General features: G+C 68.2%; 49 protein-coding genes (2 of these 49 cut by a window edge). 31 read left to right on the top strand and 18 right to left on the bottom strand.

Translation table 11 applies throughout. From position 1 onward, the window contains the following. A protein-coding gene (locus tag C8J24_RS05000) for a RelA/SpoT family protein (RefSeq protein ID WP_031394869.1) crosses the window boundary here: on the bottom strand, positions 1-1,016 show its start. The gene continues 1,105 nt to the left of window position 1, outside the view; the window shows 1,016 of its 2,121 coding nt (coding positions 1-1,016); it begins with the start codon at positions 1,014-1,016; the stop codon falls past the left edge of the window. 236 nt (positions 1,017-1,252) lie between these two features. On the opposite strand from C8J24_RS05000, the gene C8J24_RS04995 reads away from it, so the two are divergent. Continuing rightward, complete coding sequence (locus tag C8J24_RS04995; protein ID WP_244180530.1) at positions 1,253-1,654, top strand: winged helix-turn-helix transcriptional regulator; 402 nt, start codon at positions 1,253-1,255, stop codon at positions 1,652-1,654. A gap of 4 nt (positions 1,655-1,658) precedes the next feature. Here the strand turns inward: C8J24_RS04995 and C8J24_RS04990 are convergent, their stop codons facing one another. Both C8J24_RS04990 and C8J24_RS04985 read right to left on the bottom strand, forming a co-directional pair. Then, a complete protein-coding gene (locus C8J24_RS04990; RefSeq protein ID WP_107930724.1) occupies positions 1,659-2,087 on the bottom strand; it encodes an acyl-CoA thioesterase in 429 nt (142 codons plus the stop codon). Positions 2,088-2,374: 287 nt separating this feature from the next. Further along, complete coding sequence (locus C8J24_RS04985; protein ID WP_107930721.1) at positions 2,375-3,583, bottom strand: LL-diaminopimelate aminotransferase; 1,209 nt, start codon at positions 3,581-3,583, stop codon at positions 2,375-2,377. Positions 3,584-3,865: 282 nt separating this feature from the next. On the opposite strand from C8J24_RS04985, the gene C8J24_RS04980 reads away from it, so the two are divergent. From C8J24_RS04980 to clpS, 3 genes are all read left to right on the top strand, one after another. Then, positions 3,866-5,623, top strand: coding sequence for a PHA/PHB synthase family protein (locus C8J24_RS04980; protein WP_107930719.1), 1,758 nt, complete (start codon positions 3,866-3,868; stop codon positions 5,621-5,623). A gap of 133 nt (positions 5,624-5,756) precedes the next feature. Beyond that, on the top strand, positions 5,757-6,665 hold the full coding sequence (locus C8J24_RS04975) for a phasin family protein (protein WP_107930717.1): 909 nt from the start codon (positions 5,757-5,759) through the stop codon (positions 6,663-6,665). A gap of 239 nt (positions 6,666-6,904) precedes the next feature. Then, the gene (clpS, locus tag C8J24_RS04970) at positions 6,905-7,291 is read left to right on the top strand and encodes an ATP-dependent Clp protease adapter ClpS (RefSeq protein WP_056407432.1); all 387 of its coding nucleotides are present in this window, start codon (positions 6,905-6,907) and stop codon (positions 7,289-7,291) included. 54 nt (positions 7,292-7,345) lie between these two features. Here the strand turns inward: clpS and C8J24_RS04965 are convergent, their stop codons facing one another. After that, positions 7,346-8,134 (bottom strand): Crp/Fnr family transcriptional regulator, encoded by a 789-nt coding sequence (locus C8J24_RS04965; RefSeq protein WP_081874263.1) that lies wholly within the window; start codon positions 8,132-8,134, stop codon positions 7,346-7,348. A gap of 121 nt (positions 8,135-8,255) precedes the next feature. On the opposite strand from C8J24_RS04965, the gene murA reads away from it, so the two are divergent. Then, positions 8,256-9,539, top strand: coding sequence for a UDP-N-acetylglucosamine 1-carboxyvinyltransferase (gene murA / locus C8J24_RS04960; protein ID WP_031440515.1), 1,284 nt, complete (start codon positions 8,256-8,258; stop codon positions 9,537-9,539). A gap of 133 nt (positions 9,540-9,672) precedes the next feature. On the opposite strand, the gene C8J24_RS04955 is transcribed toward murA, so the two are convergent. The 6 genes from C8J24_RS04955 to lgt all read right to left on the bottom strand — a co-directional run bounded on the left by C8J24_RS04955 (position 9,673) and on the right by lgt (position 15,334). After that, a complete protein-coding gene (locus C8J24_RS04955) occupies positions 9,673-10,191 on the bottom strand; it encodes a phosphoribosyltransferase (protein WP_031440516.1) in 519 nt (172 codons plus the stop codon). Positions 10,192-10,379: 188 nt separating this feature from the next. Further along, positions 10,380-11,723, bottom strand: coding sequence for a cystathionine gamma-synthase family protein (locus tag C8J24_RS04950; protein WP_373928262.1), 1,344 nt, complete (start codon positions 11,721-11,723; stop codon positions 10,380-10,382). A 76-nt stretch (positions 11,724-11,799) separates the two neighbouring features. Continuing rightward, positions 11,800-12,570: a peptidoglycan editing factor PgeF gene (pgeF, locus tag C8J24_RS04945; protein ID WP_107930714.1), complete on the bottom strand. Its 771-nt coding sequence runs from the start codon at positions 12,568-12,570 to the stop codon at positions 11,800-11,802. A gap of 159 nt (positions 12,571-12,729) precedes the next feature. Further along, complete coding sequence (locus C8J24_RS04940; protein ID WP_107930712.1) at positions 12,730-13,239, bottom strand: GNAT family N-acetyltransferase; 510 nt, start codon at positions 13,237-13,239, stop codon at positions 12,730-12,732. Then, complete coding sequence (locus C8J24_RS04935; protein ID WP_107930710.1) at positions 13,236-14,288, bottom strand: class I SAM-dependent methyltransferase; 1,053 nt, start codon at positions 14,286-14,288, stop codon at positions 13,236-13,238. Before C8J24_RS04935 ends, C8J24_RS04940 begins: the two co-directional genes overlap by 4 nt. Positions 14,289-14,425: 137 nt before the next feature. After that, on the bottom strand, positions 14,426-15,334 hold the full coding sequence (gene lgt / locus C8J24_RS04930; RefSeq protein ID WP_056407438.1) for a prolipoprotein diacylglyceryl transferase: 909 nt from the start codon (positions 15,332-15,334) through the stop codon (positions 14,426-14,428). 94 nt (positions 15,335-15,428) lie between these two features. Between lgt and C8J24_RS04925 the strand changes: the two genes are divergently transcribed. The 4 genes from C8J24_RS04925 to phbB all read left to right on the top strand — a co-directional run bounded on the left by C8J24_RS04925 (position 15,429) and on the right by phbB (position 21,525). After that, a complete protein-coding gene (locus C8J24_RS04925) occupies positions 15,429-17,117 on the top strand; it encodes a class I adenylate-forming enzyme family protein (protein ID WP_208620911.1) in 1,689 nt (562 codons plus the stop codon). A gap of 454 nt (positions 17,118-17,571) precedes the next feature. Next, the gene (locus C8J24_RS04920; RefSeq protein WP_107930708.1) at positions 17,572-19,764 is read left to right on the top strand and encodes a xanthine dehydrogenase family protein molybdopterin-binding subunit; all 2,193 of its coding nucleotides are present in this window, start codon (positions 17,572-17,574) and stop codon (positions 19,762-19,764) included. Beyond that, positions 19,761-20,768, top strand: a complete 1,008-nt coding sequence (gene hemH / locus C8J24_RS04915) for a ferrochelatase (protein ID WP_107930706.1) — start codon at positions 19,761-19,763, stop codon at positions 20,766-20,768. Before C8J24_RS04920 ends, hemH begins: the two co-directional genes overlap by 4 nt. Before the next feature lie 34 nt (positions 20,769-20,802). Beyond that, positions 20,803-21,525 (top strand): acetoacetyl-CoA reductase, encoded by a 723-nt coding sequence (phbB, locus tag C8J24_RS04910; RefSeq protein ID WP_031439092.1) that lies wholly within the window; start codon positions 20,803-20,805, stop codon positions 21,523-21,525. Positions 21,526-22,029: 504 nt separating this feature from the next. Here phbB and C8J24_RS04905 read toward each other — a convergent pair. Next, positions 22,030-22,425, bottom strand: a complete 396-nt coding sequence (locus tag C8J24_RS04905; protein WP_107930703.1) for a glycine zipper 2TM domain-containing protein — start codon at positions 22,423-22,425, stop codon at positions 22,030-22,032. Between the two features lie 205 nt (positions 22,426-22,630). On the opposite strand from C8J24_RS04905, the gene C8J24_RS04900 reads away from it, so the two are divergent. Continuing rightward, a complete protein-coding gene (locus C8J24_RS04900; protein WP_244180418.1) occupies positions 22,631-23,665 on the top strand; it encodes an esterase-like activity of phytase family protein in 1,035 nt (344 codons plus the stop codon). Between the two features lie 238 nt (positions 23,666-23,903). Here C8J24_RS04900 and rpmB read toward each other — a convergent pair whose 3' ends face one another. Beyond that, complete coding sequence (rpmB, locus tag C8J24_RS04895) at positions 23,904-24,194, bottom strand: 50S ribosomal protein L28 (RefSeq protein ID WP_031395040.1); 291 nt, start codon at positions 24,192-24,194, stop codon at positions 23,904-23,906. A 227-nt stretch (positions 24,195-24,421) separates the two neighbouring features. On the opposite strand from rpmB, the gene C8J24_RS04890 reads away from it, so the two are divergent. Together C8J24_RS04890 and C8J24_RS04885 are read left to right on the top strand one after the other, a co-directional pair. After that, the gene (locus C8J24_RS04890) at positions 24,422-24,655 is read left to right on the top strand and encodes a hypothetical protein (protein ID WP_031395039.1); all 234 of its coding nucleotides are present in this window, start codon (positions 24,422-24,424) and stop codon (positions 24,653-24,655) included. Positions 24,656-24,734: 79 nt separating this feature from the next. Beyond that, on the top strand, positions 24,735-25,166 hold the full coding sequence (locus C8J24_RS04885) for a nucleoside deaminase (RefSeq protein WP_031441085.1): 432 nt from the start codon (positions 24,735-24,737) through the stop codon (positions 25,164-25,166). Between the two features lie 512 nt (positions 25,167-25,678). Here C8J24_RS04885 and C8J24_RS04880 read toward each other — a convergent pair. Next, complete coding sequence (locus C8J24_RS04880; protein WP_056406963.1) at positions 25,679-26,353, bottom strand: YiaD family glycine zipper/OmpA-like lipoprotein; 675 nt, start codon at positions 26,351-26,353, stop codon at positions 25,679-25,681. Between the two features lie 140 nt (positions 26,354-26,493). On the opposite strand from C8J24_RS04880, the gene C8J24_RS04875 reads away from it, so the two are divergent. Both C8J24_RS04875 and C8J24_RS04870 read left to right on the top strand, forming a co-directional pair. Beyond that, positions 26,494-27,795, top strand: a complete 1,302-nt coding sequence (locus C8J24_RS04875) for a hemolysin family protein (protein WP_056406965.1) — start codon at positions 26,494-26,496, stop codon at positions 27,793-27,795. Between the two features lie 485 nt (positions 27,796-28,280). After that, complete coding sequence (locus C8J24_RS04870) at positions 28,281-28,541, top strand: hypothetical protein (protein ID WP_107930701.1); 261 nt, start codon at positions 28,281-28,283, stop codon at positions 28,539-28,541. A 61-nt stretch (positions 28,542-28,602) separates the two neighbouring features. Here C8J24_RS04870 and C8J24_RS04865 read toward each other — a convergent pair whose 3' ends face one another. Beyond that, on the bottom strand, positions 28,603-29,439 hold the full coding sequence (locus C8J24_RS04865; RefSeq protein WP_107930699.1) for a hypothetical protein: 837 nt from the start codon (positions 29,437-29,439) through the stop codon (positions 28,603-28,605). A 134-nt stretch (positions 29,440-29,573) separates the two neighbouring features. Next, entirely contained in the window at positions 29,574-30,845 is a 1,272-nt protein-coding gene (gene purD / locus C8J24_RS04860; protein WP_107930697.1) for a phosphoribosylamine--glycine ligase, read from the bottom strand. On the opposite strand from purD, the gene xseA reads away from it, so the two are divergent. From xseA to C8J24_RS04845, 3 genes are read left to right on the top strand one after another with little or no spacing between them, the layout of a single operon-like run. Further along, positions 30,844-32,307, top strand: a complete 1,464-nt coding sequence (xseA, locus tag C8J24_RS04855) for an exodeoxyribonuclease VII large subunit (RefSeq protein ID WP_420894093.1) — start codon at positions 30,844-30,846, stop codon at positions 32,305-32,307. The two genes, purD and xseA, sit on opposite strands and share 2 nt — an antisense overlap. Positions 32,308-32,338: 31 nt before the next feature. Next, entirely contained in the window at positions 32,339-32,539 is a 201-nt protein-coding gene (locus C8J24_RS04850; protein ID WP_031441717.1) for a DUF2093 domain-containing protein, read from the top strand. Then, positions 32,539-33,381 (top strand): M23 family metallopeptidase, encoded by an 843-nt coding sequence (locus tag C8J24_RS04845; protein ID WP_478212559.1) that lies wholly within the window; start codon positions 32,539-32,541, stop codon positions 33,379-33,381. Before C8J24_RS04850 ends, C8J24_RS04845 begins: the two co-directional genes overlap by 1 nt. 15 nt (positions 33,382-33,396) lie before the next feature. On the opposite strand, the gene C8J24_RS04840 is transcribed toward C8J24_RS04845, so the two are convergent. Continuing rightward, the gene (locus C8J24_RS04840; RefSeq protein WP_107930694.1) at positions 33,397-33,933 is read right to left on the bottom strand and encodes a hypothetical protein; all 537 of its coding nucleotides are present in this window, start codon (positions 33,931-33,933) and stop codon (positions 33,397-33,399) included. A 349-nt stretch (positions 33,934-34,282) separates the two neighbouring features. Between C8J24_RS04840 and C8J24_RS04835 the strand changes: the two genes are divergently transcribed. Further along, the gene (locus C8J24_RS04835; RefSeq protein ID WP_244180416.1) at positions 34,283-37,378 is read left to right on the top strand and encodes a TonB-dependent receptor domain-containing protein; all 3,096 of its coding nucleotides are present in this window, start codon (positions 34,283-34,285) and stop codon (positions 37,376-37,378) included. Positions 37,379-37,781: 403 nt separating this feature from the next. Then, a complete protein-coding gene (locus C8J24_RS04830; protein ID WP_107931459.1) occupies positions 37,782-40,817 on the top strand; it encodes a TonB-dependent receptor domain-containing protein in 3,036 nt (1,011 codons plus the stop codon). Positions 40,818-40,890: 73 nt separating this feature from the next. On the opposite strand, the gene clpB is transcribed toward C8J24_RS04830, so the two are convergent. Further along, positions 40,891-43,470 carry an ATP-dependent chaperone ClpB gene (gene clpB, locus C8J24_RS04825; RefSeq protein WP_107930690.1) on the bottom strand — a complete coding sequence of 860 codons (2,580 nt, stop codon included), beginning with the start codon at positions 43,468-43,470 and terminating at the stop codon, positions 40,891-40,893. 170 nt (positions 43,471-43,640) lie between these two features. Here clpB and C8J24_RS04820 point away from each other — a divergent pair, with 170 nt between their 5' ends. Then, positions 43,641-44,042 (top strand): acyl-CoA thioesterase, encoded by a 402-nt coding sequence (locus C8J24_RS04820; RefSeq protein WP_107931458.1) that lies wholly within the window; start codon positions 43,641-43,643, stop codon positions 44,040-44,042. A gap of 296 nt (positions 44,043-44,338) precedes the next feature. Here C8J24_RS04820 and C8J24_RS04815 read toward each other — a convergent pair whose 3' ends face one another. Then, on the bottom strand, positions 44,339-45,733 hold the full coding sequence (locus tag C8J24_RS04815) for a helix-turn-helix domain-containing protein (RefSeq protein ID WP_107931457.1): 1,395 nt from the start codon (positions 45,731-45,733) through the stop codon (positions 44,339-44,341). A gap of 101 nt (positions 45,734-45,834) precedes the next feature. Between C8J24_RS04815 and C8J24_RS04810 the strand changes: the two genes are divergently transcribed. From C8J24_RS04810 to C8J24_RS04760, 11 genes are all read left to right on the top strand, one after another. Beyond that, the gene (locus C8J24_RS04810; protein WP_107930688.1) at positions 45,835-47,361 is read left to right on the top strand and encodes an acyl-CoA carboxylase subunit beta; all 1,527 of its coding nucleotides are present in this window, start codon (positions 45,835-45,837) and stop codon (positions 47,359-47,361) included. 59 nt (positions 47,362-47,420) lie between these two features. Then, entirely contained in the window at positions 47,421-47,723 is a 303-nt protein-coding gene (locus C8J24_RS04805) for a hypothetical protein (protein ID WP_031441841.1), read from the top strand. Continuing rightward, on the top strand, positions 47,720-47,932 hold the full coding sequence (locus tag C8J24_RS04800) for a hypothetical protein (RefSeq protein ID WP_037530777.1): 213 nt from the start codon (positions 47,720-47,722) through the stop codon (positions 47,930-47,932). The genes C8J24_RS04805 and C8J24_RS04800 overlap by 4 nt, the downstream gene beginning before the upstream one ends. After that, on the top strand, positions 47,929-48,447 hold the full coding sequence (locus C8J24_RS04795; protein ID WP_043158376.1) for a hypothetical protein: 519 nt from the start codon (positions 47,929-47,931) through the stop codon (positions 48,445-48,447). The genes C8J24_RS04800 and C8J24_RS04795 overlap by 4 nt, the downstream gene beginning before the upstream one ends. Next, positions 48,444-48,863 carry a methylmalonyl-CoA epimerase gene (gene mce / locus C8J24_RS04790; RefSeq protein ID WP_107930686.1) on the top strand — a complete coding sequence of 140 codons (420 nt, stop codon included), beginning with the start codon at positions 48,444-48,446 and terminating at the stop codon, positions 48,861-48,863. Before C8J24_RS04795 ends, mce begins: the two co-directional genes overlap by 4 nt. 130 nt (positions 48,864-48,993) lie before the next feature. Next, positions 48,994-49,779, top strand: coding sequence for an enoyl-CoA hydratase-related protein (locus tag C8J24_RS04785; protein WP_107930684.1), 786 nt, complete (start codon positions 48,994-48,996; stop codon positions 49,777-49,779). A 321-nt stretch (positions 49,780-50,100) separates the two neighbouring features. After that, complete coding sequence (scpA, locus tag C8J24_RS04780) at positions 50,101-52,251, top strand: methylmalonyl-CoA mutase (RefSeq protein WP_107930682.1); 2,151 nt, start codon at positions 50,101-50,103, stop codon at positions 52,249-52,251. A gap of 113 nt (positions 52,252-52,364) precedes the next feature. Beyond that, a complete protein-coding gene (gene bioB, locus C8J24_RS04775; protein WP_107930680.1) occupies positions 52,365-53,408 on the top strand; it encodes a biotin synthase BioB in 1,044 nt (347 codons plus the stop codon). After that, the gene (locus tag C8J24_RS04770; RefSeq protein ID WP_107930678.1) at positions 53,399-53,770 is read left to right on the top strand and encodes a lysozyme inhibitor LprI family protein; all 372 of its coding nucleotides are present in this window, start codon (positions 53,399-53,401) and stop codon (positions 53,768-53,770) included. The genes bioB and C8J24_RS04770 overlap by 10 nt, the downstream gene beginning before the upstream one ends. Before the next feature lie 55 nt (positions 53,771-53,825). Continuing rightward, positions 53,826-55,862 (top strand): acetyl-CoA carboxylase biotin carboxylase subunit, encoded by a 2,037-nt coding sequence (locus tag C8J24_RS04765; RefSeq protein WP_107930676.1) that lies wholly within the window; start codon positions 53,826-53,828, stop codon positions 55,860-55,862. Between the two features lie 389 nt (positions 55,863-56,251). Continuing rightward, on the top strand, positions 56,252-57,306 hold the start of the coding sequence (locus C8J24_RS04760; RefSeq protein WP_107930674.1) for a DUF3772 domain-containing protein. Its footprint extends 1,345 nt past the window's final position; only the first 1,055 of its 2,400 coding nucleotides appear in the window; the start codon lies at positions 56,252-56,254; its stop codon lies beyond the right edge, outside the window.

Raw genomic sequence — 57,306 nt, 5'->3', positions numbered from 1 at the left:
TGCGCGGCGAGGCCGAATTCGGCCTGGGCGTGCATCGCCTCGGTCCGGATCTGGATCTCGATACGTGCATTGTCGGCATGGATCACGCTGGTGTGGAGCGAGCGATAGCCGTTGCGCTTGGGCGTCGAGATGTAATCCTTGAACCGGCCAGGCACCATCGGCCAGCGCTGGTGGATGATGCCGAGCGCGGCGTAGCAGTCCGCCTCGGTCGGGACGATCGCGCGGAACGCCATCACGTCGGACAATTGTTCGAAATTGATGTGCCGTTCGGACATCTTGCGGAAGATCGAATAGGGATGCTTCTCGCGCCCCGCGACCTCCGCCTCGATGCCGGCGCGCGACAGCACGAGTTTGAGGCCCGAGGCGATCTTGGCGATGCGGTTGCCGTCGCCGTCCTTCAGCTGCTCCAGCCGGCGGTTGATCGATTCGGAGGCCTCGGGTTCGATCTGTTCGAAGGCGAGCGTCTGCATCTCGCGCATGAACTCGTACATGCCGATCCGCTCGGCGAGCGGCGCGTAGATGTCCATCGTCTCCTTGGCGATGCGACGGCGCTTCTCGGGCTTGGCGATGTGATGCAGCGTGCGCATGTTGTGCAGCCGGTCGGCGAGCTTCACCAGCAGCACGCGGATGTCGTCGGACATGGCGAGCAGGAACTTGCGCAGGTTCTCGGCGGCGCGCTCGTTCTCGGTCTGCGCCTCGATCTTGCTGAGCTTGGTGACGCCGTCGACCAGCCGCGCGACCGACGGGCCGAACAGGCGCGTGATCTCCTCGGGCGTGGCGACGGTATCCTCGATCGTGTCGTGGAGGATCGCGGTGGCGATCGTCTCGTCATCGAGATGCAGGTCGGTGAGGATGCCCGCCACCTCGATCGGATGGCTGAAATAGGGATCGCCGCTCGCACGCTTCTGCGACCCGTGCGCCTGCATCGAAAACACATAGGCGCGGTTCAGCAGGGCCTCGTCGGCATCGGGATCGTAATCGAGGACTCGATCGACGAGTTCATATTGGCGCAACACCCGACATAGATGGGGCCGCAGCGTGTTGCTTTGCAACCAAAAGCGTCCGGTCACCGTGATAGACGCACTCGATGAGCGCATCGCGCGGCGGAATGCTATAGGCTAGACCGGGGTCGGGGGGAGCCGGGACGATGGGGATTTCGGGGGGAATTTCGCGGGGAATTTCGCGGGGAATTTCGCGGGGGATTTTGCGCGAGCCGCTGCGGGAATGCAGCCTGCCGGCGGCGCTCGAGGCGATGGGGGAGCGCTGGTCGTTCCTGATCCTGCGCGCGGCGTTCAACGGGCTGCATCATTTCGAGGAATTCCAGGCCGAGCTCGGCATCGCGCGCAACATCCTGGCGAACCGGCTCGCGCGGCTGGTCGAGCACGGGATCCTCGCGCGGCGGCCCTTGCCCGAGGATCGCCGCAAGATCGCCTATGGCCTGACCGAGAAGGGCTTTGTGCTGCTGCCGACGATGATCGCGCTGCGGCAATGGGGCGAGCGGTGGGAGACGCGGATTCCGGCCTTCCCGATCCTGGTCGACGCGCGCGACCGGCAGCCGATCGAACAGGTCGCGGTGCGCGCGCATGACGGCCGCGTGCTGGGCCGGGGCGAGCTGATCTGGGCGCTGCCGGGGGAGATCGGCGCGCAGGACTGAGCGGTCAGGCGGGGGTGGCGAGCCGCGCGATATGGTCGCGGATCGCGGGCGGCAGGGGTGCGGGGCGGCCGGTCGCGAGATCGACATGGACGCTGACCATCATGATCACGGTGTGGAGCGCGCCGGTATCGGCATGCGTCAGCTCGATCCGCTTGGTGAGGCTCGACGTGCCGACCCGCTCGATCCGGACATGCGCCGCGATCGTGTCGCCGAGGCGGAAGGGCGCGAGATAGTCGATCTCCGTGCGGCGGACGTTGAATTCGGTGTCGTCCCAGCCGGGCACCGCGGCGGCGATCCCGCTCCAGTCCCAGAAGTCGGTGATCGCGACATCGGCATATTCGAGATAGCGCGAGTTGAAGACGATCTTCTGCCCGTCGATCTCGGCGTAGCGGACGCGCAGGGTGGTGGAGAAGGCGAAGCCGGGGCGGGTCATGGCTGGGGGATGGCTGGGGCGGGGGGTGGCGTCAACCTTTCGGGGGGGTGCGGCCACCCGCTTCGTCATCCCCGCGGAGGCGGGGATCCATAGGCTATGCGGGTGCTGCTGGACTCACGGGCGTTCGCCAGTCTGGATCCCCGCGTGCGCGGGGATGACGGTTTGGGGTGGGGCTGCTGCTCTTCCCGCCGTCATCCTGGACTTAATCCGGGACCCGGAGCCACGGGCGGAGTGCTGCTTGGCTCTGGGTCCTGACGTTCGTCAGGATGACGGCTGGGGGCGGCGGGTCAGCCGGCGCCCTGGGCGGGGGTGTTGACGCCCATGCTCTGGAGGTAGCGCTTCACGTTGCGCGCGGCCTGGCGGAGGCGTTGTTCGTTTTCGACCATCGCGATGCGGACATAGCCCTCGCCATTCTCGCCATAGCCGACGCCGGGCGCGACCGCGACGTGCGCGTGGGTGAGGAGCTGCTTGGTGAATTCGAGGCTGCCGAGATGCGCGAGCGCGGGCGGGAGCGGCGCCCAGGCGAACATCGAGGCGCGCGGCGAGGGGATGTCCCAGCCGGCGCGGCCGAAGCTTTCGACCAGCACGTCGCGGCGCTTGTGATAGAGCTCGCGGTTGCGCGCGACGATGTCCTGCGGGCCGTTCAGGGCGGCGCAGGCGGCGGCCTGGATCGGGGTGAAGGCGCCGTAGTCGAGATAGCTCTTCACCCGGCTCATCGCCGCGATCAGCGTCTTGTTGCCGACCGCGAAGCCGATCCGCCAGCCCGCCATCGAATAGGTCTTGCTGAGCGAGGTGAACTCGATCGCGATGTCCTTGGCGCCCTTGACCTGGAGGATCGAGGGGGTCGGATTGCCGTCGTAATAGAGCTCGGAATAGGCGAGGTCGGAGATGATCCAGACCTTGTTCTCCTTCGCCCACGCGACGAGCCGTTCGTAGAAGGCGAGGTCGACGGCTTCCGCGGTCGGGTTGGACGGATAGTTGACGACGAGGATCGACGGGCGCGGCACGGTGAACGCCATCGCGCGCTCGAGGCTCTCGAAATAGGCGTCGTCGGGGGTGGTCGGCACCGCGCGGATCGTCGCGCCGGCGATGATGAAGCCGAAGGTGTGGATCGGATAGGAGGGGTTGGGCGCGAGCACGACGTCGCCGGGCGCGGTGATCGCGGTGGCGAGGCTGGCGAGCCCTTCCTTCGATCCCATCGTCACGACGACCTCGGTCTCGGGATCGACGTCGACGCCGAAGCGGCGGCCATAGTAATTGGCCTGCGCCTTGCGGAGGCCGGGGATGCCGCGCGACTGCGAATAGCCGTGCGCGCCGGGCTTGCTGGCGACCTCGACGAGCTTGGCGATGACGTGATCGGGGGGCGGCAGGTCGGGATTGCCCATGCCGAGATCGATAATGTCCTCGCCGCCCGCCCGCGCCGCCGCCCGCATCGCGTTCACTTCGGCGATGACATAGGGTGGCAGGCGTTTGATGCGGTAGAAATCGTCGGACATGATCGGCCCCGAGCTGGAGGAAGGGGTGCTGTACCGTATGCCGCGGGGGGCGTCATCCACCGCGTTTGGGTTCTGGTGGGAAAGGTGGGGGGTGGAGGCGGCGTGCCCGCCCTTTGTCATCCCCGCGGAGGCGGGGATCCATAGTCTATGCGTTTGCCGATGAGTCGCGGCGTTTGCCAGTCTGGATCCCCGCCTTCGCGGGGATGACGGAAGGGGAGGATGGCTGGGTGCTTTCGCCGGGTGGGGGAGTGGGTTAGGCTTGGGCAAAAGGAGAGGTTGCCCATGTCCGAGACGCCGGGGATTGCCGCACCGACGCTGGCCGAGCTGCAGCACTGGACCTGGGTGATGGGGCGCGCGCAGCAGATGATGATGGCGCAGGGGCTCGATGCGATCACCGCGCCGCTCGATGCGGCGGTGCCGGAGGCGATGGTGGTGCCGGGGTTCAACGATCCGGCGACGCTTTCGCGGGTGCGCGATTTCTGGCGGGACGGCTTTGCCTTGTGGCAGCAGATGCTGGTGCCCGCGGGGGGCGGCGCGGCGCCGCAGCCCGAGCCCGGGCCCGCGACCGACAAGCGATTCAAGGCGGCGCAGTGGCGCGAGCCCGTGTTCGACCTGATCCGGCAGAGCTACCAGACGATCGGCGACCAGATGCTGCGCAGCGTCGACGCGGTCGAGGGGCTGGAGCCGCGGCAGAAGGAGCAGCTGCGCTTTGCGACGCGCGGCTTCGTCGACGCGATGAGCCCGACCAATTTCGCGCTGACCAATCCCGAGGTGATCGAGAAGACGATCGAGACGCGCGGCGCCAACCTGTTGCAGGGGCTGCAGAACATGATGGCGGACATCGGCCGCGGGCAGCTGACCCACACCGCGCAGGGCAGTTTCGAGCTGGGCCGCAACCTGGCGATGACGCCGGGCAAGGTCGTGCTGCGCACGCCGCTCTACGAGCTGATCCACTATGCGCCGACCACCGAGCGGGTGCAGGCGACCCCGCTGGTGATCTTTCCGCCGTGGATCAACCGCTTCTACATCCTCGACCTGAACCCCGAGAAGAGCTTCATCCGCTGGGCGGTCGAGCAGGGCCTGAGCGTCTTCATGGTGTCGTGGAAGTCCGCGGATGCGAGCATGAAGGACGTGATCTGGGACGATTATGTCGCCGCGCAGATCGAGGCGATCGAGACGGTGCGGAGCCTGCTCGAGGTGCCCGCGGTGCATACGATCGGCTATTGCGTGGCGGGGACGACGCTGGCCGCGACGCTGGCGGTGCTGAGCGCGCGGGGGCAGGCGGACCGCGTCGCGAGCGCGACGTTCTTTACGGCGCAGGTCGATTTCGCGGATGCGGGCGAGCTCGCGCATTTCATCGACGACGAGCAGATCGCGCTGCTCGGCACGCTGTCGCCCGAGGGGTTTCTCGACGGGCGCTACATGGCGGCGACGTTCAACCTGCTGCGCGGGCGCGACCTGATCTGGAACTACGTCACCAACAACTATCTGCTCGGCAAGGACTATGTGCCGTTCGACCTGCTCCACTGGAACGGCGACACGACCAATTTGCCGGCGAAATGGCACAAGGCCTATCTGACCGACCTGTACCGCGACAATCTGCTGGTCGAGCCGGGCGCGATGGTGGTGGACGGCACGCCGGTCGACCTCGGCCGTGTGACGACGCCGGCCTATGTCCAGGCGGGGCGCGAGGATCATATCGCGCCCGCGGCGAGCGTGTGGAAGCTGACGACCGCGCTGTCGGGGCCGGTCCGCTTCGTGCTGGCGGGGTCGGGGCATATCGCCGGCGTGGTCAACCCGCCCGCCGCGGGGAAATATCAATATTGGACGCTGGATCCGGCCAGCACCGACGCGCCTTCGAGCCTCGACGCGTTCGTCGCCGCGGCGGTCGAGACCAAGGGGAGCTGGTGGCCCGACTGGGTCGCGTGGCTGCGCGCCATGGGGGACGAAACGGTCGCGGCGACGGGGGCGCGGATCCCCGGCGAAGGGGCGCTGCCCGCGCTTGGCGAGTCGCCGGGAGACTATGTGCGGATGCGGTGAGCGCAGGCCGCCTCGAGCGCCCGTTAACCAACACGTTGAATCGGGGAATATATTGCACTGCACAATGGCGATTGTCGGGGCGTTGCAACTGTGATATATTGCGACGCAACACGATAAGGCGGGGGCAGATGTGATGCGGGGGTCTGGTTCGAAGTCGGGCGATCGCGGGACGGTCAAATCCGTCGCGCCGGCGCGAGCCAAGCGAGTCGCCAAGCCCGTCGCGCTGCCCCCGGCCGAGATGGGCGCGGCGGTTGAGACGGCCCCGGTCGCGGAGCCTACCCCGATCGTCGAGCCGGCTCCGGCAGCCGTGCAAGCCCTCGAAATCGCACCGCCCGAGACCGCGCCCGTCGCGCCTCCCGAGACTGTGCCCGAGACGGCAGTCGCTGCGGTCGAGGGGGCGGCGGGGATCGCTGCGGCGGACATCGCCGCGCAGCCCGCAAGCCCCGACGAGCCGCAGCTCGCCGCGTCCGACGACGCGCAGCCCGCAAACACCGAAGACGCGCAGCCCGCCGTAACCGGCGTCGCGGTGCCGCTTGCAACACCCGTTTCGACACCAGCAGACATCGTCGTTCCCGTCGGAGCGGCGCGTACAGGAAAGGATGGCATGATGAATTTCGACACCGGCACGATCGAAAAGACCCAGGCAATGTTCGCCGACCTCTCGACCCGCGCGAAGGGCGCGATGGAGAAGAGCGCGGCCGCGTTCGAGGACGCCAATGCGTTCGCCAAGGGCAATATCGAGGCGATCGTCGAATCGTCGAAGATCGCCGCCAAGGGCGCCGAGACGCTGGGGCATGAGGTTTCGGCCTATGCCAAGGCGTCGTTCGAGGGCGCGACCGAGGCGATGAAGACGCTCGCCGCGGCCAAGTCGCCGACCGAGTTCATGAAGTTGCAGGGCGATTACATGCGCACCGCGTTCGACACGCTGATCGCGGACAGCGCGCGTTCGACCGAGATGATGATGAAGATGGCGGGCGAGATCACGCAGCCTCTGTCCAACCGGGTCGCGATCGCGACCGAGAAGATGAAGATCGCCAACTGAGCCGGTGACCGGGGTCGGGCGCCGCGCGCGCCGCCTCCGGCCCGACGCGAGACGGGAGGGGCAGGCAGGGGATCCCTTGCCTGCCCCTTTTGCGTGTCGCTTGTGCCTGGCCCTTTTGTCGGGCCCTTTTGCCGGGCCTCATAGGTTGCCCTTTTAGCGGGCGGGGCTTGCTCTTCGACCATCAGGTGCCATATTTTCACGTCATGGCGCTGACACCGAAAATACTGGTTCCGATGACGATGACCGAGCGACGCTATAGCCGTGTTGAAGACGGGATCCGTGCCGAAGACGGGAATTCCGACGGCACCGGGGATTCCGGCGGCAACGACCGGGGCAATGTCGGCATCGCGACCAAGACGCGGTCGCGCACCAAGCAGCCGACGCCGTACCGCGTGCTGATGCTCAACGACGATTACACGCCGATGGAATTCGTCGTGCTGTGCCTGCAGCGCTTCTTCCGCATGGACATGGAGGCGGCGACGCGGGTGATGCTGCACGTCCACCAGAAGGGCGTCGGCGTGTGCGGGACGTTCAGCTACGAGGTCGCCGAGACCAAGGTCAGCCAGGTGATGGATTTCGCGCAGCAGAACCAGCACCCGTTGCAGTGCACGCTCGAAAAGGCCTGATCGCGAGGCTTTAAGGGGCGCGTCGGGGGCTGGGGCCCCGCCGGGCCAGGGTTGTCAGCGCGCGGGCGGGAGCCAGCGCAGGTCGAGACCGTCGAACCGGTTCACGTAATTGGCGGCACGCAGCAGCGCGGTCTCGTCGGTGAACGACACGCGGCCAGCACCGCGCGCGATCAGCCCGTCCTCCTCGAGCTGGCGCAGCATGCGGTTGACATGGACCGCGGTCAGCCCGGTCGCGTCGCCAATCTCCTCCTGCGTGAGCGGCAGCGCGAAATCGGTGGTCGCGGCCTGTCCGGTCAGCCGGATGCGGTTGCGGATCTCGAGCAGCAGCGCAGCGACGCGGACCTTGGCCGAGGTCCGGCCGAGCGCGGCGAGCCGGTCGGTCAGCGCGACCTTTTCCATCTGGTTCATCACCATGATGACCGCAGCGAGCCGCGGATGTTCGGTCAGCAGCCCGGCCATCAGCGTCCGGTCGAACGGGCAGACGGTCAGGTCGGTCATCGCGACGATCGTCTCGGGCGAGTCGCGATAGACCAAAGCCGAGACCGCGAGCATGTCGCCGGGAAACAGGAAGCGCAGGATCTGGCGGCTGCCGTCGTCGAGCAGGACATAGCTCATCGCCATGCCGCGCTGGAGGATGAAGAGCTCGGCCATCGGGTCGTGCTCGCGCAGCAGGATAGTGCCGCGGCGCAGGTCGCGCGGGCGCTCCTCGAGGCGCGTCAGTGCCGTCGTCTCGCTCTCGGTCAAGGTGATGTAATCGCCGAGACGTTCGGCGAAGCAACTGTGCGGCACTGTGATCGGCTCCCCGTCGTTGCTCCACAGAGCAAACCCCCCGATTTTACGCATTAAAGTCGATCAATAGGGCCGGTATGAGCCGCATTTGGTTGACCGCCAAGCGCGCCTGCGGACGCAGGCCCGCCACGCGGCCGGGCTTGCGCGGATCGTGCGGGGCGATAGACAGCCGGGGATGGACCGTATTCTCATTCGCGGCGGCAACCGCCTGACCGGGCGCCTGCCCATTTCCGGCGCGAAGAACGCCGCGCTCACGCTGATGCCCTGCGCATTGCTGACCGAGGAGCCGCTGACGCTGCGCAATTTGCCGCGGCTGGCCGACGTCGACGGGTTCGGGCATCTGCTCAACCAGCTGGGCGCGTCGACCGCGATCCAGGGGACGCGGCCTGAGGATTTCGGGCGGGTGATGACGATCCGCGCGGGCAACCTGACCTCGACCGAGGCGCCCTACGACATCGTGCGGAAAATGCGTGCGTCGATCCTCGTGCTCGGGCCGCTGCTCGGGCGCGGCGGCGAGGCGACGGTGTCGCTGCCCGGCGGCTGCGCGATCGGCAACCGGCCGATCGACCTGCATCTGCGCGCGCTCGAGGCGATCGGCGCCGAGCTGGAGATGGCAGCGGGCTATGTGAAGGCGACCGCGCCAGGCGGACGGCTGACGGGTGGGCGCTATCGCTTCCCGATCGTGTCGGTCGGCGCGACCGAGAATGTCGTGATGGCGGCGGTGCTCGCGCGCGGGACCAGCGTGATCGAGAATGCCGCGCGCGAGCCCGAGATCGTCGACCTGTGCCGCTGCCTCGTCGCGATGGGCGCGTCGATCGACGGGATCGGCACCGAGACGCTGACGATCGAGGGTCGCGACCGGCTGCACGGCGCGACCTATGCGGTGATGCCCGACCGGATCGAGGCGGGCAGCTATGCCTGCGCCGCGGCGATCACCGGCGGCGACCTCGAGCTGACCGGCGTGACCGCGTCGGACATGGGCGCGACGCTCGACGCGCTGGTCGAGGCGGGGGTGAGCGTCACCCCGACCAAGGACGGCATCCGCGTCGCGTCGGACGGGCATCTCCAGCCGCTGACGCTGTCGACCGCGCCCTATCCGGGCTTTGCGACCGACATGCAGGCGCAATTCATGGCGATGCTGTGCAAGGCGGACGGCGCGAGCGTGCTGACCGAGACGATCTTCGAGAACCGCTACATGCACGTGCCCGAGCTGGCGCGGATGGGCGCGGACATCCAGGTGCGCGGGCGCACCGCGGTGGTGCGCGGCGTCGACAAGCTGGTCGGCGCGCCGGTGATGGCGACCGACCTGCGCGCGTCGATGAGCCTGATCCTGGCGGGGCTCGCGGCGGATGGGGAGACGTCGGTCGGGCGGGTGTATCATCTCGACCGGGGGTATGAGCGGCTCGAGGAGAAGCTGAGCGCGGTTGGTGCGGATATCGAGCGGGCCAGCGACGGGTGAGGTTTGGGGGGCTGTGTGCCCCTCTTCCGTTATCCTGAGGGACGTCGGGAGCCAGAGCCGTGAAGCGCGGCGCCTGTAACCCTGGATCCTGACTTTCGTCAGGATGACGGGAAGGGGTGGCGGGTGCCGCGCGTCAGGCGATGCGGTCGGGGACTTCGGCGGCGTCGTGTTCGATCGTCGTGGCGGGGGCGACGGCTTCCCAGGGGAAGACGAACCAGTCCTTGGTGTCGCGGCGGTCGATCGTGCGCGCGGTGTAGTCGATGCGTTCGGCGGAGCTGAGATTGTCGATCAAAGTCGCGAAGCGGATCGCGCCGGGCGTCGCGCCCGCGGCGGCGAGCGCGGTGCGCAGATGCGTGATCGTGCGGCCGGAGTCGTTGATGTCGTCGAGGAAGAGCAGGCGCTCGCCCGACTGGGTGCGCGCGGCGAGCTTGACGAGCGGCTGGTCGGCGAAATCCTCGACCTGGCTCGAATAGTCGACCGAGAGCGTGGGCAGGCCGATCGCGTGGCTGAGGAAGACCGCGGGGACGAGACCGCCGCGGCCGATGCCGATGATGAAATCGGGAGTCCAGTCGGCGTCCGCGCGCAGCTGGGCGGCGAGGGTGTGGATCGCGGCGACGAAGTCGTCCTGCGGGATGGGGGTGAAGATCGGCATCCGTTGCGCTTTAACGGGTGGGGGGCGCGGGGGCCAGCCGGTGTTCGGTGGGGGCGGGTTTGCCGGGCTCTGGGTCCTGACTTTCGTCAGGATGACGGGGGGAAGGCGGGGCTCCTAGTCCGGGTGTTTCCCCGCGAAGGCGGGGACCCAGTCTGGGCTCCCGCCTTCGCGGGAGAACAAGGTTAGTCTCAGATCGCTTCGAGGGCTTGCGTGAAGTCGGCGATCAGGTCGTCGGCATCCTCGACGCCGATCGAGATGCGCACCAGGTTATCGGTGATGCCCAAAGCCTGCTTGCGCGCGTCGGGGACCGAGAGGTGAGTCATGCCGGCGGGGTGGCTGGCGAGCGTTTCGGTGCCGCCGAGCGAGACCGCGAGTTTGGCGATCTTGAGCGCGTCGAGGAAGGCGAAGCTCTCGCGCTCGCCGCCTTTCAGGTAGAGCGAGAAGGTCGAGCCGCCGCCGGTGCAGTGGCGGCGATAGATGTCGGCCTGACGCTCGGCGCCGGGCTCGTCGGCGAGGAAGCCGAGATAGCCGACGCGCTCGACCTTGGGGTGATGCCGCAGATAGGCGCAGACCTTGGCCGCATTCTCGCCCGCGCGGCTCATGCGGAGTTCGAGCGTCTCGAGGCTGCGCAGCAGCATCCACGCGGTGTTGGGATCGGTGATCGTGCCGATCGTGTTGCGCATCGTCCGGATCGTGTTGATGTGCGCCTTGGTGCCGAGCACGCCGCCCGCGACGAGATCCGAATGGCCGCCGACATATTTGGTCAGCGAATAGACGACGATGTCCGCGCCGTGCTTGAGCGGCTGGAACCAGAGCGGTCCGAGGAAGGTGTTGTCGATCGCGATCGGCGGCTTCTCGTCACCAAAGATCGCGTCGCGGCTGGCGGCGACCGCCTCGACATCGACCAGCGCGTTGGTCGGGTTGGCGGGGCTTTCGAGATAGATGAGCGCGACATTGCCGGTCGCGGCCTCGGTCATCACCGCGTCGATCTCCTCGCGCGTGGCGCCGGCGGGGAAGTCGAGCCACTTGACCCCGAACTTGCCGAGCACGCGGCCGATCAACGTCTCGGTCGCGGCGTAGAGCGGTCCCGAATGGACGATCGTGTCGCCGGGCTTGACCATCGCGAGGAACAAGGTGGCGATCGCGGACATGCCGGACGAGAAGGCGAGCGCGTCCTCGGCCTCTTCCCAGACGCCGAGGCGATCCTCGAGGATCTCCTGGTTGGGGCCGTTGAAGCGCGAATAGACGAGGCCCTCGGCACCGCCCGGACGCTTGCCGGTGACGCCCTCGAAATGGCGCTTGCCCGCGGCGGCGTTGGGGAAGACGAAGGTCGAGGTGAGGAAGATCGGGGGTTTCAGCGAGCCTTCCGACAGCGACGGGTCGTAACCATGGCCCATCATCAGCGTCGAGGGTTTCAGCTTGCGGCCGCCGATCTTCTCGACCTCGGGCTTGGGGGCGACGCGCGCGGCGACGCCGGTCAGGTCGGCTTCGGTCTCGGCGGGCATGCCGGTGGGGGTCGGGGTATCGGACATTCTGGGCTCCTGCATGACCCGTCTGGTGCGGGCCGATGCGGCGAGCCTAGCGATGCGCAGCCGGTTTGGGGAGGCGTCAGAGGCCGATGATACTGATCTGGCGACCATAAGTGGGTTCGCCGCGATGGGTCGCACGGCGATAGCTGAAGAAGGCGTCGTCTTCGGCATAGGTGTCGCGGCCGAGCGCCTCGACCCGGCCGACCCCCGCGGCGGCGAGGCGGTTGACGACATAGGCCTCGAGATCGAACTGGTAATGGTCGGTGCGGGCATCCGCGAAGAAGCGTTCGTTCTCGGGATCGGCCTCGCAGAAGCGGCGGAGGAAGCCGGTGTCGACCTCGTAGCTGGCGCGCGCGATGCACGGGCCGACCGCGGCGACGATCCGGTCGCGGCGCGCGCCGATCGCCTCCATCGCGAGCAGGGTGGCGTCGGTGACGCCGCCGAGCGCGCCCTGCCAGCCGGCATGCGCGGCGCCGACGATCCCCGCCTCGCTGTCGGCGAACAGGACGGGCGCACAGTCCGCAGTGAGGATGCCGAGCGCGAGCCCGGGGCGGTCGGTGACGAGCGCGTCGGCGCGCGGGCGGAATGTGTCGTCGACGGGGGCGGTGATCGTCACCGCCTCCGCCGAGTGGATCTGGTAGAGGCCGACGAGCTGCGCAGCGGGGAGGACGGCGTCGGTCGCGCGGCGGCGGTTTTTGGCGATCGCCGTGGGGGAGTCGTCGGAGCCGGTGCCGGTGTTGAGGCTGGCATAGGCACCGGTCGAGACTCCGCCGGTGCGGGTGAGGAAGCCGTGGGGGATGGGGGCGAGCGATTTTGCGCGGATGGGGGTGGGGGTCTGGGCGGGGGTCATGCGCGTGGGTCCTGTCTGTCGTCGAGCACCACCCCGGCGAAGGCCGGGGCCCAGTTGGGGGACGGTTGTAACGGGGGGTGGCGCTTCATTACCGGGGACGTGCCAACTGGGCCCCGGCCTTCGCCGGGGTGGGGGTTGGGTGGGGTTTGACGCGCCGCGTCACAGGGGCAGGCGGAGGATGCGGTCGTCGTCGGCTTTTTCGCCGACCATGAAGACGTAGCGGCCGATCTCGGTGAAGCCGTAGCGCTGGTAGAAGCGGTGGGCGCGGTGGTTGTCGACATAGACGCTGAGGATCATCTCGGTCCGGGCCTCGGCGCGCGCGGTGGCGAGCGCCCAGTCCATCAGCGCGGGGCCGACGCCGGCGCCGTGCTGGTCGGCGCGGACATAGAGCTGGTAGAGCTCGACCGCGGTGGCGGGCCAGTCGCCGGGGAAAGCGACCGGGCCGGTCTTGGCGAAGCCGATGATCGCACCCTCGTCGAGCGCGACATGGATGCGGAAGGCGGGGTCGCCGATCTGCGACGGCAGGCCCTGCGGTCCGAACGCCTGGTCGAGGAAGGCGGCAAGATCCTGCGGGCGGTAGAGCGTGCCGAACGTCTCGGTGAACGACGCGCGCGCCATGGCGGCGAGCGCGGGGCCGTCGGCGGGGCGCGCGTCGCGATAGGTGATCATGCGAAGGCGGCCGGGTTGGGCCAGCCGGGCGACGTGATCGCGAGCGCTTTGAAGAGGCTGCCCATGTCGTCCATCAGCCGGCGGCGGTCGGCGGCGAGCGCCTCGGCGCGGTCGGGCGACGCCTTGGCGAGTGCTGACGTGCGCGTGTCGATGCCGAGACCGCCGAGCAGGTCGCGCTGTGCGACGGGGCCCCAGGCGACCGCGCCATCGGCCTGCGCGGCGGCGGCGAGCGTGGTGAAATCGACATGCGCGGTCAGGTCGTGCTCGCCGGGCGATTCGAACGGGTTGGCGAAGGCGTGCGCGCGGACCGCCTGGAGCGTGTCGCCGAGCGCGGGGCCTTCATAGCCGTAATCGACCGCGAGCAACGCGCCGCCCTGTGCGACGAGGCGTTTGGCGAGCGCGCGAACGATGCCGACCGCGGCGGGGGCGGTCTCGAGGATCGATCCGGCGGGCGCGTTGCGGAAGGGCTCGGGGATGACGGCGTCGGGCAGCGGCTTGCCCGCGATCGGGAGGAACAGCAGGTCCTGCGCGGCGACGAGGCGTTCGTGCCAGGCGTCCTCGCGTTTCAGCAACTGGCGGATCGGCAGCGCGTCGAAGAATTCGTTCGCGACGACGATCAGCGGGCGATCGGTCGGCAGCGTGTCGATGGCGTCGTGCCAGGTCGCGGCGGGGACGCGCTCGGCCTGCGCGGTGCGGAGCGCGGGGCTGGTCTCGACGAAATGGACGGGGGGCGTAAGGCCGGCCTTGGCCATCGCGCGCAAGGCGTCGGCGGCGAGCGTGCCGCGGCCGGGGCCGAGCTCGACCCAGGCGACGTCCGGGCGGCCGGCGCGGTCCCACAGGTCGGCGCACCACAGGCCGAGGAGCTCGCCGAACATCTGGCTGATCTCGGGCGCGGTGGTGAAGTCGCCGGTCGCGCCGAGCGGGTCGCGGGTCGCGTAATAGTGCGCGTTGGCGGCGGCCATGTACTGCGCGACGGGGACGGGGCCGGCGAGGGTGATCGCGCGGGCGAGGCGTTCGGGGAGGGCGGTGTCGGGGGTGGTGTCAGTCATCATGTACTTCTCTACCTCCCCGGCGGAGGCCGGGGCCCAGTTGGGAGACAGTGATGACGCGGGGCAGCACGCTCGTCACCTGGGCCTTCCCAACTGGGCCCCGGCCTTCGCCGGGGTGAGGGTGAGGGTGGTGTCCGTTACGCGACGCTCTGCGCGCCGGCGATGGATTCGACGCGGATGCGGCGGCGGGCGGCGGTGAGGATCAGGAAGAGGCCGCCGAGGATCATCGGGACGCAGAGCCACTGGCCCATGTGGAGCCCGGTCTTCTCGGCAAAGGCGCGCAGCTGCGAATCGGGTTCGCGGAAGAATTCGACGGTGAAGCGCGCGAGGCCGTAGCCGAGCACGAACAGCCCGACGAGCTTGCCCGGGTCATAGCGCGCCTTGGTCTTCCAGAAGGCGAACCAGAGGAGGGCGAAGAGCGCGAGGCCTTCGAGCCCGGCCTCGTAGAGCTGGCTCGGATGGCGGGCGGGCTCGATCATGCCGAAGGGGACGGTGCGCGCGAAGACGATGCCCCAGGCGACGTCGGTCGGCTTGCCCCAGAGCTCGCCGTTGACGAAATTGGCGAGCCGCCCGAAGAACAGCCCGAACGGCACGCAGCAGGCGATATAGTCGTGGACGCGCAGCCAGTTGAGCTTGTGCTTGCGCGCGAACAGGATCAGCCCGAGCGACACGCCGATGACGCCGCCGTGGAACGACATGCCGCCATCCCAGAGCCGGAGGATGCGCAACGGGCGCAGGATCATCTCGGGCGCGTAGAACAGCACATAGCCGAGCCGCCCGCCGAGGATGATGCCGAGCGTCGCGTAGAAGACGAGGTCGTCGGCATGACGCCGCGCCATCGGTGCGCCGGGCTGGGCGAGCAGTTTCAGCAGATACCACCAGCCGAGCAGGATCCCGCCGATATAGGCAAGGCTGTACCAGCGCAGCGTGAAGAAGCCGATCGAGAAGACGTCGGGGTGGAGCCCCAAATCCTCGAACCGGATATGTTGGCCCGTAGCGGGGCTAGGCAGGCCGCCGGCTACGGCGGCTAAGGTCGACAGGATCAATGGCTTTTCCCCACGCGTTCGCGCCTGCATAATGAGCGGTGACGATAAGACCAAGGCGATAAGACCGGGGTCGTCGTAGCAATGGGAGAGCGAGATGCGGACCGAGCTAGACGCGGCGATGGATTCGACGATGGCGGCGCTGACCGCGCCCGGGGGGATGCTCGGGCTCGGATCGATCGAGCGGTTCGGCGTGACGCTGCCGACGATCGCCGTCGCGCCGCCCGCGCTCAACGCCTATTTCGCGCATTATGCCGGCGAGCACCGCGACCAGGTGTTCCTGGTCGCAGGCGACGAGCGGCTGACCTTCGCCGAGGTCGAGGACGCCGCCGAGCGCGTCGCCTGCGCGCTGGTGTCCGCGCACGGCATCCAGCGCGGCGACCGGATCGGCATCGCGATGCGCAATTCGCCGTCGTGGATCGTGCTGTACATGGGCATCATCATGGCCGGCGGGGTCGCGACTTTGCTGAACGGCTGGTGGCAGTCGGACGAGCTGGAGGCGGCGATCCGCGACGTCGACTGCAACATGGTGTTCGCCGATCCGCCGCGCGTGAAGCGGCTGGCGCAGATCGCCGGGCTGGCGACGCCGGTGATCGGGATCGACGATACGCTGCCGCTGCGAATCGCGCTCGACGTGCTGCTGAAGGAGGACCCGGTCGGCGTCGCGCTGCCGCCGCTGGGGCCCGACGACCATGCGACGATCCTGTTCACGAGCGGGTCGACCGGCCAGTCGAAGGGCGCGCTGTGCGATCACCGCGCGATCATCCAGGCGATCTTCAACTATCTGGGGCAGGCGATGATGATGCTCGGCATCGCCACCGCGCAGGGCAATCCGCCGGTCGGCCAGCCGGTCACGCTGCTGACGATCCCGCTGTTCCACATCACCGGCGAGGTGCCGGTGTTCCTGCAGAGCTTCGCGATGGGGCGCAAGCTGGTGCTGATGCCCAAATGGGATGCGCGCGAGGCGATGCGGCTGATCGAGGCGGAGGGCGTGACCTATTTCGTCGGCGTGCCGCTGATGAGCTTCGAGATCCTCAACCACCCCGATCGCGGCGACTATGACCTGTCGACGGTGACCGACTTCGCCGCAGGGGGCGCGCCGCGGCCGGTCGAGCATGTCCGGCGGCTGGGCGAGGAGATGGGCGGCAGCGCGCCGCTGATCGGTTACGGGCTGACCGAGACCAATGCGGTGGGGACGGGCAACTGGCGGAGCAATTATATTGCCAAGCCCAATTCGGCGGGGCGGGCGAGCGCGCCGCTGGTCGATCTGGCGATCCTCGACGATGACGGCCGCAAGCTAGACGTCGGCGTGCGCGGCGAGGTGGGCATCCGCAGCGTGTGCAACTTCAAGGAATATTGGAACCGGCCCGAGGCGACCGCGGCGGCGTTCACCGCGGACGGCTATTTCCGGACGGGGGATATCGGGTTTCTCGACGAGGACGGCTATCTGTTCATCGTCGACCGCAAGAAGGACATCATCATCCGCGGCGGCGAGAATATCTCGTGCCAGGAGGTCGAGGCGGCGCTGTACCAGAACCCCGCGGTGGCGGAGGCGGCGGTGTTCGGGCTGGCGGACGAGCGGTTCGGCGAGGTGCCGGGCGCGGTGGTGGTGCTGCAGGAGGGCGAGACGCTGACGCCCGACGATCTGTGCGCGTTCCTCCACCAGCATATCGCGGCGTTCAAGGTGCCGCAGCGGGTCTGGATCGCCGACGCGCCGCTGCCGCGGCTGGGGACGGAGAAGATCGACAAGGTGACGATCCGGGAGCGGTATCGGGGGATGGTCTGAGGGGGTGCCTTCGGCCGGCGGGGCGTCGGCCGGGGTGGCGTTCGGGGCTCTGGATCCTGACTTTCGTCAGGATGACGGACGGAGCGAGGCACCGGCACGCCCACCCACTCCCGTCATCCTGACGAAAGTCAGGACCCAGGGCCCAGCGGCGTTGCGTCCTGTTACCCTGGGTCCCGACGTTCGTCGGGATGACGGAGGGGGTTGAGGGGCGGACGGATGACCCACCCACTCCCGTCATCCTGACGAACGTCAGGATCCAGAGCCCAGCAGCGTTGTGGCCTGTTACCCTGGGTCCCGACTTTCGTCGGGATGACGGGAGGGGGATGAGGTGCGGGCGGATGATCCAATCCTTTCGTCGGGATGACGGGTGGGGGGTGGTGCGCGCTCCCCGCTCCCCGCATCCGGCGGTTTGCGGCGCCTTCACCGCGGGGGGGAGACGGGGTAGGGGCGCGGGATGATCAGTCGGCGGGGGATTTTGGCGGGGGGCGGCGTGGGGATCGGGCTGGTCGTCGCCTGGGGGCTGTGGCCGCGTGATTATGCGCCGACGCTGGTGGCGGATCCGGGGGAGAGTGCGTTCGGGGCGTGGCTGAAGATCGGCAGCGACGGGCATGTCACGGTCGCGGTGCCGCAGGCCGAACACGGGCAGGGCGTCTATACCGCACTCGCGCAGATCGTCGCGGACGAGCTGGGCGCGGACTGGCGGACGGTGGGGGTCGAGCCTGCGCCGCTCAACCCGCTCTATGCCAACCCGGTCGGGCTGAACGCGCTCTTCGAGGGGATGCCGGGCGTGGTTCCCACAGCGGTCGCAGGCCCCGCGCCGATGCTGACCGCGGGATCGAGTTCGGTGCGGATGTTCGAGGCGGCGTGCCGGAGCGCGGGCGCGGCGGCGCGGGTGCTGTTGTGCAAGGCGGCGGCGCGGCGCTGGGACGCGGACTGGGCGGACTGCCGGACCGAGGCGGGGTTCGTCGTTCAGGGCACGCGGCGAATCCGCTTCGCCGCGCTGGCCGAGGACGCCGCGCGCGAGACCTTGCCCGAGGAGCCTGGCATCGGCGGGCCGGGCGCGGGGGCGCTCGCGGGGCGGTCGGTGCCGCGGATCGACACGCCTGCCAAGGTCGACGGATCCGCCAATTTCACCGGCGACGTCCGCCTGCCCGACATGGTCCATGCGGCGATCCGGCAGGGACCGGTCGGCGACAGCCGGCTGATCGGGGTCGACCGCGCCGCCGCGGACCGCGTGCGCGGCGTCCTGCAGATCGTCGAGACGCCGGCCTGGGTCGCGGCGGTGGCGACGACCGGCTGGGCGGCGCAGCAGGCGCTGTCCGCGATGGCGCCGCGCTTCGCGACGCGGGGGCCGCTGGTCGACAGCGGGACGATCGCCGCCGCGCTCGACGCCGCGTTCGAGACGCCGGGGGCGACGATGGCGCAGACCGGGGAGATCGGCACGCTGCTCGACGGGGCGGGGGTGGTGACCGCGGCCTACCGCGTCGCGCCCGCGGTGCATGCGGCGATCGAGACGCGCAGCGCGACCGCGGCATACCGCGACGGGATCCTGGAGCTGTGGCTGCAGACTCAGGCGCCGGGGCCCGCGCGCGCGGCGGCGGCGCGCGCGGCGGGGCTCGACGAGGCGCAGGTGGTGATCCATCCGATGCCGGTCGGCGGGGCGTTCGGCGCCGCGCTGGGGCATGACGCGGCGGCGCAGGCGGCGGTGCTGGCGGTGCGGCTGAAGCGCCCGGTCAGCCTGGTCTGGTCGCGGGCCGAGGACCTGATGCACGACCGCTATCGTCCCGCGGCGGCGGCGCGGCTGGCGGCGCGACTCGATGCGCGTGGGCGGATCCTTGCCTGGCGCACGGCGATCGCGGCGCCCGCGACCGGCGCGGAGATCGCGGCGCGGGTGCTGCCGGGGATCGCGAGCCGCGCGGCGACCGCGCTGACCCGCGGCGATCCCCATGCGGTCGGCGGTGCGCTGCCCGCCTATGCGATCCCGGCGGTGGCGGTCGTGCATCATGCGGCCGAGATCGGCGTGCCGACGGGCGCGCTGCGCGGCGGCGCGCATGGCTATACCGCGTTCTTCACCGAGACGTTCGTCGACGAGCTCGCGCGGATCGCCGCGACCGAGCCGATGTCCTACCGGATCGGCATGCTGGGCGGCGGCGCGCGGCTGGCGCGGTGCCTGTCGACCGCGGCGTCGCTGGGCGGGTGGAATGGCGGCGTCCCCGGCAGCGGCCAGGGGATCGCGGCCCACGCCTTTCGCGGCAGTTTCATCGCGGTGCTGGCGGAGGCGCATCTCGGCGCGGACCGGCGGCCGGTGGTCGAGCGGCTGGTCGCGGCGGTCGATTGCGGGGTGCAGATCAACCCCGATCTGGTCCGCCAGCAGATCGAGGGCGGGCTGATCTTCGGGCTGGCGACCGCGCTGGGTGCGACGACCGGCTTCACGCGCAACCTGGCCGATGCGCGCGGCTTTGGCGACCTGCACCTGCCGCGGCTGGCGGACACGCCCGACATCACCGTCGAGCTGATCCGCAGCGACGAGGCGCCGGGCGGGGTCGGCGAGCTGGGCGTGCCTGCGGTCGCGCCGGCGATCGCCAACGCAATCTTCTCCGCAACGGGCTTTCGTCTGCGCGATTTGCCTTTAAGACCCTCGACATGACCCTGCCCCCCGACCATCCCGCGATTCCGAAGCCCCGGATCGGCGTCCTGCTGATGAACTTGGGGACGCCCGACGGCCCCGACGTGCGATCGGTCAAACGCTATCTCGGCGAATTCCTGTCGGATCGCCGCGTCGTCGAGATCCCGGCGATCGCGTGGCAGCCGATCCTGCGCGGCATCATCCTGAACACGCGGCCGAAGAAATCGGCGCATGCGTACAGCCAGGTGTGGCGCGAGGACGGATCGCCGCTCGCCGCGATCACGCGGTTGCAGGCGGCGGCGGTGAAGGATTCGTTCGGGCCCGAGGTGATGGTCGACTGGGCGATGCGCTATGGCCGGCCGGCGATCGCCGAGCGGCTGAGCGCGATGCAGGCCGCGGGCTGCGAGCGGATCCTGCTCGCGCCGCTCTATCCGCAATATTGCGCGGCGACGACCGCGACCGCCAACGACAAGGCGTTCGCGCATCTGGCGGGGCTGCGCTGGCAGCCCGCGCTGCGCACGCTGCCGCCTTATTATGACGATCCCTTGTATATCGATGCGCTGAAGACCGATCTCGAGACGTCGCTCGCCGCGCTCGATTTCGTCCCCGATGCGATCGTCGCGAGCTTTCACGGCATGCCCAAGCGGACGCTGGAGATGGGCGATCCCTATCATTGCCACTGCCAGAAGACCGCGCGGCTGCTGAGCGCAGCGATGGGGCGCGAGCTGACGGTCGCGTTCCAGTCGCGGTTCGGGCCGCAGAAATGGCTCGGGCCCGCGACCGACGAGACGCTGGTCGAACTGGCCAAGGCGGGGAAGACCAAGGTCGCGATCTTTGCGCCGGGCTTTTCGGCGGACTGTCTGGAAACGCTCGAGGAATTGTCGATTCGTGGGCGCGAGAGCTTCGAGGAGGCGGGCGGGAAGGACTTTGCCTATCTGCCGTGCCTGAACGACGGCCCCGCGGGGATCGCGATGCTCGAGCGGCTGCTCGCACGCGAGCTTGAAGGTTGGACGCGCCGCGGTTAGCCTCCGGTAAAACACGTATGGCGGGAGAGAAGGCATGGCACGCGTCGCGATCGTAACCGGGGGAACGCGTGGCATCGGCGAGGCGATCAGCCTTGCGCTGCAGAAGACCGGGCTGACCGTGGCGGCGACCTATGCGGGCAATGCCGAACGCGCCGAGGCGTTTGCCGCGCGGACGGGAATCGCGGTCTATCAATGGGACGTCGCGGATTACGACGCGTGCCAGGCGGGCTGTGCGAAGGTCGCGGCCGATCTGGGCGATGTCGACATCGTCGTGAACAATGCGGGCATCACGCGCGACGGCACGATCCTGAAGCTGAGCTATGACGACTGGAAAGCGGTGATCGACACCAATCTGGGCGGCTGCTTCAACATGGCCAAGGCGGTGTTCCCGGGCATGCGGACGCGCAAATGGGGGCGGATCGTCAATATCGGCTCGATCAACGGGCAGGCCGGGCAATATGGCCAGGTCAATTACGCGGCGGCGAAATCGGGCATCCACGGCTTCACCAAGGCGCTGGCGCAGGAGGGCGCGCGGGCCGGCGTGACGGTCAATGCGATCGCGCCGGGCTATATCGATACGGACATGGTGGCGGCGGTGCCGGCCGACGTGCTCGAGAAGATCGTCGCGAAGATCCCGGTCGGGCGGCTGGGCCAGGCGAGCGAGATTGCGCGCGGGGTGGTGTTCCTGTGCTCGGAAGAGGGCGGGTTCGTGACGGGCTCGACGCTGAGCATCAATGGCGGGCAGCATATGTACTGACGGTTTTGCCCCGGCTGCGCGGCAGCCGGGGCAAAACCGGCACGGCCGGCGGACGGGTGCAACCCGGTCCGGCCGACGGCTTTGCCGGCGGCGTGGGTTTCTCTGGGTCGCTGGGGACGGTGGCCTGGGCTCTGGATCCTGACTTTCGTCAGGATGACGGGGGTGGGGTGTCGATCACCGCTGCCAAAAATTAGCCGTCATCCTGACGAAAGTCAGGACCCAGGGTCACGGGCGTTGCGGGTGGTACCCTGGGTCCCGACTTTCGTCGGGATGACGAAGGGGTGAGGGCTCAGGCCGGGCCTGCCGTCGGCGAAGCCGTCGGCCGGGTTGGCGCTGGCGCCACCCGCCGGCCGGTCGAGGGTGCGCGACTTTGCGCGACCCTCGACGAACACGAGGCCGGCCCCCTGTGGGGGACCGGCCTCTGCCCTCGATACGCTACGCGAGGGAACTGGGGGAACTGGGTGGCGCGGGTGCTCGGCTTGGCGAGCACCCGCGCTGTCGCGCTTAGCGGCGGCAATACCGGGGATTGTCCGACTTATCGATCGCGTTGCCGGCGAGGCCGCCGCCGGCGGCGCCGAGCAGCGCGCCGATCGTGCCGTTGCCGCGACCGGCAACCGTGTGGCCGAGCAGGCCGCCGGCGAGGGCGCCGACGATCGTGCCGCCGGTATTGTCGCAGCCGCGACGGTTGTTGCGGTCGTTGCGGTAGTTGTAGCGGCGGTCGTTGCCGCGATATTCGCGGTCATAGCCCCGGCCGTTATAGCCACGGTCATAGCCGCGCCCGTCGTAACCGCGGTCATAGCCGCGCTCGTAACCGTAGCGCTGCGCCTCGGCGGCGACGGGGACCAGGGTCGCGGTGCCCATTGCGAGCGCGCTGACGGCGAGGGTGAAGGTCTTGAACATCAAACGTCTCCCATTTGGGACCTGGGGGAGTGCGCCGGTGGCGGGCCCTTCGATCCTGATGACAGCCTTATGGTCGAGTCGGATTGAGCCGAGCCTGAATGCGTTCGTTATCAACGGTTCAGGCGCGACTCCGGTCCCGCGCCCTATCGCGCGCGCCTGACTGGAAGCGGGTGCCCCCGGGCGCGGCAGCGGCTATGGGGCGGGCGTGCGGCGTATCCCGACCCTGTTGTTCGTGCTGGCGAGCGTGCACCTGCTGGTGCCCGGATGGAGCGGCACGTCGCGGCTCCCGCTGCTGGGCGCGGCGGCGGACATGACCGCGACGCGGGTGCGGATCGATCCGGCCGATCCGTCGCGGCGGCGGCTCGGCGGGCTGACCTATCTGGGCGGGGTGGTGCTGCGCAGTCGCGATTCGGCGTTCGGGGGATATTCCTCGATCGCGGTCCGTCGCAGGGCTTCGCGGACACAGGTGACGCTGCTCAGCGATGGCGGGAATATCGTCCGCTTTCATATCGGTGACGACTGGCGGCCCGCGGGGATCGGCTTTGCCGCGCTGCCGGGTGGTCCCGGGCAGGGCTGGTCGAAGCGCGACCGCGACAGCGAATCGCTGACGATCGATGCCGCGACGGGGACCGCCTGGGTCGGGTTCGAATATTGGAACGCGGTCGGGCGCTATGCCGCAGGGGCCGACGGCACGCTGCTGGCGCGATTTGAGGGGATGGTCCGGCCGCGGGCGATGCGCGAATGGCCCGATAACGGCGGGCCCGAGAGCATGGTGCGGTTGCGCGACGGGCGATTCGTCGTGCTGTCGGAGACCGCGCGGCCGCGGGTGCGGACGAGCGCGGGCGGGGTCGGGCGCGGGACCGGGCGGCGGGGGCTGTTCTTTGCGGGTGATCCGCTGACGGCGCGCGGGGTGGGCTTTATTTATGTGCCGCCGGCGGGGTTCAGTCCGGTCGATGTCGCCGAGCTGCCTGATGGGCGGCTGATCGTGCTCAATCGCGCCTTTGCGGCGCCGTTCGCGTTTTCCAACGCTGTTACGGTGATCGAATCGGGGGCGATTCGGGCGGGGGCGGTGGTGCGCGGGCGCGAGATCGCGCGGCTGGCGGCACCGCTGGTGCATGACAATTTCGAGGGGATCGCGGTGGGGCGCGAGGGGGGCGACACGGTGGTGTGGATCGTGTCGGACGACAACGAGACCGTGCTGGAGCGGACCCTGTTGCTGAAGTTTCGGCTGGAGGGGTAGCGGGGGGCGAGCGGGGTGGCGGTGTCTCGACTTCGCTGGACACGAACGGGAGGGGGTTGCTCGATACGAACGGGAGGGGACGGTGCGCCGGGCGGGCGGTGTCTCGACTGCGCTCGACACGAACGGAGAGGGAGGTGGAACGGGTTCGGCGGCGGGTTTCGGTGCGGCGGGCGCACAAACGCCGACGGCCCGCGCTCCGGTAGGAGCGCGGGCCGGGGCCGTGTCGCAGTCGCGCGGGTTAGGCGGCGGCGGCGATCTTCTTGACGACGTCGCGCTTCAGGCGGCGGGCCTTGAGCGAGAGCTTGTCGTCCGAGGTCTTGACGAGCCAGTTGTCGAGGCCGCCATTATGCTCGACCGAACGCAGGCCGTGCGTCGAAACGCGGAGACGAACGCTCTGCTCGAGCGAGTCGGAGATCAGCGTGACGTTCTGCAGGTTGGGCAGGAACGTACGCTTGGTCTTGTTGTTGGCGTGGGACACGTTGTTCCCGACCATCCGGCCTTTGCCGGTCAGTTCGCAAATGCGCGACATCTGTCTACCTATCAAGTGTCGGGAGGAACCCCGGAAAGGCGCGCGGATACCCGGCAAGCGCGGCCGCGTCAACCGATTCACCCGTTTTTGCCGATCGGTGCCCACGCGGATGCGGCGAACGGGGCGGCAGAGCGGGGCGTGCAACCGCGCGGGGTTGATCGACGTTGTTACGCCATCGAACCGGTCGACGCCCGCCATGGGGCGTGGCCTTATATAAGGGGAATTCCATGCGTACGCTCTTGTCTCTGGTCGCGATCGCGCTGCTCGCCGTCGTCGCTCTGATGTATTTCGGGATCATCAACATCGACCAGACGCGCGCCGGCGCGATCCAGACGCCGAAATTCGAGGCGGACGTCGCCAAGGTGCGGCTGGGGACCGAGACCAAGACGGTCGCGGTGCCGACGATCTCAGTCGACAAGCCGGGGACCGCGGCGGACAATGGCCAGGTGCCCGCCAACTGATCCGCGCCCGCCCTGCCCTGCGGCTTTACCTGATGGGGAAGGCAGGGCAGGGCGGGGCATGTTTCCGATCCCCGACCCGATGCGGCGCGCGCTCGACGCCGCGCGCGATGCCGCGGCGGCGGGCGAGGTGCCGGTCGGCGCTGTCGTGGTGCGTGCCGGGCAGGTGATCGCGACCGCGGCCAATGCGCCGCGCGCGCTGTGCGATCCGACCGCGCATGCCGAGATGCTCGCGATTCGCGCGGCGGCCAGGGCGCTGGGGCGGGACCGGCTGGAAGACTGCGATCTGTGGGTGACGCTCGAGCCGTGCGCGATGTGCGCGGGGGCGATCGCACACGCCCGGATCGCGCGGCTCTATTATGGGGCGGCGGATGCGAAGGGCGGCGCGGTCGAGCATGGGGCGCGGTTCTTCGGGCAACCGACATGCCATCATCGGCCTGAGGTGTATGCGGGGATCGGGGAGCGGGAGGCCTCGGGGTTGCTGACGGGGTTTTTCCGGGAGCGGCGTCCGTAGAAGAAGAATGGGTTCGCGCGGAGACGCGGAGGCGCGGAGGGGGTGCATCCGGCGCTTCGGTCGGGAGACCCTGACCTTTTGCGCTGCCGGATCTGATCGGGCGGTCGCTTCGCGGCGTCCACACCGTCTCCGCGTCTCCGCGCCTCCGCGTGAACCAAACTTCTTCTGTCTTGTGGCGCGTGCTCGTCCTTCCGGCTGGCGCCGGGGCGCAGGGCCATGCGGGTTTGCGCTTGTGACCCTGGGTCGCGGCCTTCGCCGGGATGACGGGGTGATTAAGAAGAAGGGGTTCGCGCGGAGGCGCGGAGGCGCGGAGGGGGTGCGTCCGGCCTTTCGGTCGGGAGACCCTGACCTTTAGCTCTGCCAGAGGTGATTGGGTGGTCGCTTCGCGACGTGCACACCCGCTCTGCGTCTCCGCGCCTCCGCGCGAACCCCTGTCTTCTGCTGCCGGTCCGCCCGCACCCTGGGTCCCGGCTTTCGCCGGGATGACGGAGGGGGCGGGCGGAGGGGTGGAGTTAGCGGAGGTCGTTCTGGGTGATGGGGACGATCTTGACTTCGACGCGGCGGTTGGCGGCGCGGCCGGCGTCGGTGTCGTTCGAGGCGATCGGCTGGCTTTCGCCGTAGCCGCGGGTGCCGATGCGGGCGGACTGGACGCCGTGGCTCGACAAATAATCCGCGACCGAGGTCGCCCGGCGCTGCGACAGGGTCTGGTTGTAGGAGTCGCTGCCGGTCGAATCGGTGTGGCCGTACACGTCGATATAGGTCTGGTTATACTGGCCGAGCGTCGAGGCGACCTGGTCGAGCGTGCGCTGGAACTGCGGCTGCACGGTCGCGCTGTCATAGGCGAAGGTGATGCCCGACGGGATGTTGAGGACGAGGTCGTCGCCCTGGCGGATCACCTGGACGTCGGTCCCTGCGGTGCGCGCGCGCAGATCGCGCTCCTGCTTGTCCATGTACGCGCCGACGCCCGCGCCCGCGAGGCCGCCGATGCCGGCGCCGAGCAGCTTCTCGGTCCGGTCGTTGCGCCCGCCGACGATGTCGCCGAGCAGATAGCCGCCGAGTGCGCCGCCGATGCCGCCGAGCGCGGTCTTCGAGATCGTCCGCTGGCCCGTCTCCGGATCGGTCGTGCAGGCCGACGTCGTGACGAGTGCGGCGAGCGCTGCGCCGATGAATATACCCTTGGCCTTCATGTCTCTGTCCCTTTTGATCATGCCGCAGATAACCCGGCATATTCGGCGATTGTTCCACCTGCGCACTGAACGCCCGATGACGATAAGTGTCGAGACCGGTTGTGAAGCGCGCGAATGTGCGCCAAGAGACGATCGAGCCAATGGCACCGCTTCCCCCCTTCCCCTGGATCGACGTCGCGATCATCCTCGCGCTCGTCGCGTTGAACGGCGTGTTCGCGATGAGCGAGCTTGCGATCGTGTCGTCGCGGCGTGCGCGGCTCGATGCGCTGGCGCGGACCGGGCGCAAGGGCGCGAGCGCCGCGCTGCTGCTCGCCGCCGACCCCGGCAAGTTCCTCTCGACCGTGCAGATCGGCATCACGCTGATCGGGATCCTCGCGGGCGCCTATTCGGGTGCGAGTCTGGGCACGCCGACCGCGGCGCGGCTGCAGGCACTGGGGCTGAGCGCGAGCACGGCGGAGACCGCGGGCTTTGCGATCGTCATCGGCCTGACCACCTATGCCTCGCTGATCATCGGCGAGCTGGTGCCCAAGCAATTCGCGCTGCGATCGCCCGAGACGATCGCCGCGTTCATGGCGCGGCCGATGCGCTGGCTGGCGATCATCACCGCGCCGATCGTGTGGGTGCTCGATTCGACGAGCGCGCTGATCTTCAAGGCGCTGCGCCTCAACCGCGAATCGGAGGAGCATGTCACCGCCGAGGAACTCCACCTGATCGTCGCCGAGGCGTCCAAGTCGGGCGTGATCGAGGAGCATGAGCGCTCGATCATCTCGGGCGTGGTGCGGCTGGCCGACCGGCCGGTGCGCGAGGTGATGACGCCGCGGACCGATATCGACTGGCTCGACTGCAACTGGGATGCCGACGAGATCCGCGACACGCTGCTCGCGTCGCAGCATACCCGGCTGCCGGTCGGCGACGGGTCGATCGACCGGGTGCGCGGCGTGGTGCAGGCGCGCGACATCGCCGCTGCGCTGTTCCGCGGCGAGCCGCTCGACCTCAACGTGCTGATGCGCAAGGCGCCGGTGGTGATCGACCAGATCGACGCGATGGACGCGCTGATCGCGCTGCGCCAGGCCGAGGTGCCGATGGCGCTGATCCATGACGAATACGGGCATTTCGAGGGGATCGTGACCCCCGCCGACCTGCTCGCGGCGATCGCGGGCGAGTTCAAGTCGGACGCGGACCCCGATGATTCGCCGTCGGTGGTGGTGCGCGACGACGGCTCGCTGCTGGTCGCGGGCACGATGGCGGCGGATGCGCTGGCCGACCGGCTGGGCATCGACCTGCCCGAGGACCGCGATTACGCGACCGTCGCAGGGCTGGCGCTCGCGGTGTTCCGCCACCTGCCGGGCGAGGGCGAGAGCTTCGTCGAACAGGGGTGGAAGTTCGAGATCGTCGATCTGGACGGGCGACGGATCGACAAGCTGCTCGTCAGCGAGGTTTGAGGCTGGCGGGGTGGTGCGAGGCTTGGAGGTTTTGCATTGCTGTAAAGCAGCAACGCGGCCGGTCCGTTGACGCCCATTCTCAGACATTTGGCATCTACTATGACTTGCCTGATAGCCGCCACTCGTTCAGCATAACCCGATGGACCCCCAAGGCAATACACTTCGAAATATCTACTTAACTATATCACTGGCTTGGCTAGGATTGACACCATTAGTTTGGCTCGGGATTGGTTTCGGAGGGCTCGAAGCATTTACAAAACCAGATAATGACTTAGCTAGGATGATCGGCGGCGCATTTGTAGGCTTGCCTATCCTCGTCTTGTTCCTGTGGATTGCTGATACGGTCAGGCGAAGAACACGGCGTTGATGCAGGTGTACTAAACGCCATCTGCCTCCCATAAGCGGACAGGCCTCTCTCCACCAATTCCGGCCGTTCCCCTCACGCCCAATTGCAGACACTCGCTGATAAGCGCAAACGGGCGCTCATGAAGATGCCGTTCCTGCTTTCGCTACTGCTACCCCGTCAACGCACAACCGAAGCGAAGGCGCGCGAAGCGATCATAGATTGCGGCATCAACCCGGATGAGATCACGTGGCGCGTAGGTGATGACGGTTCTTTTGCGTTCGGCAGAAAACATCCCGAGGCAGACGGCCTGACTGACGATCAAACCCAGCGCATCCTCGATTGGGCGTGTCGCGAGCGCATCAAGCTGGGCTTCATCGCTTGGGAAACCAGATCTTCCTAACGTCCACTGTCCACCAAACCCAGCCATTCGCGATGCAAAACGCTGACGCGCGGCCTGCGCGTCAGAGTTTGCCGAAGACCGCTTCGAAGCTGGGCTTGTCGCCGGCGGCGAGGAGGCGGGATTGTTCGATCCAGCGGTCGCGGCCCATGCGGCCGGTGAAGGCGCCGAGCTGCGCGTCGATGTTCTGCGCTTCGGTTTCGGAGAGTGCGGCCATGTCGCCGACGGTGGTGACGCCCAGTTCCGCGAGGCGGGTGGCGACCTTGGGACCGAGGCCCTTGAGCTGGGTGACGGGGGCGGCTGCGTGGTCGACCGTCGGGGCTGGAGCCGGGGCCGGGGCGGGTGCCGGGGTGGGTGTCGGAGTGGGGGCTGGCGCCTCGGTCGGGGTGGCGGCTTCGGCGGCAGGGTTGGCGTCGAAGCTGGCGGCGGCGATCGGTTCGTCGGACAGCGGCGCGGGGGCCGGCGCGGGAGCGGCAGCAGCAGGCGCGGGGGCGACTGGCTGCGGTGCAGGCGCGACCGGGCGCGCGACCGGAATCGGGGCGGGGGTCGGTATCGGGGCGGTCTGGACCTGCGACTGGCTGGGCGCGGGAGCCGGTTTCGCGGCCGGCTTCGGGGTTGAGGCCGGGGGCGTTTCGGGAGCTGGGGCGGCGGCGGGCGTCGGCGCGGGGGGCAGATCGGGGGTCGGCTCGGGTGCGGGTTCGACGCCGGCTTCGCGGGCGTTGGCGATGACGTCGCGCGACGCCTTTTTGCGGCTGCGCTTGGCCTTGATGCCCCAGAGCAGCCCCGCGATCACGAAGAGCGCGAGCACCGCGATGATCGCGAAATGGATCGTCGTCAGCGTGGTGATGCCGTCGGGGAGCAGGCTGTCGCCCGAGGCGGACGTCGCGGAAGTTTCGTTCATTTGCCTATAGTAGCGGGGTGGGTCGGGGGGGGCGAGACTTAATGCGTGGTTCTCGGCGCTATCGCTGGTGGTGTGGTTGGGGATGCGCCCCACCCCAACCCCTCCCCTGAAGGGGAGGGGCTTTTTGTTTGGGGTTACCTCGTAAGTTCGCGCCAGCCTATGTCGCGGCGGTAGAAGCCTTCTGCGAAATCGATCGCCTCGACCGCGCGGTAGGCGTTGGCCTGCGCGGAGGCAAGGTCGTCGCCGGTGGCGGTGACCGCGAGGACGCGGCCGCCGGCGGCGACGAGGCCGCCATCCTCGAGCCGGGTCCCGGCGTGGAAGACGGTGCCGCCCGCCGCGCGCGCCGAATCGAGGCCGATGATCGCGCCGCCGGCTTTTGGCGTGCCGGGATAACCCTCAGCCGCCATCACCACGGTCAGCGCGGTGGCGTCGCTGAAGCGGGCGGGGGGGAGGTCGGCGAGGCGGCCCTCTGCGACCGCGAGCATGGTCGCGATCAGGTCGCCCTCGAACCGCATCATCAGCACCTGCGTCTCGGGATCGCCGAAGCGCGCGTTATATTCGATCAGCTTGGGGCCCTGCGCGGTGAGCATGAGGCCGGCATAGAGGACGCCGCTGAACGGGATCCCGTCCGCCGCCATCGCCGCGACGGTGGGCGCGACGATCTCGTCGAGCGCGCGCTGTTCGAGCGCGGCGGTGAGGACGGGGGCGGGGCTGTACGCGCCCATGCCGCCGGTATTGGGGCCGGTATCGCCCTCGCCGACGCGCTTGTGATCCTGCGCCGAGCCGAACGGCATCAGCGTGGTGCCGTCGGTGAGGACGAAGAGGCTCGCCTCCTCGCCTTCGAGGAATTCCTCGATCACCGCCTCCGCCTCGCCGTCCGCGAACAGCGCGTCGAGCGCGGCGTCGGTCTCGGCGCGGGTGAAGGCGATGACGACGCCCTTGCCCGCGGCGAGCCCGTCGGCCTTGATGACCACGGGCAGCGAGAAGGTGCGGGTGAGCGCGATATCGGCATCGGCGCGGCTCGCGACGCGGACATAGCCCGCGGTCGGGATACCGGCGCGCGCGCACAGATCCTTGGTGAAGCCCTTCGACCCTTCGAGCTGGGCGGCGGCCCTGGACGGACCGAAGACGGGGATGGCGGCGGCGCGCAGGCTATCGGCGAGGCCGTCGACGAGCGGTGCCTCGGGGCCGATCACGACGAGGCCGATGGCCTTTTCGCGGACGAAGGCGACGACGGACGCGTGATCCGTCGCATCGAGACGCACGAGCGTCGCAAGGCTGGCAATGCCGGGGTTGCCCGGCGCGGCATAGAGCGTATCGAGGCCTGGAGAAAAGCTGGCCGATTGCACCAGCTTCCACGCGAGCGCATGTTCGCGGCCCCCCGAGCCCAACAGCAGGACGTTCATGCCCGATCCCTTTTCCGATGACGTCGTGTCCAGCGACATGCTGGCGAGCGATATGGGGCGGCTGGTAGCCGAGCCGGTCGCCGGCGACAACGCACTCGCCATGTCGGTCGGCGAACTCGCGTTCAAGCTGAAGCGGATGGTCGAGGGCGAATTCGGCCATGTCCGCCTGCGCGGCGAGATTTCGGGGTGGAAGCGCGTCGCGTCGGGGCATTGCTACATGGCGCTGAAGGACGATCAGGCGGTGATCGACGGCGTGATCTGGAAGGGGAGCGCGGCGCGGCTCGCCTTCGTGCCGCAGGACGGCGTCGAGGTGATCGCGACGGGCAAGCTGACGACCTATCCCGGGCGGTCGAAATACCAGATCGTGATCGACCGGATGGAGCTGGCGGGCGCGGGCGCGCTGATGGCGCTGCTCGAGAAACTGAAGGCGAAGCTCGGCGGCGAGGGGCTGTTCGACGCGGGCCGTAAGAAGCCGCTGCCGTTCATGCCGCAGATGATCGGCGTGGTCACGTCGGGGACGGGCGCGGTGATCCGCGACATTCTCCACAGGCTCGAGGATCGCTGTCCGACGCATGTCATCGTCTGGCCGGTCAAGGTGCAGGGCGAGGGATCGGCGGCCGAGATCGCCGCGGCGGTGCGCGGTTTCGATGCGATCGCGCCGGGCGGACCGGTGCCGCGCCCCGACCTGGTGATCGTCGCGCGCGGCGGCGGGTCGGTCGAGGATCTGTGGTCGTTCAACGAGGAGGTCGTGGTGCGCGCGGTCGCCGCCTGTTCGATCCCGATCATTTCCGCGGTGGGGCACGAGACCGACACGACGCTGTGCGACTATGCCGCTGACCTGCGCGCGCCGACGCCGACCGCGGCGGCCGAGATCGCGGTGCCGGTGCTCGCCGACCTGCGCCTCACGATCGACAGCCATCGCAACCGGACCGAGCGGTGCGCGCGGCGCTATGTCGAGCGCGGGCGCGAGCGGCTCGACGCGCTGGCGCGGCATCTGCCCAAGCGCGACCAGCTGCTCGGGCCGCAGCGGCAGCGTGCGGACGATGCCGGGCAGCGGCTCGACCGCGGGCTCGAACGGCGGCTGACGCTGGCGCGCGGGAGCCTCGACCGGTCGGGCGCGGCGTTGCGGCCGGCGACGCTCGAACGCAAGCTGGAGGGCGCGCGCGCACGGCTCGATGCGACGTGGCGGCTGGTCCAGTCGCTCAACCCCGATGCGATCCTCGACCGCGGCTATGCGCGGGTGACGTCTCGGGCTCCGGGGGGCACGACGCTGGCGTCGTCGGCGGCGGCGCGTGCAGCGGGCGCGCTGACGCTGCATTTCCGCGACGGGATGGTCGACGCCACCGTCGATGGCGGTGACAGCGAGGTCGCCGCCAGGCCGAAGCCGGTCAGCCGGCCGACGCCGTCTGCCGCCCCGTCCGCTGCCTCCGGTGCCGCGCCGCGCCAGCCGACCCTGTTCTGATCCTTCCCCCTGTGACGACGAGAGAAATCCGATGCTGATGTCCAATTCCGACCGCGCCGCCAAGCTGCATTACATGGCGAACGGCTTTCGCGTGCTGAGCCCGGGGGATCATGTCGTGTGCGCGGTCACCGGCCACCGCATCCTGCTCGAGGATCTGCGCTACTGGAGCGTCGAGCGGCAGGAGGCCTATGCGACCGCGGCGGGCGCCGCCGAGGCGATGAAACCGCGGTGATCCGCGGACTGCTGTTGCCGTTGGCGCTGCTCGCTTCGGGTGGCACCGCGCAAACCGTGCCGAGCCCGGTCGCTGCGGCGGCGACGGGGTTCGTCTGGACCGGGACGCTGAGCCAGGGCGGGCTGATCCTGGGCACTGCGCCTGCGGGGACGCGCGCGCTGACGCTCGACGGGCGGGCGGTGACGGTCGCGCCCGATCGCCGGTTCGTCGCGGGGTTCGACCGCGATGCGGGGACGCAGGCGATGCTCGTCGCGACGCTGGCGGACGGGCGCGTCGTGCAGCAGCCGCTGGGAATCGCGGCGCGCGGCTGGGACATTTCGCGGCTGTCGAGCCTGCCCAAATATCCGGTCCCCGCGCCCGAATTCGCGCGGATCCGGCCTGGCGAACTGGCGCAGATCGTCGCGGCGCGGCGGATCGCAGCGGTGTCGGACGGCTGGCGGCAGGCGTTCGTCTGGCCGGTGACGGGGCGGATCTCGACGCTGTTCGGGTCGCAGCGCGTCTATGCCAATGGCGAGGCGGGGTCCTATCATTCGGGGATCGACATCGCGCGGCCGACCGGGACGACCGTGGTCGCGCCCGCGGACGGCGTGGTGATCCTGGCGGCGGACCACCCGTTTACGCTGGAGGGCAATCTGCTGATGATCGACCACGGCATGGGGCTGAACAGCGCGTTCCTGCATCTGTCGCGGATCGACGTGAAGCCGGGCGACCGGGTGACGCAGGGCCAGCCGGTCGGCGCGGTCGGGAACAGCGGGCGTGCGACGGGGCCGCATCTCCACTGGAGTTTGCGCTGGGGGGACGCGAAGCTCGATCCGTTGCTGGTGGCGGGGGTGATGAAGTAAGAGCGCGCGCGACGTCTAGTTGAGGCGGCGGACCTTGACCGCGGGCTGACCGCCGACGCTCATCCGGAAACTGCCGAGTGCGGCGCGCTTGATGACGACCGCGTCCTTCGCGCGCGGGCGCCGGGCGATCACATTGTCGTCGGTCTGGATCCAGCGCGCGCCGTCGGCGAGCTGGAAGCGCCAATGGCCGGAGTCGTCGACCGACGCACCCGCGAGAACCGCCTCGATCTGCGGCAGGTCCTCGGCCTTGCCGAGCAGGCCCGTCTCGGGAAGCGCGATGCCGAATACCGCGCGCCGCGTCTCGCGGACCTGCTGCTGATCGATGATGACGATCGTCCGGTTCGCTTCAGCCTGTTCGAGCGCGGCGACCGAACGGTCGAAACAGGCGAGCCGCGCGGCGGTCTCCGACAGCGTGCGGCACTGGGTGAGCGCGACCAGCACCGGCGCGCGTGCGCCGCGGGGCGACCCCGCGGTCGCAGCGGACGGCAGGCCCGCGATCAGCAGGGCGGTGGTCAGCAGGCCGGCGGCCGCCCGTCGTGTCGATATGTGCATGTCCGTGTCATCCTCGTATCGGCTTCGGCAATCCGGGGCCGATCCGGGGCGGGGGCGCGCAGGGCCCGCCATCCCCGGATTATCCCCTTTGATTCCTTCGAAAAACCCGCCGCAGGGCGCCGGATTCGCGATGTTGCCTTTTTGTAACAATGGTACGTCAATGCGATGATCCGTTACTATTTTACAATTTTATTTTGGACAAAAGCGCTGCCGTTTGCGTAACCGGCCCCCAGTCAGTGCGCCGGAGCGCGCCGCAACACATCGCGTCAGTCATCACGGATCGACGGCGCGAAAGGGGAATGAATACATGCGGAATCATATGTTTCGGGATTGCCTGCTCGCGTCCACGATGATCGCGGGCGCCGTCGTCGCGCTGCCGGCAGCGGCCCAGACCGCACCGGCTCCTGCACCGGCAGCCGAGCCGGCTCCCGCACCGCAGAGCACCACCAGCGACGACGGCGCGGCAGCGACGACCCCGGCAGTCTCGAACACGCCGAGCGAGGATCCCGCTGCAGCCGGGACCGCCGCGGGTACCGACATCGTCGTCACCGGATCGCGTATCTCGAACCCCAACCTGACCTCTGCCAGCCCGATCACCGTGGTCAACGCGGCGGACATCAAGCTGCGCGGCGCGACGCGGATCGAGGACGTGCTCAACAGCCTGCCGGCGTCGTTCGCGACGCAGACCTCGTCGGTGTCGAACGGGTCGACCGGTACGGCGACGATCAACCTGCGCAACCTGGGTGAATCGCGCACGCTGGTGCTGATCAACGGCCGCCGCCTGATGCCGGGCAACCCCTCGTCGAGCAGCACCGCGAGTGCGGCCGCCGACGTCAACATGATCCCCGCCTCGCTGATCAAGCGCGTCGACGTGCTGACCGGCGGCGCCGGTTCGGTCTATGGGTCGGACGCGATCGCGGGCGTCGTCAACTTCGTGCTCGACACCGATTACGAAGGCTTCAGCGTCGACGTGTCGGGCGGCATCAACAACCACAACAACCGCAGCGAGCGGTTCCAGGCGCTGTCGGCGGCAAGCGGCTATCCCGCGCCGAGCGGCCAGGCGTTCGACGGCACGCAGTTCGACATCAACTTCAAGGTCGGCGCGGCAACCAGCGACGGCCGCGGCCATGTCGTCGGCTATGGCGGCTATCGCAAGATCGGCGCGATCCTGCAGGGGTCGCGCGACTATAGCTCGTGCGGGCTGAACGCGCCGTCGGGCAATGTCGGCAACGATTATGTCTGCGGCGGATCGGCCACCGCATTCCCGGCGAACTTCACGCTCGGCGATGCGACCGAGGGCGGGCCGCCGACCGGCTATACGCTGAACGCAGCAGGCCAGCTCGTCGCGGGGCGGACGCTCTACAACGCCAACCCGCTGAACTATTACCAGCGTCCGGACACGCGCTACACCGCGGGCTTCCTCGCCAAGTATGAAGTCAGCGACGCGTTCAAGCCCTATGCCGACTTCATGTTCATGGACGATCGCTCGGTCGCGCAGATCGCGCCGTCAGGTGATTTCAACAACACGACGGTCCTGAACTGCAACAACCCGCTGCTGTCGGCGGCGCAGGTCTCGACCTTCTGCCGTGCGTCCAACCTGGTGACCGACGCCAATGGCGCGGTGGTCAACCTGACCAACCCGGACGGCTCGCAGTATCAGCAGGCGAAAGTCCGCATCGGCCGTCGCAACGTCGAGGGCGGCGGGCGCCAGGCGGATCTTCGCCATACCCAGTATCGCTTCGTCGCGGGCGCGACCGGCGATATCGACAAGGGCATCTCGTACGAGGCCTATGGCCAGTTCGGCAGCACCGTGTTCAGCCAGGTGTATCGCAACGAATTCTCGATCTCGCGCACCACGCGCGCGCTCGACGCGATCACCGACACGCGTCCCGGCTCGGCGACGCTCGGCCAGGCGGTCTGCCGCTCGGTCGTCGACGGCACCGATCCGAACTGCGTCCCGCTCAACATCTTCGGCGCGGCCGGGATCACGCCCGAGGCGCTGAACTATGTCCAGACCCCGGGCTTCCAGTCGGGCGAGAACAAGGAAACCGTCCTCAACGCGAACTTCACCTTCAAGGGCGCCGAATACGGCGTGCAGTCGCCGTTCGCGAGCGAGGGCATCGCGCTGAACGTCGGTGGCGAGTACCGCAAGGAATCGCTGAGCCTCGAAGTCGACAACGCGTTCCTGAGCGGCGATCTGGCCGGCCAGGGCGGCGCGACGCTGCCGATCCGCGGCAGCTACACCGTCAAGGAAGTGTTCGGCGAAATCCAGGTGCCGCTGGTCAGCGACCGCCCGTTCGTCAACGAGCTGACGGTCAATGGCGGCTATCGCTATTCGAGCTACAGCACCGCGGGTTCGGCGCATTCGTACAAGGGTGAGCTGGTCTGGGCGCCGATCTCCGACGTCCGCTTCCGCGGCGGCTACAACCGTGCGGTCCGCGCACCGAACACGCAGGAGCTGTTCGCGCAGCAGTCGGTCCAGCTCGACGGTGCGACCGATCCCTGCGCCGGCGCCGCGGTCAACGGGCTGGTCAACGGCAACACCGCCGCGCAGTGCGCGCTGACCGGCGTTCCCGCGAACCGGTTCGGCCTGATCGCCGCCAACCCGTCCGAGCAGTATAACGGCCTGCTCGGCGGCAACCCGAACCTGCGCCCCGAAAAGGCCGACACGTTCACCGCGGGCGTGATCCTGCGGCCGTCGTTCCTGCCGGGCTTCAACCTGTCGGTCGACGGCTTCCGCATCAAGCTGAAGGACCGGATCGGCGTCGTCGGCGCGGACACGATCATCGCGCAGTGCCTCCAGACCGCGGACGACCAGTTCTGCGGCGCGATCAACCGCGATGCCAACGGCACGCTGTGGCAGGGCAATGCGGGCTTCATCGTCGACACCAACGTCAACGCAGGGTCGCTGACCACGCAGGGGATCGAGACCTCGGCGGGCTATACCTACCGCTCGGACAGCATCGGCACGATCGGGCTGTCGTTCAACGGCACCTATGTCGACAAGTTCACGTCGGACAAGGTCGGCACCAAGTTCGATTGCGCGGGCCTGTACGGCGCACAGTGCGGCTATCCGATGTCCAAGTGGCGTCACCAGGCGCGTCTGTCGTTGACCACGCTGGGCGGCATCGGCCTGTCGGGCAACTGGCGCCATCTGTCGGCGACCAAGTTCGAGCGGACCAGCGGCGATGCCGATCTGGCCGGCCCGTTCTTCGCCAATGACGGCCGCGTGAAGGCGCAGGACTATTTCGATCTCGCCGCCACCATCCGGGTCGCGGACAAGGTCACCTACCGCCTCGGCGTCAACAACGTGCTCGACAAGACGCCGCCGATCCTCAGCGCGACGGCGTCGCCGATCGGCTCGTTCGGCAACGGCAACACCTATCCGGGCATCTATGATGCACTCGGCCGGTACCTGTTCGTCGGCCTGACGATCGACATGTAAGCGATCCTTTCGGACGCGATATCGGGGGGCGGCGGATCATGGATCCGCCGCCCCTTTTTTTGGTTCGGGCGGCCGGTCCGGGGTGACGCTGAAGCCCGGACCAAGGCCTCGCCGAGCGCCTGTCGCGGGTGCGACGTGAAAACGCCTTTGCCTAATTATTATGCGTAGCGATGATCTGCTGTCGGAAAAAGCAACAGATTGTAAGAAAAAGCACCAGTGATTGTGTCTTTTTCGCTACACGAGATTGCCAAAGCATTCGGCCGCCCGGATGCATTCTTTACAGGATGCGACAGCACCTCCATCCCATCGCCATGTCCTTCGGGGTCGTGCTTCGGCGCGATGAAAGGGGCGGAAAATTGCCCGGCGTACCGCGATGCGGGCGACCGGGTTCAAGCGAGGGATCATGATGACCAGCATTTCGTTGACCAAGAAGGCGCTCCTGCTCGCGGCTGCGACGCCGTTCGCGTTCGCCATGGCGGCGCCGGCGTTCGCGCAGCAGGCGACGCCGCCCGAGCAGAACGGTGTCCCGTCGAGCGACGTCGCCGCGCAGAACCAGCCTGCCGCCGGCGACGAGATCGTCGTCACCGGATCGATCATCCGCGGTACCGATACCGGCATTTCGCCCGTCACCACGCTGACCACCGAAAATCTGGATTCGCGCGGCATCAACACGGTGCAGGCCGGCATCCAGGCGCTGTCGTCGAACAACGGCCCGGCGCTGACCAACTCGTTCACCGCCAACGGCGCATTCGCCGCGGGCGCGTCTTCGGTGTCGCTGCGTGGCCTGTCGACCAACTCGACGCTCGTGCTGTTCGACGGCCTGCGCGCCGCCTATTACCCGCTGTCGGATGACGGATCGCGCAACTTCGTCGATCTGAACACCATCCCCGACGACATCGTCGAGCGCATCGACGTGCTGCGCGACGGCGCATCGTCGAGCTACGGTGCCGATGCCATTGCAGGCGTGGTCAACGTGATCACCAAGCGCAAGTTCAACGGCATCAGCGGTCGCGCCGAGGCCGGCATCTCCGAGAACGGCAACAACGCCAACCAGCGGCTGACGCTGACCGCGGGTACCGGCGACCTCGACGAGAAGGGCTACAACGCCTATGTCAGCGGCTTCTATTTCCGCAACGAGGGCGTGTACCAGCGCGACCTGCCGGCGCCCTTCAATTCGGACAACCTGACCGGGATCTGTTCGAACCGCACCGGCACCACGCAGTGCGGCCCGAACAACACGGCGAACGGCCTTGACGCGAACGGCGCCCTCAACGGCTTCGCGATCGGTACGGGCAATTTCTACGTCCGTCCGGCCGACGCCGCGAACACGGTCGCATCGGGCCGGTACCAGCTGCTGAACCCGGCAGCGGGCTGCCTCAACGGCACCCCCTACAACCCGACCGCCGCGCAGCTCGCCACGCCGGCGAACGTGACGACGCCGACCACGGTCTGCCAGGTCGACAACACCAACAAGTACGACATGGTGACGCCGAACATCGAGCGTTTCGGCGGCTCGGCCCGTTTCAGCGCAAAGGTCGGTGCCGACTCCGAGGCATATCTGCTGGTCAATTTCGCCCAGTCGGCGAGCAACTATACCGGTCGTCCGTCGGTCATCCGCGGTAACGCACCGGCCGGCATCCTCTCGCCGCAGTTCTCGACCTCGCAGGCGCAGACCGCCGCGCTGGCCGCGGGCTCGGGCGTGCTGGCATTGCCGGTCTATGTCTGCGCCGCGCGCGTGAACTGCGGTCCGACGAACGGCACGCTGAACCCGAACAACCCGTTCGCGGCACAGAACCAGGTCGCCCGCCTCGTCGGCGCGCTGCCCGACACCGTCACGCAGAACGAGACCCGCAGCCGCGTGTACCGTGCCGCATTCGGCCTCAAGGGCACGGTCCTCAACGGCTTCGACTATGACTTCAACGCAACGGCGATGCACACCGACCTGCGGGTGAAGACCAACGGGTATGTTTATATCCAGAACCTGCTCAACGTCATTGCCGACGGCAGCTACAACTTCGTCAACCCGGGCCTCAATACCCAGGCGGTGCGCGATTATCTGACGCCCGAGAACATCACCGACACGACGTCGGATCTCTATCAGGCGCAGCTGACCGTCCAGAAGTCGCTTGCCACGCTGCCCGGCGGCGACCTGCGCGTCGCGGTCGGTGGCTCGATCTTCTACGAAGCGGTCGACGCGCCCAGCGCGAACGACGACTATAACGGCGCGACGCAGCGGTACTTCACGCTGAACGCCTTCGGTACCAAGGGTAACCGCACGGTGAGCTCGGCCTTCGCCGAAATCAACGCACCGGTGCTCGACGTGCTGACGCTCAACGGTTCGGGTCGCTACGATCACTATTCGACCGGGCAGAGCAACTTCTCGCCGAAGGTCGGCGCGATCTTCACGCCGCTCCAGCAGGTCACGGTGCGGGGTACCTATTCGCGCGGCTTCCGTATCCCGAGCTTCGGCGAGGCGAATGCACTGCCGACGACGGGCTATGTGACGCAGCAGATCTCGGCGATCCCCGATGCGTTCCTTGCCCAATATGGCGCAGGCTGTTCGCAGGCGACCCCGACGGCGTGCCCGGCCTATCTGACGTCCTACTCGATCGGACAGACGACGCTGGCATCGCCGGAGCTGAAGCCCGAAAAGTCGCGCAGCTTCACCGGCGGGGTCAAGTTCGACCCGATCCGCAGCGTGTCGCTGACCGTCGACTACTACAACATCAAGAAGACCGGTGCGATCACGACGCCGGACAATTCGGCCGCGATCGCAGCCTATTATGCCGGTGCCGCACCGGTTGCCGGGTTCGAGGTCATCGCCGACGCACCCGACGTCAACAACCCGAACGCGCGTCCGAAGATCGCCTTCGTCCGCTCGCAGCTGATCAATGCCGACACGATCAAGTCGTCGGGCATCGATTTCGGGATCAACGGCGCGTATGACTTCGGTCCGGTCAAGTGGACGTCGAACCTGAATGCGAGCTACATCATCGAGCTCAGCACGACGATCGACGGCGAGAAGCAGCGCTATGAGGGCACGCTCGGCAACTTCAACCTGACCGCAGGGTCGGGGACGTTCGAGTGGAAGGGCAACTGGCTCAACACGTTCGACTTCGGCGACTTCGCGGTCAGCACCACGGTCAACTACACGTCGGGCTATGACCTGTCGGCGACCGATCAGGGCGACCAATACAAGGATTGCGGCCAGGCTGCCGTGTACAACGACTGCCACGTGAAGAGCTACATCACGGTCGATGCGAACGTGAACTTCAAGGTCACCGACAAGTTCAGCTTCTACGTCAACGCGCTGAACCTCTTCGATCGCCTGCCGCCGGTCGATACCGTCACCTATGGCGCGTATCTGTACAATGCGATCCAGGGTGGCGACGGCATCTTCGGTCGTCAGTATCGTGCAGGCGCGAAGTTCAACTTCTAAGCCGATACCCACGCGACAATTCGGGGCGGCTCCTTCGGGAGCCGCCCTTTTTTTGTGCCTGCCGTTCGGGGGCTCACCCGACCGCCAGCACCAGTTTCCCGTCGCCCTCGTCGATATGGACGGTGGCGCCGTCCTTGACCTCGCCGCGCAGGATCATGTCGGCGAGCGGGTCCTGGAGGTAGCGCTGGACCGCGCGTTTGAGGGGGCGGGCGCCGTAGACGGGGTCGTAGCCGACGCGGCCGAGCCAGGCGCGGGCGGCTTCGGTGAGGTCGAGCGTGATCTTGCGGTCGGCGAGCAGCTTGTCGACGCGCGACACCTGGATGTCGACGATCGGCGCCATGTGCGCCTGGCCGAGACGGTGAAACAGGATCACCTCGTCGAGCCGGTTGAGGAATTCCGGGCGGAAGTGCGACCGGACGATCTCCATCACCTGCGGTTCGACCGACGACACGTCGTCGCCCTCGGCCATGTTGGCGAGATACTGGCTGCCGAGATTGCTCGTCAGGATGATCAGCGTGTTGCTGAAATCCACCGTGCGGCCTTGGCCGTCGGTCAGGCGGCCGTCGTCGAGCACCTGGAGGAGCACGTTGAACACGTCGCCATGCGCCTTCTCGACCTCGTCGAACAGGATCACCTGATAGGGACGCCGGCGGACCGCCTCGGTCAGCACGCCGCCCTCCTCATAGCCGACATAGCCTGGAGGGGCGCCGATCAGCCGCGCGACCGCGTGCTTTTCCATGAACTCGCTCATGTCGATGCGGACCATTGCTGAGGGATCGTCGAACAGGAATTCGGCGAGCGCCTTGGTCAGCTCGGTCTTGCCGACGCCGGTGGGTCCGAGGAACAGGAAGCTGCCGAGCGGCCGGTTGGGATCCTGAAGCCCGGCGCGCGCGCGGCGGACCGCGGTCGAGACGGCCTTGACCGCATGGGCCTGGCCGATGACGCGCTTGCCGATCGTCGCCTCCATCGCGAGCAATTTGTCGCGCTCGCCCTGGAGCATCCGTTCGACCGGGATGCCGGTCCAGCGGCTGACGACGCCGGCGATGTCGTCGGCATTGACCTCCTCGCGCAGCATCGCGCCCTTGGTCGCGCCGGCGGCCTCGTCGAGCTGGCGCTGCAGGCCGGGGATCGTGCCGTAGGAGAGCTCGCCCGCGCGCGCGAGATCGCCCGAGCGTTGCGCCTGATCGAGTTCCAATCGCGCGGCGTCGAGCTGTTCCTTCAGCCGCGCCTCGGCGTTGATCTTGTCCTTCTCGCCCTTCCAGCGCGTCGTCAGCTCGGCGGACTGTTCCTCGAGATTGACGAGATCGCCCTCGAGCGTGTCGAGCCGGTCGATCGACGCCTCGTCGGTCTCGCGCTTCAGCGCTTCGCGTTCGATCTTGAGCTGGATGATGCGGCGGTCGAGGTTCTCGATCTCCTCGGGCTTGGATTCGACCTCCATGCGGATCCGGCTTGCGGCCTCGTCCATCAGGTCGATCGCCTTGTCGGGGAGGAAGCGGTCGGTGATGTAGCGGTTGGACAGCGTCGAGGCGGCGACGATCGCGCCGTCGGTGATGCGGACGCCGTGGTGGAGCTCGTATTTCTCCTTCAGGCCACGCAGGATCGAGATCGTGTCCTCGACGGTGGGTTCGCCGACCATGACGGGCTGGAACCGGCGCTGGAGCGCGGGGTCCTTCTCGACGTACTTGCGATATTCGTCGAGCGTGGTCGCGCCGACGCAGTGGAGCTCACCGCGTGCGAGTGCGGGTTTCAGGAGGTTGCCCGCGTCCATCGCGCCTTCGGATTTGCCCGCGCCGATCAGCTGGTGCATCTCGTCGATGAACAGGATGACGTCGCCCTCGGCGGCCTTCACCTCGTCGAGCACGCCCTTCAGCCGCTCCTCGAACTCACCGCGATATTTCGCGCCCGCGATGAGCGAGCCCATGTCGAGCGACATCAGGCGGCGGTCCTTGAGCGTGTCGGGGACGTCGCCGTTCGCGATGCGCAGTGCGAGGCCTTCGGCGATCGCGGTCTTGCCGACGCCGGGTTCGCCGATCAGCGCGGGGTTGTTCTTGGTGCGGCGGGCGAGGATCTGGATCGTGCGGCGGATCTCCTCGTCGCGGCCGATGACGGGGTCGAGCTTGCCGTCGCGTGCTGCCTGGGTGAGGTCGCGCGCGAATTTCTTGAGCGCGTCATAGCGGTCCTCGGCGCCCGCAGTGTCCGCGGTGCGGCCCTGGCGGACGCTGTTGATCGCGGTGTTGAGCCCCTCGGGCGTGACGCCGCCGGTCTTCAATGCCTTGCCCGCGGCGGTGTTGAGCGAGAGCGCGAGCGCGACGAGCAGCCGTTCGACGGTGACGAAGCTGTCGCCCGCCTTGGTCGCGATCTGTTCGGCCTGGTCGAGCACGCGGACCGCGTCATTGTCGATCCCCGGCGTGGTCTGCGCGCCCGAGCCCGAGACGGCGGGGATCTTGGCGAGCGCGAGGTCGGTCTCGGCGGTCGCGCGCTTCGCGTCGCCGCCCGCGGCCGCGATCAGCCCCGCGGCCATGCCCTGTTCGTCCTCGAGCAGCGCCTTCAGCAGATGCTCGGGCGCGATCCGCTGATGGTTCATGCGGATCGCGACGGTCTGCGCGGACTGGAGGAAGCCTTTCGCGCGGTCGGTGAATTTGTCGATGTTCATGGGCGTATCCCTGTGATCTTCGGCCAGAGATGGTGTTGTATTTAGGCAACACAAGAGGGCGGCGTTGCATCATGCTAGGGGCAAGCGCGGCGGGCCGGAATAGCGTTTATTGTCGGTGTCGAAGCAGCGTCGTCATCGCTATAAGCCCCCGCCCATGCTATATGGGTGGGGTGTCAACAGCCATTCCCCATATCTACGCCATCGGCATCGAGCCGGCCGACATCGACTTCATGGGTCACGTCAACAACGCGAACTATCTGAAGTGGGTACAGGCCGCGGTGATCGATCACTGGCAGCGGCTCGCCCCGGCCGAGGCGGTGGCGGGGCATTTGTGGGTCGCGCTGAAACACGAGATTACCTACCGCAAGCCGGCGTTTCTGGACGACGACGTGATCGCGACGGTGCTGCTCGAAAAGGTGCAGGGCGCGCGGGCGTTTTACGAGACGATCATCAAGCGCGGCGAGGATGTGCTGGCCGAGGTGAAGTCGAGCTGGTGTTGCCTAGATGCGGAGACGCTGCGGCCTTCGCGACTGGCGAGTCATGTGGTGGAGCGGTTCTTTCCGAAGGATTGAGGGGCCTAGACCCGCCGTCATTCCCGCGGAGGCGGGAAGCCAGACTGGCTGGCCTTTGTGGGTATCGCCGTGGTTTGCCGGTCTGGATCCCCGCCTTCGCGGGGATGACGGGTTTTAGGGCTGAGTGCGGTCGTCGGTCTGGGGTCGCTCGATTGTGGTGAGCGGTCAGCCATATACACCACCTCCCCGGCGGAGGCCGGGGCCCAGGTGGGACGGCCCTCGTGACTCCGCGTCGCCTCACGTTATTTCCGGCCCCCAACTGGGCCCCGGCCTTCGCCGGGGAGGTGGCCTAGTCGTCACACCACCTCATACGGCACCGCGCCGCGGCGGTTGGGGTCGACGCGGATTTCGCTGGCGGCGGGGGGGAAGGCGCGCTGGTCGCAGTCGGGGCGCAGGCAGATGCGGCAGGATGCGCCGATCGGGGTGGCGATGCCGCCGGTGCCGAGTGCGTCGGCATAGATGAATTCGGACGCGTTCGCCTCCTCGCAGCCCAGCGCCACCGCATAGCGGCGCGCGGGCCGGGTATAGGTTTCGGACGGTTTCACCAGCCCCTTGGCCATCGAGACGTAGCGGATGCCGTCGCTGGTCTCGAGCAATTGCGTGAGGATGCGGTCGGGGATCGCGACCGCTTCGTGGACGATCCACAAAGGGCAGGCGCCGCCGAAGCGCGCAAACTGGAGGCGGGTGGCGGAGTGGCGCTTGGTGATGTTGCCCGCCATGTCGACGCGGCAGAAGAAGAACGGGATGCCGAGCGCGCCGGGGCGCTGCAAGGTCGAGAGCCGGTGGCAGGTCTGTTCGAAGCTGGTGCCGAAGATCCGCCGCAGCCGGTCGATATCGTGGCGGACGCTGCGCGCCTCGCTACGGAAGCGGGTATAGGGCATGACGATCGCGCCTGCGGCGTAATTGGTGAGCCCCGCGGTCAGCAGCGCGCGCGCGGTTTCGGACGCCATGTCGGAGGCGGCGACGATGTCGGCGATCAGATCGGCGAATTCGCCGCGCGCGACCTGATGCGCGAGCGAGAAGAGCGTGGTCTCGCCGGGTTGCGATCCGTCGAGCCGCAGCGTCGCGCCGTCATAGTCGCGTAACGGTGCGGCGAGTGCGCCCGAGATTGTCACCGAGACGCCGCGCGCCGCGAGCCGCGCCTCGAGCGCTGTGATCCGGTCGCTGCCGAGCGTCTCGCCGATTTCCTCCGCACGGCGATCGAGCGTGTCGACATAATTGCCCGCGGCGTGAAACCAGTCGCGGACATCCTCCCAGGGGAGCAGCCCGGGCGCGCCTGACCCCGCAACCAGCCGGTCATCGAGCGCGCGCAACTGCTCCTGCGCGCGGCGATAGGCGTCGTGCATCGCGACGAGCCGCTGGGCGAGCAGCGGCTGGTGCTTCACCGCGCGGCGGATCGCGCTTTCGTCCAGAGTCGGCGCCGCGACGCTGGTGTCGGTGACGGCCTCGAGTGTCGCGACGAGCAGCGCGGTGTCGTCGGCGGCGTCGATGCTGCCCCAGTCGGCGGGGAATTCGCGTGCCAATGTGACGAGCACCGCCTCGCTGACCGGGCGGTCGCCATTCTCGATCTGCGAGAGATAGCTGACCGAGATGCCGATCCGGACCGCCATCGCTGCCTGGCTGATCCCGAGCGTGCCGCGAAGCGCGCGCAGCCGGTGTCCGACGAAGAGGCGGCGTGGGGGTGTGGTCATGCCGCGGGTGTAGTTTGCAAACATGGGTGGCACAAGTTTGCAACATTGCATTTGCGCAAAGGCTCACGCTCTGTGAAAGCCCCCAGCAGGACGGAGAGACGATGTCATCGACGATCGAAGAGCTTGAACGACGCCGCGAAGCCGCAAGAGTGGGCGGGGGTATCAAGCGGATCGGAGCGCAGCACGCCAAGGGAAAGCTCACCGCAAGGGAGCGCCTTGACGTGCTGCTGGACGAGGGATCGTTCGAGGAGCTCGACATGTATGTCGAGCATAATTGCGTCGATTTCGGCATGCAGGACCAAGTGATCCCCGGCGACGGCGTGGTCACGGGATCGGGCACGATCAACGGCCGCCTCGTCTTCGTGTTCAGCCAGGATTTCACGGTATTCGGCGGGTCGCTCAGCGAACGCCACGCGCAGAAGATCTGCAAGGTGATGGACAGCGCGATGAAGGTCGGCGCGCCGATCATCGGGCTGAACGACAGCGGCGGCGCGCGCATCCAGGAGGGTGTCGCGAGCCTTGGCGGCTATGCCGAGGTGTTCCAGCGCAACGTGCTGGCGAGCGGCGTCGTGCCGCAGCTGTCGCTGATCATGGGGCCTTGCGCGGGCGGCGCGGTGTACAGCCCGGCGATGACCGACTTCATCTTCATGGTGAAGGATTCGAGCTACATGTTCGTGACCGGGCCCGACGTGGTCAAGACGGTGACGAACGAGGTGGTCACGCAGGAGGCGCTGGGCGGCGCGGTGACGCACACGACCAAGACGTCGGTCGCGGACAATGCGTTCGAGAACGACATCGAGGCACTGCTCGCGGCGCGCGACTTCTTCGATTTCCTGCCCGAATCGAACCGTGCGGGCGTTCCCGAGCGGCCGACCGCGGACGAGTGGGACCGGGTCGAGGAGAGCCTCGACACGCTGATCCCGGCGTCGGCGAACCAGCCCTATGACATGCACGAGCTGATCCGGAAGGTCGTCGACGAGGGCGATTTCTTCGAGACGCAGCCGGCGCATGCGGCCAACATCATCACCGGCTTCGGGCGGATCGAGGGGCGGACCGTCGGTTTCGTCGCGAACCAGCCGATGGTGCTCGCGGGCGTGCTCGACATCAACAGCTCGAAAAAGGCGGCGCGGTTCGTGCGCTTCTGCGACGCGTTCGAGATCCCGATCGTGACGTTCGTCGACGTCCCCGGCTTCCTGCCCGGTACCGCGCAGGAGCATAACGGCATCATCAAGCACGGCGCGAAACTGCTGTTCGCGTACGGCGAGGCGACCGTGCCGAAGATCACCGTGATCACGCGGAAAGCCTATGGCGGCGCGTATGACGTGATGGCGTCGAAGCATCTGCGCGGCGACCTCAACTATGCGTGGCCGACCGCGGAGATCGCGGTGATGGGCGCCAAGGGCGCGGTCGAGATCATCTTTCGCGGCAAGACGCCCGAGGAGATCGCCGAGCGGACCGCAGAGTATGAGGCGCGCTTCGCCAACCCGTTCGTCGCGGCGAGCAAGGGCTTCATCGACGAGGTGATCCAGCCGCATTCGACACGGCGGCGGATCGCGCTGGGCCTGCGTAAGCTGCGCGGCAAGGCGATCGAGAATCCGTGGAAGAAGCATGACAACATCCCGCTCTGAGGGGGCGGCTTGTTGGGTCATGCCAAGCACATTATCATGTCATGCGAAGGAGTCGTGACATGCAGACCGAACGCGTGACGTTTCTGACCACCCCCGATCACAAGGCGGCGCTCGACGCGTTTGCGGCGAGCAACGGCATGTCCGTGGGGCATGTCGTTCGCGAGGCGACCTCGCGCTATGTCGTCGAGGGCGACATGACCGAGGACGACCGCTTCAAGCTGTTGATCCACGAACTCGACGAGGCGCTCCCGGCGATGCACGCCGCGCTCGATGCGGCGATCGAGGGACAGCAGCGTCTGCGCGCCGATATCGACGCCAGGCTGCGCGAGGCCGGCCTGCTCGACGCGGAGCGTGTCGCATGAGCATGATCGGCGACGCGATGCGGACGATCGAATCCGTCATCCTGCTCCGCAGCAAGGTCGAGCGATTGAACGAGGAACTTGCCGCGACCAACGGGCAGGTGCGACGCGTGGTCGACTCGGTCATCCAGATCAACGGACGCCTGATCCGCCTGGAAACGTTCGAGGAAATGCGGTCCGGGATACGACCGACCCCGAGGATCGAGCAATGATCGCGCTTCTGCTTCTCCAAGCCGCGGCTGCGACAAGCACAGCAACGCCCGCGTGGAAGCTCGCCGACCGGACCAATGCGGCGGGGGTGCGGAGCATCTCCACCTCGGTCACGGGCAATGACGGGCTGTCGCGGTTCGTCGTGAAGTGCGACGTCGGGACCGAATCGATCGTGTCGATCCAGTTCATCCAGCCGCAGTCGCTCGGGCAGGGCGCGGACAAGCCGGTCGCGGTGCGCTTCGATGGCGGGCCGGCCTTTACCTATAACTGGCAGTTTCCGGGGACGGGGACCTACATCACCGATCCCGTGGCGATCACCCGGCTGACGACGTTCCTGGTGAAATCGAAGACGCTGCGGGTCGAGGCGACCAACGGCGCAGGCTTTGCGGTGCAGGCCAATTTCGTCGCGCCGGCGAGCGATGCGATGGTGCGGCAGGTGCTGGGGGTGTGCGGCTACACGCTGGGCGTCGTGCCACCGCCGCCGCCTGCGCCGCCCGCGGCGGAGGATGCGCAATGAGTCTTGGCCGCCTCAACCATGTCGGGGTCGCGACGCCGTCGATCGCGAAGTCGGTCGAGACGTATCGGGTGCTGCTCGGCGCGACCGCGATCGGCGAGCCGTTCGACCTGCCTGCGCAGGGCGTGAAGGTGTGCTTCATCGATGCGCCCAATACGCAGATCGAGCTGATCGAGCCCTATGACGAGAGTTCGCCGATTGCGGGGTTCCTGCGCAAGAACCCGGCGGGGGGGCAGCATCATGTGTGTTTCGAAGTGGCCGATATCGCTGTGGCGGTCGCGGAGCTGAAAGCCAAGGGCGCGACGGTGCTCGGCGAACCGCGGATCGGTGCGCATGGCACGCCGATCGTGTTCGTCCACCCGAAGGACTTTGGCGGCATGCTCGTCGAGTTGATGGAGACGCCGGGGGAGGATCATTGACCCCGCATCCTTCGTCCGTTCGTGCTGGGTGTGGTCGAAGCGCGTGGGACTCAGGCCCTTCGACTTCGCTCACGGCGAACGGAAGGGGTGGGGCTAGCCGACTGGGGCGTAATCGATGGGGGAGACTGGCATGACCGCGTACGAGCATATCCTGAGCGAGCGGCGTGGCGACGTGCTGGTGCTGACGCTCAACCGGCCCGACCGGCTGAATGCGGCGCCGCCGGCGATGTTCGAGGAGCTGCGTGTGGCGCTCGGCGATCTGGACGGTGCGCGGGCGGTGCTGATCGCGGGTGCGGGGCGGGCGTTCTGTTCGGGCGCGGATGTCGGTGGCGGGGCGCTGGGGTCGGACGATCCGGGTGCGGCGACCTATCAGGCGCTGACCGGCAGCTATAATCCGGCGATGGCGGCGATCGCCGAGCTGGGCGTGCCGGTGGTAAGCGCAGTGCGCGGGCCGGCGGCGGGGATCGGGTGCAGCCTCGCGCTTGCCGCGGATTTCTGTGTCGCCAGCGAGAGCGCGTATTTCCTCCAGGCGTTCGTCAATATCGGGCTGGTGCCCGATGGCGGCGCGTCGTGGATGCTGCCGCGGCTGATCGGCCGCGCGCGGGCGACCGAGATGATGATGCTGGGCGAGCGGGTGCCCGCGGCCAAGGCGCTCGACTGGGGGATGGTGCACAAGGTCGTCGCGGACGACGCGCTCGACGCGGAGGCGTTCGCGCTGGCGGAGCGGCTGGCGGCGATGCCGACGGTGGCGCTGGGGCTGATGCGGCGTGCGATTACGGCTGCGTATGCGAGCGATTATGCGGGCGCGATGGAGGCCGAGGCGGTCAACCAGCGGGCCGCGCGCGGGTCTGCGGATTCGATGGAGGGCGGGATCGCGTTCCTGACGAAGCGCAAGCCGGTGTTCACGGGGACGTGACGCTCTCGAACGCCACCACCCCGGCGGAGGCCGGGGCCCAGTTGGGCAGCGGCGGATTGGCTGGTGCTGCGCTTCGTTACTGCGACCTTTCCACTTGGGCCCCGGCCTTCGCCGGGGTGGTGTTTTGGGCATGACTGGCGCGACGAGTTCGACCCGTTCAGACGGGCACGCCGGTGTTCATGGGGCCATGGCGCCCATCGATCGCGCCACCCCGGCGGAGGCCGGGGCCCAGTTGGGCAGCGGCGGATTGGCTGGTGCTGCGCTCAACTATTTCGACCTTTCCAACTGGGCCCCGGCCTTCGCCGGGGTGGTGTTTCAAGTATGACTGATACGCACAAACCAAATCCGACGCTTGCCGAGTGGGAGGCCGCTGCCGCGAAAGAGGTGAAGGGCGCCGACCTGACCTGGGCGACGCCCGAGGGTATCGACGTCAAGCCGCTCTATACCGCGGCGGACGTGACCGCCGACCCCGGCCTCCCCGGGTTCGCGCCGTTCACGCGCGGGGTGCGGGCGTCGATGTATGCGGGGCGGCCGTGGACGATCCGGCAATATGCGGGGTTCTCGACCGCGGAGGCGTCGAACGCGTTCTACCGGCGGAATCTTGCCGCGGGGCAGAAGGGGCTCTCCGTCGCGTTCGATCTGGCGACGCATCGCGGCTATGACAGCGACCATCCGCGCGTGACGGGCGATGTCGGCAAGGCCGGCGTCGCGATCGACAGCGTCGAGGACATGAAGATCCTGTTCGACGGCATCCCGCTCGACAAGATGTCGGTCAGCATGACGATGAACGGCGCGGTGATCCCGATCCTCGCCTTCTTCATCGTCGCGGGCGAGGAGCAGGGCGTGCCCCGGCACCTGCTCGACGGGACCATCCAGAACGACATCCTCAAGGAGTTCATGGTCCGCAACACCTACATCTACCCGCCCGAGCCGAGCATGCGGATCATCTCGGACATCTTCGGCTATACCAGCCGCGAGATGCCCAAGTTCAACAGCATCTCGATCAGCGGCTATCACATGCAGGAGGCGGGGGCGACGCAGCTCCACGAGCTCGCCTTCACGATCGCCGACGGCATGGAATACGTCAAATACGGCGTCGCGAGCGGGCTCGACATCGACAAGTTCGCCGGGCGCCTCTCGTTCTTCTTCGCGATCGGCATGAACTTCTTCATGGAGATCGCCAAGCTGCGTGCGGCGCGCGTGCTGTGGCACCGCGCGATGACCGAGCTGGGCGCGCAGGACGAACGGTCGAAGATGCTGCGCACGCATTGCCAGACGTCGGGCGTGTCGCTGACCGAGCAGGATCCGTACAACAACGTCATGCGCACGACGATCGAGGCGATGGCGGCGATGCTGGGGGGCACGCAGTCGCTCCACACCAACGCGCTCGACGAGGCGATCGCGCTGCCGACCGACTTTTCCGCGCGGATCGCGCGCAACACGCAGATCGTGCTGCAGGAAGAGACGGGGATGACCAAGGTCGTCGATCCCTTGGGCGGCAGTTACTATGTCGAGAGCCTGACGCAGAGCCTGGTCGACGGGGCGTGGACGCTGATCGAGCGGATCCAGGCCGAGGGCGGGATGGCGAAGGCGGTTGCGGCGGGCTGGCCCAAGGCGATGATCGAGGAGGCCGCGGCGGGGCGCCAGGCGCGCGTCGATCGCGGCGAGGACGTGATCGTCGGCGTCAACAAGTACAAGCTGGCCGAACAGGACGCGATCGAGATCCTCGACGTGGACAATGTCGCGGTGCGCGCCGGCCAGGTCGAGCGGATCGCGCGGGTGAAGGCGACGCGCGACGAGGATGCGTGCCGGGCGGCGCTGGATGCGCTGCGCGAGGGGGCGAAGGGGTCCGAGAACCTGCTGGCGCTGGCGGTCGAGTGCGCGCGGACGCGGGCGACGCTGGGCGAGATCTCGTCGGCGATGGAGGATGTGTTCGGGCGCTATGGCACGCAGCCGACGCCGGTGTCGGGCGTCTATGGCGGCGCGTATGAGGATGATGCGCGCTGGACGCGGCTGACCGACGGGGTCGCGGCGACCGAGCGGCGGCTGGGGCGCAAGCCGCGCATGCTGGTCGCCAAGATGGGGCAGGACGGGCATGACCGCGGCGCCAATCTCGTCTCGTCGATGTTCGGCGATCTGGGGTTCGAGATCGTGCCGGGGGCGCTGTTCCAGACCCCGGCGGAGGTCGCCGCGCTGGCGCTGGCCAAGGACGTCGACGTGGTCGGCGCGTCGAGTCTGGCGGCGGGGCACAAGACGCTGATCCCCGAGCTGATCGGCCACCTGCGCGAGGCGGGACGCGCGGATATCAAGGTGATCGCGGGTGGCGTTATTCCCGCACAGGACTATCAGGCGCTGCGTGATGCCGGGGTCCAGGCGATCTTCGGACCCGGCACCAACCTGATCCAGGCCGCCGAGGACGTGTTGAAGCTCCTCGGCCATAATATGGGCCCGCAAGAGGAAGCCGCAGAATGACCGATACGATGATCCGCACGAGCCCCTCCGGTGACGGCTATGGGGCGCCTGCGAGCCCCTCCCCTTCAGGGGAGGGGTTGGGGTGGGGTTCCGCCGCGAACGCGACGTCGGATATGCGGACGGGCCCCACCCCCAGCCCCTCCCCTGAAGGGGAGGGGGGCACGGTGCGTATGGACTGGACGCGCGCGGAGATCGCGGCGTTGTTCGACCTGCCGTTCGACGAACTCATGTACCGGGCGCAGACCGTGCACCGGGCGCATCATGCGGTGAGCGAGGTGCAGCTGTGCACATTGCTGTCGATCAAGACCGGCGGGTGCCCCGAGGATTGCGGCTATTGTTCGCAGTCGGCGAGCGCGGACACGCAGCTGAAGGCGGAAAAGCTGATGGACGTCGATGCCGTGCTCGCCGACGCCGCGCACGCCAAGGCGGCGGGATCGCAGCGGTTCTGCATGGGCGCGGCGTGGCGCAACCCGAAGCCGCGCGACATGCCGAAGGTCGTCGCGATGGTCGAGGGCGTGCGCGCGATGGGGCTGGAGACGTGCATGACGCTCGGGATGCTCGATGCGGAGCAGGCGCGGCAGCTCGCCGATGCGGGGCTCGATTACTACAACCACAATATCGACACCTCGCCGGAGAATTACGGCAACGTCATCACCACGCGGACGTTCGAGGACCGGCTGGAGACGCTGGCCAACGTGCGCGATGCGGGCATCTCGGTGTGCTGCGGCGGGATCGTCGGGATGGGTGAGACGCGCGGCGATCGCGTCGGCTTCGTCCACGCGCTCGCCACGCTGCCGCGGCATCCCGAAAGCGTGCCGGTGAACGCGCTGGTGCCGGTCAAGGGAACGGTGCTCGGCAACATGCTCGCCGACACGCCGCTCGCCAAGATCGACGATATCGAGTTCGTGCGGACCGTCGCGGTCGCGCGGATCACGATGCCGCTGAGCATGGTGCGGCTGTCGGCAGGACGCGAGAGCATGTCCGAGGCGACCCAGGCGCTGTGCTTCATGGCGGGGGCGAATTCGATCTTCACCGGCGACACGCTGCTGACGACGGGCAATGCGGGCGACAGCGCGGATGCGGCGTTGCTGGCGAAGCTGGGGATGACGCCGATGACGGGTGCCGAACCGATGCGCGAGGCCAAGACATGCTGCTGATCGCACTCCTGGTCGCCGCCGCGCCGATGCAGCCCCAGTCGCAGGCGCAGGCGCAGATGACCCGGTCCGCGGGCAGCAGCTATGCGCAGGCGGACGCGGCGATGACCGCGCAGTGGAAGCGGACCTATGCCTATATGAAGCGGCGCGATGCGCAGGACACGTCGCGTGGCGGTGGCTTCGGGTTTGCGGGATCGCTGCTCGAAAGCCAGCGCGCGTGGCTGAAGTTCCGCGACACGCAGTGCGTGATCGAGGGCGGGCAATATGCCGGCGGATCGGCGCAGGCGATGACGATCGCCGGCTGCCGCACCGGCCTGACCAAGGCACGGACCGCGCAGCTCAAATCGATGATCTGGTACCAGTAAATACACGTCCGCACCCGGCGCCAAGCCGGGGAGACGGCACAGTTTAGGGCGAGAGATGTTCAAGAAAATCCTGGTCGCCAATCGCGGCGAGATCGCATGCCGCGTGATGCGCACCGCCAAGGCGATGGGGATCAAGACCGTCGCGGTCTATTCCGACGCCGACGTGCGCAGCCCGCACGTGCTGATGGCGGACGAGAGCGTGCGGCTGGGGCCAGCGCCTGCGGCGGAGAGCTATCTCAAGGCCGAACTGATCCTGCTGGCGGCCAAGGAGACGGGCGCGGACTGTATCCATCCGGGTTACGGCTTCCTGTCCGAGCGCGAGAGCTTTGCGCGGGCGTGTGCCGAGGCGGGGATCGCGTTCGTCGGCCCGCCGCCGGCTGCGATCGCGGCGATGGGCGACAAGATCGAATCGAAGAAGCTCGCCAAGGCGGCGGGCGTCAACGTCGTGCCGGGCTATCTCGGCGAGATCGCGGACACCGACGAGGCGGTGCGGATCGCGGGCGACATCGGCTATCCGGTGATGATGAAGGCGTCGGCGGGCGGCGGCGGCAAGGGCATGCGGCTGGCCTATAGCGAGCAGGACGTCCGCGAAGGCTTCGAGGCGACCAAGCGCGAGGGGCTGGCATCGTTCGGCGACGACCGCGTATTCATCGAGAAGTTCATCGAAAGCCCGCGGCATATCGAGATCCAGCTGATCGGCGACCAGCATGGCAACATCGTCTATCTCAACGAGCGCGAATGCTCGATCCAGCGGCGGCACCAGAAGGTCGTCGAGGAGGCGCCGTCGCCGTTCGTGACGCCCAAGATGCGGAAAGCCATGGGCGAGCAGGCGGTCGCGCTGGCGCGGGCGGTCGGCTATTATTCGGCCGGGACGGTCGAGCTGATCGTGTCGGGCGCGGATACGAGCGGCGAGGGGTTCTACTTCCTCGAGATGAACACGCGGCTCCAGGTCGAGCATCCGGTGACCGAGGAGATTACCGGGCTCGATCTGGTCGAGCTGATGATCCGCGTCGCGGCGGGCGAGCCGCTGGGGTTCGCGCAGGACGACGTGAAGCTGAACGGCTGGGCGATCGAGAACCGGGTCTATGCGGAGGATCCGTATCGCGGGTTCCTGCCGAGTATCGGGCGGCTGGTGCGGTATAATCCGCCCCTCCCGTTCGCCCCGAGCGAGGGTGCTTCGACTTCGCTCAGCACGAACGGTGTAGACTCCGCCGAACCCCGCGTTCGTGTCGACGACGGCGTGCGCGAGGGGGGCGAGGTCAGCATGTTCTATGACCCGATGATCGCCAAGCTGATCACCTGGGCGCCGACGCGCGAGGGGGCGGTCGCGGCGCAGATCGCGGCGCTCGACGCGTTCGAGCTCGAGGGGCCGGGGAACAACATCGATTTCCTGTCGGCGATCATGCAGCATCCGCGCTTCCAGTCGGGTGCGCTGACGACCGGGTTCATCGCCGAGGAATATCCCGACGGGTTCCACGGCGCGCCCGCGGATGTGGCGTTGCTGACGACGCTGGCCGCGGTTGCCGCCTTTGCCGCGACCGCGGAGGCCGATCGCGCGCGGCGGATCGACGGGCAGCTCGGGCGGCGGTTGCGCCCGCCTGCGGACTGGGTGGTGACGATCGGCGGGACCGATCACGACGTGCGCGTGTCGACCGACGGGATTTCGGTCGATGGCGTCGAGCTCGATTTGTCGCTCGAATATACGCCGGGGGACCGGATGGTGATGGTCGAGGGCGACGAGCATCTGACGATCCGGATCGCGAAGGCGCGTGCCGGGTTCAGGCTGACGACGCGCGGCGCGAGCCATGTCGCGCGCGTGCTGCCCGCGCGGGTCGCGCCCTATGCCGCGCACCTGATCGAGAAGGTCGCGCCCGATCTGTCGAAATTCCTGATCTGCCCGATGCCGGGGCTGCTGGTGCGGCTCGACGTGGCGGCGGGGGACCGGGTCGAGGCGGGGCAGGCGCTCGCGGTGGTCGAGGCGATGAAGATGGAGAATATCCTGCGCGCGGAGAAGACCGGCGTGGTGAAGTCGGTGTCGGCGGCGGCGGGGGACAGCCTGGCGGTGGATCAGGTGATTTTGGAGCTGGAATAGGTTTGAGCCCTTGTGTCCCCGCGCAGGCGGGGACCCAGACTGGGCTCCCGCCTTCGCGGGAGAACATGGGCTCCACCACCCCGGCGGAGGCCGGGGTCCAGTTGGGGGACGTGGCTGGGCTGATGCTGCGCGTCGTTACTCGAGCCTTCCCACCTGGGCCCCGGCCTTCGCCGGGGTGGTTTGGGGTGGGGTGGGGTGGGGCTATCGCTCCGTGCGCCACCCCGGCGGAGGCCGGGGTCCAGTTGGGAGACGTGGCTGGGCTGATGCTGCGCGTCATTACTTCAGCCTTCCCACCTGGGCCCCGGCCTTCGCCGGGGTGGTGTGTAGGGGGGGCGGGCCATCGCGGCGGGCTCTCCCGTTTTTGGCTGTGACGCTGTAGAGCCGGGCGGATGATCGTTCCCCGCTATTTCGCCGCGTTGCTGCTGCTCGTGTCCGCTCTGCCTGCCGTCGCGCAGGACGAGGCGAAGGTGGCGTCGGTGGCGGCGGGGCTGACGCGGGCGTCGGCGGAGTTGCAGGCGGTCGACGATGCGGCGGTCGAGGCGCGTGACGATGCGGCGCGGCAGGCGTTGCGGACGCGGGCGGAGGCGGTGCAGGCGACCGCAGCGGAGGCGGTACGGGTGCTGACGCCCGAAATGGCGCTGGTCCAGGCGAGGGTGACCGAGCTGGGCGCGGCGACGCCGGGGGTGGTCGAGGCGCCCGAGATCCGCCAGCAGCGCCGATTGCTCGCGCAGAGCCAGTCGGCGATCGATTCGGCGATCAAGCGCGCGCGGCTGATCGGGGTCGAGGCCAAGCAGCAGATCGACGATATCGGTGCGGCCGAGGCGGAGGAGCTGGGCCAGCAATTGTCCGAGCGCAGCGCGTCGCCATTGTCGCCGACTTTGTGGACCGCAATCGTCGATCACCTGCCGCGCGACACCGCGCGGCTGAACCGGTTCGCGGCGACCGGCGTGCGCCAGTTCGTCCAGCGGTTCGACATGCAGGCGGCGATGATCGCGCTGACCGGGCTGCTCGCCGCACTGGTGCTGCTCGTGCCGGTGCGCGGTGCGCTCCACCGGCTGGGGCGCGGCTATGCGACCGATCATGCGCCGGGGGGGCGGATCCGGCGGTCCGCCTATGCGCTGTGGCTGGTGGTGATCGGCACGATGTTGCCCGGATTCGCCGCGCTGGCGTTCGTCCAGTCGCTGCGCTGGTCCGCCTTGCTGTCGCCCGCGTTCGACCAGATCGCGACGCGTTTTGTCGGATTGTCGTTCTTTGCCGCCTTCCTGTCGGCGTTGGGCGGCGCGTTGCTGTTGCGCGCGCAGCCGAGCTGGCGGCTGTTGCCGATCGGCGACAGCGCAGCGCAGACGCTGCGCCCCTTCACCTGGGCGGCGGCGGGGTTGGTGTTCTTCGGCCAGCTGCTGATCACGGCCAACGCGCTGGTCGGCGCGAGTGCGGCCGCGTCGAC

It is taken from the genome of Sphingomonas aerolata (assembly GCF_003046295.1).
Taxonomy (GTDB): Bacteria; Pseudomonadota; Alphaproteobacteria; order Sphingomonadales; family Sphingomonadaceae; genus Sphingomonas; species Sphingomonas aerolata.
The sequence above is the reverse complement of the archived record's forward strand: the minus strand, read 5'-3'. Positions and strand labels throughout refer to the sequence as shown.

Coding starts and splice junctions, on each gene's coding strand:
- C8J24_RS04965 (WP_081874263.1), bottom strand. CDS start 8,134: ATGCGTAAAATCGGGGGGTTTGCTCTGTGGAGCAACGACGGGGAGCCG.
- C8J24_RS04990 (WP_107930724.1), bottom strand. CDS start 2,087: ATGACCCGCCCCGGCTTCGCCTTCTCCACCACCCTGCGCGTCCGCTAC.
- murA (WP_031440515.1), top strand. CDS start 8,256: ATGGACCGTATTCTCATTCGCGGCGGCAACCGCCTGACCGGGCGCCTG.
- C8J24_RS04800 (WP_037530777.1), top strand. CDS start 47,720: ATGAGCATGATCGGCGACGCGATGCGGACGATCGAATCCGTCATCCTG.
- xseA (WP_420894093.1), top strand. CDS start 30,844: ATGCCCGATCCCTTTTCCGATGACGTCGTGTCCAGCGACATGCTGGCG.
- C8J24_RS04795 (WP_043158376.1), top strand. CDS start 47,929: ATGATCGCGCTTCTGCTTCTCCAAGCCGCGGCTGCGACAAGCACAGCA.
- mce (WP_107930686.1), top strand. CDS start 48,444: ATGAGTCTTGGCCGCCTCAACCATGTCGGGGTCGCGACGCCGTCGATC.
- C8J24_RS04935 (WP_107930710.1), bottom strand. CDS start 14,288: ATGACTGACACCACCCCCGACACCGCCCTCCCCGAACGCCTCGCCCGC.
- C8J24_RS04865 (WP_107930699.1), bottom strand. CDS start 29,439: ATGAACGAAACTTCCGCGACGTCCGCCTCGGGCGACAGCCTGCTCCCC.
- C8J24_RS04905 (WP_107930703.1), bottom strand. CDS start 22,425: ATGTTCAAGACCTTCACCCTCGCCGTCAGCGCGCTCGCAATGGGCACC.
- C8J24_RS04950 (WP_373928262.1), bottom strand. CDS start 11,723: ATGTCCGATACCCCGACCCCCACCGGCATGCCCGCCGAGACCGAAGCC.
- C8J24_RS04770 (WP_107930678.1), top strand. CDS start 53,399: ATGCTGCTGATCGCACTCCTGGTCGCCGCCGCGCCGATGCAGCCCCAG.
- C8J24_RS04815 (WP_107931457.1), bottom strand. CDS start 45,733: ATGACCACACCCCCACGCCGCCTCTTCGTCGGACACCGGCTGCGCGCG.
- C8J24_RS04890 (WP_031395039.1), top strand. CDS start 24,422: ATGCGTACGCTCTTGTCTCTGGTCGCGATCGCGCTGCTCGCCGTCGTC.
- C8J24_RS04810 (WP_107930688.1), top strand. CDS start 45,835: ATGTCATCGACGATCGAAGAGCTTGAACGACGCCGCGAAGCCGCAAGA.
- phbB (WP_031439092.1), top strand. CDS start 20,803: ATGGCACGCGTCGCGATCGTAACCGGGGGAACGCGTGGCATCGGCGAG.
- C8J24_RS04985 (WP_107930721.1), bottom strand. CDS start 3,583: ATGTCCGACGATTTCTACCGCATCAAACGCCTGCCACCCTATGTCATC.
- scpA (WP_107930682.1), top strand. CDS start 50,101: ATGACTGATACGCACAAACCAAATCCGACGCTTGCCGAGTGGGAGGCC.
- C8J24_RS04850 (WP_031441717.1), top strand. CDS start 32,339: ATGCTGATGTCCAATTCCGACCGCGCCGCCAAGCTGCATTACATGGCG.
- C8J24_RS04765 (WP_107930676.1), top strand. CDS start 53,826: ATGTTCAAGAAAATCCTGGTCGCCAATCGCGGCGAGATCGCATGCCGC.
- C8J24_RS04980 (WP_107930719.1), top strand. CDS start 3,866: ATGTCCGAGACGCCGGGGATTGCCGCACCGACGCTGGCCGAGCTGCAG.
- clpB (WP_107930690.1), bottom strand. CDS start 43,470: ATGAACATCGACAAATTCACCGACCGCGCGAAAGGCTTCCTCCAGTCC.
- rpmB (WP_031395040.1), bottom strand. CDS start 24,194: ATGTCGCGCATTTGCGAACTGACCGGCAAAGGCCGGATGGTCGGGAAC.
- C8J24_RS04870 (WP_107930701.1), top strand. CDS start 28,281: ATGAAGATGCCGTTCCTGCTTTCGCTACTGCTACCCCGTCAACGCACA.
- bioB (WP_107930680.1), top strand. CDS start 52,365: ATGCGGACGGGCCCCACCCCCAGCCCCTCCCCTGAAGGGGAGGGGGGC.
- C8J24_RS04835 (WP_244180416.1), top strand. CDS start 34,283: ATGATCGCGGGCGCCGTCGTCGCGCTGCCGGCAGCGGCCCAGACCGCA.
- hemH (WP_107930706.1), top strand. CDS start 19,761: ATGACCCTGCCCCCCGACCATCCCGCGATTCCGAAGCCCCGGATCGGC.
- C8J24_RS04920 (WP_107930708.1), top strand. CDS start 17,572: ATGATCAGTCGGCGGGGGATTTTGGCGGGGGGCGGCGTGGGGATCGGG.
- clpS (WP_056407432.1), top strand. CDS start 6,905: ATGACCGAGCGACGCTATAGCCGTGTTGAAGACGGGATCCGTGCCGAA.
- C8J24_RS04940 (WP_107930712.1), bottom strand. CDS start 13,239: ATGATCACCTATCGCGACGCGCGCCCCGCCGACGGCCCCGCGCTCGCC.
- C8J24_RS04995 (WP_244180530.1), top strand. CDS start 1,253: ATGGGGGAGCGCTGGTCGTTCCTGATCCTGCGCGCGGCGTTCAACGGG.
- C8J24_RS04785 (WP_107930684.1), top strand. CDS start 48,994: ATGACCGCGTACGAGCATATCCTGAGCGAGCGGCGTGGCGACGTGCTG.
- C8J24_RS04880 (WP_056406963.1), bottom strand. CDS start 26,353: ATGAAGGCCAAGGGTATATTCATCGGCGCAGCGCTCGCCGCACTCGTC.
- C8J24_RS04885 (WP_031441085.1), top strand. CDS start 24,735: ATGCGGCGCGCGCTCGACGCCGCGCGCGATGCCGCGGCGGCGGGCGAG.
- purD (WP_107930697.1), bottom strand. CDS start 30,845: ATGAACGTCCTGCTGTTGGGCTCGGGGGGCCGCGAACATGCGCTCGCG.
- C8J24_RS04975 (WP_107930717.1), top strand. CDS start 5,757: ATGCGGGGGTCTGGTTCGAAGTCGGGCGATCGCGGGACGGTCAAATCC.
- C8J24_RS04925 (WP_208620911.1), top strand. CDS start 15,429: ATGCGGACCGAGCTAGACGCGGCGATGGATTCGACGATGGCGGCGCTG.
- C8J24_RS04955 (WP_031440516.1), bottom strand. CDS start 10,191: ATGCCGATCTTCACCCCCATCCCGCAGGACGACTTCGTCGCCGCGATC.
- C8J24_RS04875 (WP_056406965.1), top strand. CDS start 26,494: ATGGCACCGCTTCCCCCCTTCCCCTGGATCGACGTCGCGATCATCCTC.
- pgeF (WP_107930714.1), bottom strand. CDS start 12,570: ATGACCCCCGCCCAGACCCCCACCCCCATCCGCGCAAAATCGCTCGCC.
- C8J24_RS04830 (WP_107931459.1), top strand. CDS start 37,782: ATGATGACCAGCATTTCGTTGACCAAGAAGGCGCTCCTGCTCGCGGCT.
- C8J24_RS04840 (WP_107930694.1), bottom strand. CDS start 33,933: ATGCACATATCGACACGACGGGCGGCCGCCGGCCTGCTGACCACCGCC.
- C8J24_RS04805 (WP_031441841.1), top strand. CDS start 47,421: ATGCAGACCGAACGCGTGACGTTTCTGACCACCCCCGATCACAAGGCG.